This window comes from Mesorhizobium sp. CA12, from assembly GCF_020165255.1.
GTDB lineage: Bacteria > Pseudomonadota > Alphaproteobacteria > Rhizobiales > Rhizobiaceae > Mesorhizobium.
The window spans coordinates 276,614-333,371 of sequence record NZ_JAIUHT010000004.1; the positions used below are offsets into that span (position 1 = coordinate 276,614).

The window sequence follows — 56,758 nt, forward strand, 5'->3', positions numbered from 1 at the left end:
ATCAGAAGACCCTGTCGAAGACGCTGAAGCTCACCGAAGCCGTCAACGGCGACACCGCCGAGGTGACGGCAAGCTTCAATCTTTTCCCGGAAGGCGATGACTCCAAACGCGAAATGGTGTGGTCGCTGAAGAAAGTGGACGGCAAGTGGAAGATCGCCGATATCACCTCCAAGACCAGCGACTGGAAGCTCAGCGCGCTGGAATGCGGCGCCTCGACGGAGTGACGCCGTGCTTCGCTGGTCCGTCCTCGCGCTGTCGAGCTTGTCGATGCTGGCCGCGGGGCTGAGCGGCGGAGCCTCGGCGCAGGGGCTCTTCGGCTCGCCGCCCCCGAACGCGTCCTCAGGCGACAATGCGCCCGAGATCGACAAGTCGCCGCCTGCCGCGGCGCCGCAAACCAAACCAGCCGAACCGGCGCCCGTCGCACCTGTCCTGCCCGGATCGCCGACCGCGGTGGTGAAGCCGTTCTACGAACATGTCGGGTTGGAACTCGACCCTTCTCAGCGAAAGAACTTCATCGATCCAGCGAAAACCGTGCTCGACAAGAGCGATGCGCTACGCGTCTCGGGGCAGGGCGAGTGCCTCGACCCCAACATGGCGCTCGACAATGCAGATTATGACAAGCTCGCCATCGACCGGAGCCTGCGCACCATCGAAGCCGTCAATGGCGACGAGGCCAAGGTGGTCGTCGCCTTCGTCGTCGAAGGCCACCAGCACCGGCTGGAATGGAAGCTGAAGAAGGTCGGCGGCGCCTGGAAGGTCTCCGACCTTCTGTCGGTCACCGGCGAGTGGGCGCTCAGCCAGTACCAGTGCGAATGAAAGTGACTAAAGATCAGCGTCGGCGATCCTTCGCGCGCTTTCGCGCCAGCCCTTCGCAACAAATCTCAACCGCGCCCGCGATAGGGCGCAACGCCGGTATCCGGCAGCCAGGCGTCCTTGGGCGGCGCGCCGGTCTGCCAGAAGACGTCGATCGGAATGCCGCCGCGCGGGAACCAGTAGCCGCCGACGCGCAGCCAGAGCGGTTTCGTGGCCTCCACGATGCGGCGGCCGATCATCACGGTGCACTCCTCATGGAAGGCGCCGTGGTTGCGGAACGAGGTCATGAACAATTTCAGCGACTTCGATTCCACCAGCGTCCGGTCAGGCGCGTAGTCGATGACGATGTGGGCGAAATCCGGCTGGCCGGTGACTGGGCACAGCGAGGTGAATTCCGGGCAGGTGAAGCGCACGATCGCCGGCGGGCCGTCGCCGCGATTGAAAGGCACGGTCTCCAGAACCGCCTGTTCGGGATTCTGTGGCGTCTCGACGTGCTTGCCGAGCTGGGTGAGGTTTTTGGCGTCGGTCATGGGCGGGCTCCTTGCTCCCGGCCGTTAGAAGCGCAGTTCAATGCGGCGGGCGCGAAACGAAGGTTGAAAGAAGCGTTGCAGTCCTCTCGGGCGCAGCGCGTTTGACCGCTCATTAGCATCGGACCGAAAAGTGCGCAGCGGTTTTCGGATGAATCCGATGCGTGAAATGGAAGCGGGAGCGCTCCGCTCCCGCACAATTTGAAACGGCAGGAAGACAATGACCAGCAACGACCCGCTTCTCCAACCCTATCAGCTCAAGCACCTGACGCTGAAGAACCGGGTGATGTCGACGAGCCATGAGCCGGCCTATTCCGAGGACGGCATGCCGAAGGAGCGCTACCGGCTCTATCATGCCGAGAAAGCCAAGGGTGGCATGGCGCTGACCATGATGGCGGGCTCGGCGATCGTCTCGCGCGACAGTCCGGCTGCCTTCGGCAATCTGCATGTCTATGACGACAGGATCGTGCCGTGGTTAGCCGAACTCGCCGATGCCTGCCATGAGCATGACTGCAAGGTGATGATCCAGATCACCCATCTCGGCCGCCGCACGGGCTGGAACAAGGCCGACTGGCTGCCGGTGCTTTCGGCCTCGCCGGTGCGCGAGCCGGCGCACCGCGCGTTCCCGAAGACCATCGAGGAGTGGGATATCGAGCGCATCGTCGCCGACTATGCTTCCGCCGCGCAGCGCTGCCAGGCAGCCGGGCTCGACGGCATCGAGTTCGAATCCTATGGCCATCTGATGGACGGCTTCTGGTCGCCGCTCACCAACCATCGCGACGACGAGTTCGGCGGCTCGCTCGACAATCGGCTGCGCTTCACCGACATGGTTCTGGATGCGGTTCGCGCCGCGGTCGGTAAAGAATTCATCGTCGGCATTCGCATGGTCGCCGACGAGGATGTCGAAAAGGGCATCTCGAAGGAAGTTGGCGTCGAGATCGCCAGGCGCTTGGCCTTATCCGGCAAGGTCGATTTTCTCAACATCATCCGCGGCACGATCGAGACCGATGCGTCGCTGACCAAGGTCATCCCGGTGGCCGGCATGCGGTCCTCGCCGCATCTCGATTTCGCCGGCGAGGTGAGGGCGGCGACGAAATTCCCGACCTTCCATGCGGCGCGCATTTCCGATGTCGCAACGGCCCGCCACGCCATCGCCACCGGCAAGCTCGACATGGTCGGCATGACCCGCGCGCATATCGCCGATCCGCATATCGTCCGCAAAGTGATGGAGGGCCGCGAGCACGAGATCCGGCCTTGCGTCGGCGCCACCTATTGTCTCGACCGCATCTATGAAGGCGGCGAGGCGCTGTGCGTCCACAACGCCGCGACCGGCCGCGAGGCGACCATTCCGCACGTCATCGCCAAGAGCGAGGGACCGAAGAAGAAAGTCGTGGTGGTGGGCGCTGGCGCCGGCGGCCTGGAGGCCGCCCGCGTGGCGGCCGAGCGTGGCCATCAGGTGACTGTGCTCGAAGCCTCCAGCCAGGCAGGCGGCCAGGTGAGGCTCGCCACCCAGAACCCGCGCCGCAAGGAACTGATCGGCATCATCGACTGGCGATTGGCCGAGCTCGACCGTCTCGGCGTCGAGATCCGCTACGACACCTGGGCCGAGAAGGATGACGTGCTGGCGTTGGCACCGGATGTGGTGATCGTCGCCACCGGTGGCATGCCGCAAAACCCGCCGCTGACGGCCGGTGACAATCTTGTCACCTCGAGCTGGGACATCATGGCCGGGAGCGTCAAGCCGGCCGAGAACGTGCTGCTTTACGACGACAATGGCGGCCATCAGGGCATGGGCGCCGCCGAGCTGATTGCCAACAGTGGCTCGAAGCTGGAACTGGTTTCGCCCGAGCGCTTCTTCGCGCCGGAAATGGGCGGCCTGAACCACGTGCCCTATATGCGCGCCTTCCATGAGAAGGGCGTCACCGTCACCATCAACACCCGCCTGCGTTCGGTTCGCCGCGAGGGCAATCAGCTTGTCGCCGAGCTGGCGTCGGACTTCGCCGACGGCTGGCGCGGCGAGCGGCGCATCGACCAGGTGGTGGTCGAGCACGGCACCGTGCCGCTCGACGATCTTTATCTGTCGCTCAAACCCCTGTCGAAGAACGGCGGCGCGGTCGACTATGAGCGGCTGGTGAGCGGCGGCGACATCTTCCCCGCTCGCAATGCCGAAGGCGGCTTCGTGATGTTTCGCATCGGCGACGCTGTCGCCTCGCGCAACATCCACGCCGCCATCTATGACGGGATCCGGTTTGGGATCAGGATCTGAGGGTTGTGACGCGCAACGGACCTTTGCAAGGAGAGCCACCTGCCGCTTTGGTCCGTTGCGCGCCGCGCCCGGTCGGTTTTGCCGGCCGTGCGATTTCAAAACAGCTTGGCAGACGCCATGCAAAACACGGTGATAACCAGCAGCCCGCCGGCAATGCGTTCGCCTCTGGTCATTTTCGCCCGCAGCTGGGTTTGCCTCGCTTGATCTGCGCCGGCCAGCTGTCTGCTGGCGGAGGCGACAAGCGCACCCTGCACGCCGGCGGCGACCAGCGCCGTCAAAATGCCCAGCGCCAGCACCCTCTCCATTGAGCCGAAAGCCCCTTCGTGGAAGAAATACCAGAGCAGTATGCCAGTCAAGAACGCCAGGCCGGAGGCGCCGAGCTGCGGCCGGATGAAGCGCTCCGCCTTGATCTCCGGATCGCGGGCAACCGCAATGGTTGTGCCGGCCCAGAACACGCCGGCCATGACGTGCAGACCGATGGTGACGATATAGACATATTGCATGACCGCATTCCTCTTTGCCGCCGCCGCGCGTCGCAGCATGCCGACGCCATCAATAAGACAAAGTTAGATATCTAACGGTTAGATGTCAATCATGAAGCCAGGTTTCATGTTCCAATCGCTTTGCTCTACTGTCAGGTCATGACACCGTTTGACCGTCCGCCCGTCGGCATGACTCTCGCTCGTACCTCGAAAGTGGTGGCGCAGGCTTTCGATGCCGCGATGGTCGAGGCCGGTGGCACGCTGCCGGTCTGGGTGACTTTGCTGTCGGTTAAGTCGAAGGAACTGGCGAACCAGCGCGAGCTTGCCGGGATGATCGGCATCCAGGGTGCGACGCTTACCCATCATCTCAACGGCATGGAGGCGCAAGGATTGCTGACACGCCGCCGCGATCCGGAAAACCGCAGGGTCCATCAGGTGGCGTTGACGGAAGCCGGCGAAGCGCTGTTCGAAAAGTTGCGCCTCGCGGCGGTAGCCTTCGACAAGCGTCTGCGGGCTGGTATCCCCGATGACAAGCTCGCCGAGTTCACGCAGGTGCTTGCGGCCCTTAGGCGCAACGCCGAGCCGCCTCAGTCGTAACCGGCCATTGCGCCGAAGGCGTAGTGGCGCAGCTTGAGCGCCGCGATCAACGCCGTCAGTTTCGCCTTGCCGTCAAAAGAGCACGTCGAGGATGTTGCTGGTGCCGTTCAGCGGACCGTCGTCGAAGGTGACGTAAATGGTGCGATCGGCGGCCAAGGCCGGCAATGCGATCGACAACAGCAGTGGCAGGATAAGGCGAAGCGGCATCCGCGAGATCCGGTTGCGATCTCTCAGGCCGCCATGGCTGAACCGACGTGTCAAGTTGGCTGAACACTGGGTAGTGGGTCAGTTTGAAATTGCTCACCTCGAGGAGGCCTTCCAGCGCCTATAATCCGATTATAGATTGTCCCCAAATTTTATTAGAGTATGCTTATATTAGGCACAGAGGGCCCTGCCTCCAATGATGCGGCGTACAAAGCGTCCTAGGGAGGAAAACCATGAGAACCCTTCTTATCGTCACGACGGCACTTGCATTCGCAGCCTCCGCTCCCGCGCTTGCGGACCCTAAAGGCAGCACTACGACAACCACGTCTGAACAGGGACATAGCGGGAACCCGCCAAACAATGACAATGGGACGACCACGACCACCACAACGACCGGACCAAGCGGTCAGATAAACAATGGGAAGCTCGACTGTAACAATTGCGATACGACCACCACGACGACTGGGCCTGGCAACAGCACCAAATAAGAGCGCGGAACTCCGCTTACCGGGGCGCCTTCCCCAACGCGCCCCGCTTTTTTCCCCATCCCGATCGCCGCAGGGCTTACAACATAGCGGCTTGCTTTTTGTAGGGGCCGCGCGCCAGCCGCCTCAGTCGTAGTCCGATATCGCGCCGAAGGTGTAGCCTCGCCGTAGCCTTCATAGGGCGGAGATACCTATGAGGGCTTCGGCCGGCGAGAACCGGAGCGGAGCGTACTTAACGTACGTGAGCACCGGAAGCGCAGGAAGCCGGCATTTGCAGGCCGGCCTCACCTGAATATCGGCGCATCTCAAGCCAAGCTGCCGTGCAGCACCTTCAGCTTCGCCTTCTTCGGGCTGCGTGCCAAAAGCCATTCGCGCGCCTTGTCCTGAGGCATCGGGAAGGCGATGGAATAGCCCTGCACCTGGTCGCACCCGATCGCCATCAGCGAGTCGAGCTCGGCCTCGGTTTCGGCGCCCTCGGCGACGATCGAGATGCCGAGCCCGCGGGCAAGCTCGGTGATGGCGCGCACGATCTTGGAGTTGTCGCCGTTCTCGTTGATGTTCTGGACGAAGCGGCGGTCGATCTTGAGCCGGTCGATCTCGTTGGGGTTGACGTGGCTGAGCGAGGCATAGCCGGTGCCGAAGTCGTCAAGCTCGAGATGCACGCCGGCGGCGCGGATGTGGCGCAGCTTGGCGGCGATCCCGGTCTTCTCGTCATCGAGGATGACGGATTCCACGATCTCCAGCGCCAGCTTCTGTGGGGGCAGCCCGGCCCGCTCCAGCGTGCCGAACAGGAAGGCGTCGAAATCGAGCTCGCGCAGCTCCGTGCCCGAGACATTGACGGCGATGCGCCCGAAATCAATGCCGGCGCGGTTCCATTCGGCGGCTTCCTCGATCGCTTTGGCGATGACGATGCGGCCGACATCCGGCATGAAGCCGCATTTCTCGGCGACGGGGATGAACTCGCCGGGCGAGATCATACCGCGCGTCGCGTGCTTCCAGCGCACCAGCGCCTCGATGCCGCTGATCTTGCCGCTGGTCAGCGATACCTGCGGCTGGAAATAGACCTCAAAACTCTTGTTGGCGATCGCCGTGCGGATGTCCTGTTCGAGCTGCTTGCGGTAGTCGAGCTCGCGGCGCAGTTCCTCGGAGAAGAAGGAGAAGTTGCCGCCGCCGAGCTTCTTGGCGGAATAAAGCGCGAGATCGGCATGGACGAGCAGGTCTTGCGCGTTGTCGGCGTCGACCGGATAGACGGCGATGCCGGCGCTGGCGCCGGGCATGATGGTCGTGCCCTGGAACGTGATCGGCTCGTTGATCTCGCCGAGGATGCGCTTGGCCAGCGCATGGATGTCCTCGGTGCTGCCGGCGCCGTTGAGGATCATGACGAACTCGTCGCCACCAAGCCGCGCGCACAGATCCGACGCGCGGCAGGAATCGCGCGTGCGCTGCGCGGTCACCACCAGCACGTAGTCGCCGGCGGCATGGCCAAGCGTGTCGTTGATCTGCTTGAAGCGGTCGAGATCGAGCTGGATCACCGCCAGGCGCTCGCGGCGGCGATGCGCTCCCTTGATCAGCGTATCGAAATGGTCGGTGAGGAAGGTGCGGTTGTGCAGCCCCGTCAGGCCGTCATGCACCGCGATGAAGGCCATCGAGTTGCGCGCGTCGACCAGCTCGCGCGTCTTGCGCAGGATGGCGTTGGACATCGGCCGGAAGATGAACAGCGCCACCAGAACGATCACCCCGAGCGTGGCAAAGAAAAGGGTGCGGTGCAGGTTGAGCAATTGACCGGAGCGTTCGTCTGCAAAGGCGCTGATGCGCTGGCCGAGCGCGGCATAGCCGGACAAGGTCGCATTGGCGAGGGAGGCGTCGAGGCCGGCGCGCTCGGTGCCGCCCTTGTAGCCATCGCTTTGCATGCCGAGTTGGGATCCGAAGGACGAGGCCAGTCGCTCTCCGTTGGCCACCAGACCGACGGAGAAATAGTCGAGATGGAACGGCTTGCTGAACAGCACGTATTCGATCGATTTAGGATCGTTGCGCGCCGGCGACAGCGGGTCGGCGCCGGTCTCGGTGAGCAGCCGGTCGTAATTGGTCTCGAACTCGCCCGTCGCCTGCTTGAGCGCGGTCACCAGCGCCGGCTGCTTGTCGCGCGAGGCAGCACCCGTGGCGCTGGCCAGGAAGACGATACGCTGCGACAGCGCCTTCTGCGTCTGGACGATGTCGAGTAGCGCATCATTGTGCTGTTGCTGCGCCATCAACTGCTGCAGAAGGATGAAGGAGGCGATCACCATGGCGGCGATGATCGTCAGCGCCAGCCAGTAGCCGGTCTTGATGAGCAGGATCAGCTTGCGCGAAACGCTCTGCACTGGCTGCTGCGACATAACTGGGTGACCCCTCCGGTCGACGGATACCTGCCAAGGATTCGTGGCGGGAAAACGATTAACTTGAAAGGGTTAATGGGTCGGCAAGGTGATCGCGGCAGCGCGGAAAAGCTCGCAAGATGGTTATCACGTCCTTTCTTGCACATCTCTTTTTTGATCCTATTGCCGCCACGCCATCGCAGGGATTGCGACCGGGCTTTCGCAGCGCCACCGAAGCGGTCGCTTTTGCGATGGATTTTTCGTGCCCGTAGCGCGACAGTCCGGCCTCGAACCGAACAGGGCCGACCATGAGCAAAGCATTCCTTTCCCATATCGACAGCGAGCTTCAAGGGCTGAAATCGGCCGGACTCTACAAGTCCGAGCGGGTGATCTCCTCGATGCAGTCCGCCGAGATCGAGGTCGGCGGCGAAAAGGTGCTGAATTTCTGCGCCAACAACTATCTCGGGCTCGCCGACAGCCCGGATCTGCGCGACGCGGCAAAGCACGCGCTCGACCGCTACGGCTACGGCATGGCCTCCGTGCGCTTCATTTGCGGCACGCAGGAGGAACACAAGCAGCTTGAGGCGACCATCTCTTCCTTTCTGGGCATGGACGATACCATCCTCTATTCTTCCTGCTTCGACGCCAATGGCGGCCTGTTCGAAACGCTGCTCGGCGAGGAGGACGCCATCATCTCCGATGCGCTGAACCACGCCTCGATCATCGATGGCGTGCGGCTCTCGAAGGCCAAACGTTTCCGCTACGCCAACAACGACATGGCCGATCTCGAGGCCCGGCTGAAGGAGGCCAAGGACTGCCGCTTTCGGCTGATCGCCACTGACGGCGTGTTCTCGATGGACGGCATCATTGCCAATCTCAAGGGCGTCTGCGACCTCGCCGAGAAATACGACGCCATGGTCATGGTTGACGACAGCCATGCGGTCGGCTTCGTCGGCAAGAACGGCCGTGGCTCGGCCGAGCATTGCGGCGTCGAGGGCAGGGTGGACATCATCACGGGCACGCTTGGCAAGGCGCTGGGCGGCGCCTCGGGCGGTTACACGTCGGGCAAAAGCCAAGTGGTCGACTGGCTGCGCCAGCGCTCGCGCCCCTATCTCTTCTCCAACACGCTGATGCCGGCGATTGCCGGCGCCTCGATCAAGGTCTTCGACCTGATCCGCCATGGCGACGCGCTGCGCGAGTGCCTATATGCCAATGCGGACCGGTTCCGCTCCAAGATGGGCAAGCTCGGCTTCACGCTGGCTGGCGCCGATCATCCGATCATCCCGGTGATGCTGGGCGACGCGGCGCTGGCACAGGAGATGGCTGCGCGCATGCTGAAGCGCGGCATCTATGTCATCGGTTTCTCCTTTCCGGTGGTGCCGAAGGGCCAGGCGCGCATCCGCACGCAGATGTCTGCCGCCCATTCCAGCGCCGACATCGACAGGGCCGTCGCGGCCTTCGGCGACGTGGGAAAAGAACTGGGTGTAATCGCGTGACCCACGCCGAGGAAAACAGAAGTCGGCCATGACGATCGATGTCACGAGCAGGATCGAGATCGCCAGGCCCCGCGCGGTCGTCGCCGCCTTTTCCGCCGATCCGGACAACGTGCCCCGCTGGTACGTCAATATCAAATCGGTCGAATGGAAGACGCCCCGACCGGTCCAGGTAGGATCGAGAATTGCATTCGTAGCGCAGTTCCTCGAACGGCGGCTTGTTTACACCTACGAAATTGTAGATCTCGTGCAGGGCGAGCGGCTGGTGATGCGAACCGCCGAAGGACCGTTTCCCATGGAAACGAGTTATGCATGGCGCGATACCCGAGAAGGCGCTACCCATATGGCGCTCCGGAACCGCGGTACCCCGACAGGCTTTTCCCGTCTTGTGGCGCCGTTTATCGCCCTGGCCGTTCGGCGTTCGACCGCTCGAGACTTGCTCCGGCTGAAGAACATTCTAGAGGCGGCGCACTGATGAAACCGATCCCATCGAGACAGGCAAGATTTTGAGGAGCGTCTGATGTCGAACATGATGAAGGCGCTGGTGAAGGCCAAGGCCGAGCCGGGCATCTGGATGGAAGAGGTGCCGGTGCCGGAGATCGGCCCCAACGACGTGCTGATCAAGGTCAAGAAGACCGCGATCTGCGGCACCGACGTCCATATCTACAATTGGGACCAGTGGGCGCAGAAGACGGTGCCCGTGCCGATGGTGACGGGCCACGAATTCGCCGGCACGGTCGCTGATTTCGGCTCCGCGGTCACCGAATACAAGGTCGGCCAGCGCGTGTCGGGCGAAGGCCACATCGTCTGCGGCCATTGCCGCAATTGCCGCGCCGGCAGGGGGCATCTGTGCCGCAACACGCTGGGCGTCGGCGTCAACCGTCCCGGCGCCTTCGGCGAGTACATGGCGATCCCGCAGCACAATGTCGTGCCGATCCCCGACGATGTGCCGGACGAGATCGCCGCCATCTTCGATCCGCTGGGCAATGCCGTGCACACAGCCTTGTCCTTTGATCTGGTCGGCGAGGACGTGCTGGTCACCGGCGCCGGGCCGATCGGCATCATGGGTGCGCTGGTGGCGCAATGCGTCGGCGCGCGAAAGGTCGTCATCACCGATATTAACCCGGTGCGACTGGATTTGGCGCGAAAACTCGGTGTCCAGCATGTCGTCGACGCCTCGAAGGAAAAGCTGCGCGATGTGATGCCGTCGATCGGCATGAGCGAAGGTTTCGACGTCGGGCTGGAGATGTCGGGCGCGGCCCCCGCTTTCCGCGACATGATCGACACCATGAACAATGGCGGCAAGATCGCCATCCTCGGCATCGCGCCGACCGGCTTCGAGATCGACTGGAACAAGGTCATCTTCAAGATGCTGCATCTCAAAGGCATCTACGGCCGCGAGATGTTCGAGACCTGGTACAAGATGATCGCCTTGGTGCAAGGCCCGCTGGATGTCTCGGGGCTGATCACCCATCGCATCGGGATCGACGATTTCCAGGTGGGGTTCGATGCGATGAGGAGTGGGAGTTCTGGGAAGGTTGTGATGGATTGGTGAGAGCCTCTGGAGAGATGTCGAGTTCCTTCGCCCCCCTCTCTGTCCTGCTGGACATCTCCCCCTCAAGGAGGGAGATCAGCCGTCACATCGGCCTTCGCCAATCGCGGACCTTGCAAGACGAGCGCCGTCGCCAAAGCTGCCAATCTCCCCCCAAGAGGGGGAGATGTCCGGCAGGACAGAGGGGGGCGCTGTCCCGCCGGCCTCTCATCTACTTTCTCTCCAACGCCCCTTCCAGCGCAGCCACCCCCCTGGCAATCGCCGCGCGCTCCTCCTCGCTCAGCTTCCCCAGCAACTCCCTTTCAAACGCCTTCGCCAGCGGCACCATCTCGCGATAGGCCGCGAGCCCAGCGCTGGTCAGCGCCAGGCGCTCTACGCGGCGATCATTCTCATCCGGCGTCCGCGTCAACCACCTACGCCGTTCCAACTCCGCCACCGCCCGCGACACCTTCGTCTTGTGCATGGCCGATTGCTCGCCGAGCTCCGTCGCCGTCATCGTGCCCCGCTCGCCAAGCCCCGACAGCGTGCGCCATTCCGGTCGCGTCAGACCGTGACGCTCCTTGTAGATCCTCGAAAATTCGCGGCTGACGGTGTCGGCAAGCCGGTAGAGCCGGTAGGGCAGGAAGCTTTCCAGCTCCAGAATTTCCATGGTCGCACCGCGAAAGCGTCAGCCGTTGATAGTTACATTTTCAATGGTTACAAATGAAACCAGTTTGGTCAACATCGCCTGCAGGCCAAATTCTTGAAGCTTGCAAGTCGGATCAGGGGAGGATCGGATGGGCTTTTCCTACATGCCGGGTTTCGGCAATGATTTCGAAACCGAGACGCTGCCCGGATCGCTGCCGCAGGGCCGCAACTCGCCGCAGCGGCCGGCCTACGGCCTCTATGCCGAGCAGCTTTCGGGCTCGCCCTTCACCGCGCCGCGCGGCACCAACGAGCGCTCCTGGCTTTACCGCATCCGTCCGAGCGTAAAGCACACCGGCCGCTTCAAGGGCGCCAGCTACCCTTTGTGGAAGACGGGGCCCAATATCGGCGATCACGAGCTCGCGCTCGGCCAATACCGCTGGAACCCGACGCCGATGCCGACCGAGCCGACCGACTTCATTTCCGGCATGCGTACCTTCACCACGGCCGGCGATGCGGTTGGCCAGTCGGGCATGGCAGCGCATGTCTATGTCGCCAACCGGTCGATGGTGGACGACCATTTCTTCAACGCCGACGGCGAATTGCTGGTCGTGCCGCAGGTGGGCGCGCTGCGCTTCGTCACCGAGATGGGGGTGATTGAGCTTCGCCCCGGCGAGATCGCGGTGCTGCCGCGCGGCCTCGTCTTCAAGGTCGAGCTCGGCGACAAGGAGGCGCGCGGCTATGTCTGCGAGAATTACGGCGCCAAGTTCACCATGCCCGACCGCGGCCCGATCGGCGCCAATTGCCTGGCCAATCCGCGCGATTTCAAAACGCCCTGCGCCTGGTTCGAGGAGAAGGAGACGCCCTGCCGGCTGATCGTCAAATGGTGCGGCGCCTTCCACGTTACCCAACTCGGCCATTCGCCGCTCGACGTCGTCGCCTGGCATGGCAACTACGCGCCCTACAAATATGATCTGGCGACGTTTTCGCCCGTCGGCGCCATCCTGTTCGACCACCCCGATCCATCGATCTTCACCGTGCTGACGGCGCCGAGCGGCGAGGAGGGCACGGCCAACGTCGACTTCGTCATCTTCCCGCCGCGCTGGCTGGTGGCCGAAAATACGTTCCGGCCGCCCTGGTACCATCGTAACATCATGAGCGAGTTCATGGGCCTGATCCATGGCCAGTACGACGCCAAGGAGGAAGGTTTCGTGCCCGGCGGCATCAGCCTGCACAACCAGATGCTGGCGCATGGCCCGGATGCTTCCGGCTTCGAGAAGGCGACGCGCGCCGACCTGAAGCCGGTCAAGCTCGACAACACCATGGCCTTCATGTTCGAGACGCGCTTTCCGCAGATGCTGACGCGCTACGCCGCCGAGCTCGGCACCTTGCAGGAGAACTACATCGACTGCTGGGCCGACCTGAAGAAGCGTTTCAACGGCACCCTGGAAGGCGACTGGTCTTGAGGCACGCCCGATGAATGACCGGCTGGTGCTTCTGGGCTCCAAAGGCGGCCCGGCGTTGCGGCCGGGCGGTCCATGGCCGACCGCCTCGCTGCTGGAATTCGGTGGACGAACCATTGTTGTCGATTGCGGGCTGGGCGTCACGCGCGGCCTGGTCGATGCCGGCATAAGCCTGAAGGCGCTCGGCCTGATCTTCATCACGCACCTTCATTCGGACCACGTTCTGGAACTCGGGCCGCTGATCCACACCGCCTGGACGGCGGGGCTGGCGACGCCGGTGACCGTTTTTGGCCCACCCGGCACGGGATACCACTGGCAATGCTTCTGCCAGGCGATGGAGTTCGACATCGAGATCCGCATCATCGACGAAGGCAGGCCGGACATCCGCGACCTGATCACGGTCGAGGAGTTCGGCGAAGGATCGGTTCTGGACGAGCGAGGTCTGACGGTGACTGCGTTGCGCGTCGACCATCCCCCGGTCACCGACTGTTTTGCGCTGCGTTTCGAGCAGGGCGGCAAGAGCGTGGTGTTTTCCGCCGACACTGCCTTCTTTCCGCCACTGGCTGAGTTTGCCAAAGCTGCCGACATCTTTGTCCATGAGGCGATGCTGGAGGAAGGCGTGGAGCGACTGGTCGCCCGGACTGGCAACGGCGCGCGGCTGCGCGAGCATCTCCTAGCCAGCCACAGTTTTGCCGACGAAGCAGGCCGCATCGCCAGCGATGCCGGGGTGAAGCGGCTGGTGCTCAACCATCTCATTCCAGCCGACGATCCGGCGATCGGCGAGGACGACTGGATCGACGCCGTCAGGAAAACTTGGTCCGGCGACTTGACGATTGCCCGCGACGGCCTTGTTGTGGGGCTAGGCGGTCAGAAGGCCGCTTCAGGAGAGGAAACCGCATGAAGCTTGCCACATTGAAGAACGGGACGCGCGACGGAAAACTGGTCGTGGTCTCGCGCGATCTGACGCGGTTCACCGACGCTTCCTTCCTGGTGCCGACGCTGCAGGCTGCGCTCGACGATTGGCGCCGCATCTCGCCGCATCTGGCGGCCATGGCCGAATCGCTCGAGACCAACGCGGTTCCCTCGGCGCGTTTCCACGAGCACGACGCGCATTCGCCGCTTCCGCGCGCCTATCAATGGGCGGACGGCTCCGCCTATGTGAACCATGTCGAACTGGTGCGGAAGGCACGCGGCGCCGAGATGCCGGCAAGCTTCTGGACCGACCCGCTGATCTACCAGGGCGGCTCGGACTCCTTCATTGCGCCGCGCGATCCGATCCGCATGCCGGACGAAGCCTTCGGCATCGACATGGAGGGCGAGGTCGCGGTCGTCGTCGACGACGTCCGGATGGGCGCCAGTCTGGAACAAGCGAAGGAGGCAATCCGCCTCATTATGCTGGTCAACGACGTCACGCTGCGCGCCATCACCGGGCCGGAACTGGCCAAAGGCTTCGGCTTCTTCCAGTCGAAACCTTCGTCGGCCTTCTCGCCAGTCGCGGTCACGCCCGACGAACTGGGCGATGCCTGGGACGGCGGCAAGGTCAATCTCTCGCTGCTGGTCGACGTCAACGGCAAGCCGTTCGGCCGCGCCAATGCCGGCGTCGACATGACCTTCGATTTCCCGACGCTGATCGCGCATGCCGCGAAAACCCGGCCGCTCGCCGCCGGCAGTATCATCGGCTCGGGGACCGTCTCCAACAAGCTCGACGGCGGCCCTGGCAAGCCGGTCTCGGCCGGCGGCGCCGGCTATTCCTGCGTTGCGGAACTGCGCATGATCGAGACCATCGAAGGCGGCGAGCCGAAGACGCCCTTCCTGCGTTTCGGCGACACGGTGCGCATCGAGATGAAGGACAAGGCTGGCCATTCGATCTTTGGCGCCATCGAGCAGAAGGTCGAGAAATACGAGGGGTGAGGGGAGCATTGAGCCGGTGACCATGCTGGAGCACCTGCGCCGCATGGCGCGCAACAATCTCTGGTCGAACGACCGGCTCTATCGTGCAGTGCTGGCGCTTCAGCCCGGCGAGCTCGAGGCCGGGCGCACCGGCTTCTTTCCGTCGATCAGGGAGACGCTAAACCACATCCTGGCAGTCGACCTTCTCTATCTCGACTTCCTGACCGGCGGTGGCCTCGGAGCCTCGGCCTACGACGACTACGTGCCCTTCAACGATGCAGTAGGTCTGGCCGAGGCACAGGCCGATTTCGACCGCAGGCTCGTTGCTTTCTGCGATGCACTTTCAGAGACCGATCTCGACCGCCGCGTCATAACCGACCGGCGCGAGGATGGCATGATCCCCGAAAAGATCGGCGACATCCTCGCGCATGTCTTCCTGCACGACATCCACCACCGCGGGCAGGTGCATGCCATGCTTTCCGGCACTTCCGTTCCGCCACCGCAACTGGATGAATTCCTGCTCGAGTACGACCTGAAGCTGAGGAAAGAAGAGGTCGAACGGTTGGGACTGGATGATCAGACCAAGGCAACGTCGTAGGCTGCGAAGTGCCGATCCGCAGTGACCATCGTCAAATCTTCAATTTGAGCCTGCGCGATGAGTAGACGGTCGAATGGATCACGATGATGAAGCGGCAGATGCTCAAGTCTCGCTGCGTGCAATTCATTGACGCCGAGGATCGGAATGCCGTTCGACTTCAAGATCTCCACGATATTGCCTGTGAGCGTGACTTTGCCGAGCGATTTCTTGATGGCGATCTCCGCCACCGAGATGGCGCTGACGACCACATCCTCACTCGCAAGAAAGATGTCCCGATGATGGTCCGAAAGGCGTGAATCCGCGTTGAGTACCCAGAGTAGAATATGGGTATCGACCAGATATTTGCGGCTCATTTGATGTACTCGTCCCATTCGGGGCCGAGTTCATCAAAATCATCCGATATCCAAATTTGGCCTTTCAGGGCTCCAAACAGACCCTTGCTCCCCGCAGGCCGGGCAGGGGCGCTCAAGGTTGCCACAATCTCCCCGTGCCGGGTCAGATTGATCTTTTCGCCGGCCTGGGCCCGCTTCACCAACTCGGCGAGTTGGGCCTTTGCTTTTGCCATCGGAACGTTCATTGCCAACCTCTTATGACCAGAATTTAGGTCATAATTGGTCCGGCCGCAAGTAAGCTCAGGCGTTACGCCGCCTTGCCGCCCAGCTTGATCACGCCGCGCTTGATCTGGTCCTGCTCGATCGACTCGAAGAGCGCGCGGAAATTACCTTCGCCGAAACCTTCGTCGCCCTTGCGTTGGATGAACTCGAAGAAGATCGGACCGATCACGGTTTTGGAGAAGATCTGCAGCAGGATCTTGGTCGTGCCGCCGTCGACCACGCCTTCGCCGTCGATCAGGATGCCGTGCTTTTTCATGCGCTCGATCGGCTCGTCATGGCCGTGCACGCGCTCATGCGACATCTCATAATAAGTGTCGGGCGGGCCGGGCATGAATTTCAGCCCGTTGGCGGCGAGCTTGTCGGTGGCCTCGTAGATCGCATCGGTGCCGACCGCGATGTGCTGGATGCCCTCGCCATTGTACTTCTTCAGATACTCGGCGATCTGGCTGGTCTCGTCCTTGGACTCATTCAGCGGAATGCGGATCTTGCCGCAGGGCGAGGTGATGGCGCGGCTGACAAGGCCGGTGATCTTGCCGTCGATGTCGAAGAAATGGATCTGCTTGAAGCCGAACAGATCGCGGTAGAAATCCCACCATTTGTCCATGTTGCCGCGATAGACGTTGTGGGTGAGGTGGTCGAGATAATAGAAGCCGACGCCTTCGGGCTTCGGGTCGCGCTCGCCCAACCACTCGAACTCGGCGTCATAAGCCGAGCCTTTTTCGCCATAGGCTTCGATGAAATAAAGCAGCGAGCCGCAGATACCGACGATCGCCGGCACGTCGAGCGCTTTGTCGCTTCCCTCATAGGGCGTGGCACCCTTTGAGACGGCATGGTCGAAGGCATGTTTGGCATCGACCACGCGCCAGGCCATCGAGGCGGCGCAGGGGCCGTGCTTTTCAACGAACTTCATCGCATGCGAGCCGGGCTCGGCATTGACGACATAGTTGATATCGCCCTGGCGCCAGACGGTGATGTCCTTGCTGCGGTGTCTTGCGACCGCGACATAACCCATGCGGGTGAACAAATCGGCGAGCTTTTCGGGCTCCGAATGCGCGAACTCGACGAACTCGAAACCGTCGGTGCCGGCTGGGTTTTGCTTGTTGATCTTGGCAGGCGGGGCGTCGTGCGGGAAGGGGCCCATGGCAGTCCTCCGAAAGCTGTCGCGGCCGTGCTTGGCCAGTTTCAACGATGATAGCGCGCAGTGTCCGCACGGTGCTTGCATTCAACCGCTTGAAATGCTCATCATGTGCGCAATTTGTGCATGAACAGGGAGAAATTCATGGACGATGCGCGACTTGATCAATTTGACCGCAAGATAATGGCACTTTTGCAGGAGGATGCGCGCTTCACCAACAACGATCTGGCGGAGCGCGTGAACCTGTCGCCCTCGCAATGCTCGCGCCGCCGCCTGCGGCTCGAGGAAGACGGCTATATCAAGGGCTACCGTGCCGTGCTCGACCGCGACCGTCTGGGCTTTTCGCTGGTCAATGTCATCTCGGTGACGTTAGCCACCCACAACCGAGACAACGCCCGCCGCTTCGGCGAGCTGGTCGCCCGCCTGCCCGAAGTGCAGGAGGCGCACGCGCTGACCGGCGAGATGGATTACATCCTAAAGGTGGTGACGCCCGACCTCAAATCATTGTCCGAGTTCGTCAACGGCGTGCTCCTGCCGCACGAATCCGTGCAGCACGTGAAGACGGCGATCGTGCTCGAGACGCTCAAGGAAACCGGCGCGCTGCCGATTTAAAATGTGCTGATATTCAGGTGAGGCCGGCCTGCAAATGGCGGCTTCCTGCGCTTCCGGTGCTCACGTACTTTAAGTACGCTCCGCTCCGGTTCTCGGAAGCCACCATTTTCGGCTCGGCCTGACCTGAATCTCAGCATACTTTCGCGGCAATCCGTCACCCCCGCTGCTGCTGGATCAGCCCATAAAGGTTGGTGCAGCGCGCGCCGGAGCGGCAATAGGCGAACACCGGGCCTTCGAGCTCGTCGAGCGCGGCGGCCTGGTCCTCGACATTGTCCATGGTGATCTGGCCGCTGATCACCGGGATGTAGCGGAAGGCAAGCCCCGCTGCCTCGGCCGCCGCCTGGACGCTCCCGGCCGAAGGCTGGCCCGGCTGCTCGTCGTCCGGCCGGTTGCAGATCACGCTTTTGAAGCCGGCGTCCTTGATGGCGGCGATATCCTGCGGCTGGATCTGGCCGGAGACCGAATAGTCGTCGCTGATCTGGCGGTATTCCATGATGTGGTCCTCGCAATCTCTTTGGCGCAGTCATGCCACCCCGGGGCATGAGCGGCAATCCGTACGAGCGGATTTCTCTGCCAAATAGAGAGTGAGGGCCGGAAAATCCAACCGGGCCGATCCTGGTCCGGTTGGATGTTGGCCGCTCAGCTTCCCAGGATCGCGCCTTTGATCTGCGTGATGTTGTTGTGCATCATGTCGATATAGGTCGCGGCGGGACCATCGGGCTGAGACAGCGCGTCCGAATAGAGCGTGCCGCCGACCTTGATGCCGGTCTCGCCGGCAATCTGCTCGATCAGCCGCGGATTGGTGATGTTTTCCACGAAGATCGCCGCCGCCTTGTCCTGCTTGACTTGGCTAACCAGCTTGGCGACATCGGCGGCCGACGGTTCGGAATCGGTCGAGATGCCCTGCGGCGCCAGGAAGGTCAGGCCGTATTCGTGCTCGAAATAGCCGAAAGCATCATGCGAGGTGATGACGACGCGCTTGGCTTGGGGGATCGACTGGATCGCCGCCTTCACTTCGCCCTCCAGCCCATCAAGCTTGGCAGTATAGGCGGCGGCATTGGCCTTATAGCTGTCGCAGCCTGCGCTATCGGCCGTGCAGAACGCGTCGGCGATGTTCTTCACATAGATCTTGGCGTTGGCGATCGACTGGAAGGCATGCGGATCGGTGACGGTCTTGCCGCCGCCGGTGCCAGCACCTTCGGCGGCATCCGCATCGGCGAATTCCGGCTTGAAGTCGATCGGCGTCACGCCCTTGGTCAGCGTCACGATCGCGGCCTTGGTGGCGCTGGCGTCGACCAGGCGCTGCAGGAAACCCTCGAAATGCAGGCCGTTGACCAGCACGACATCGGCTTTGGCCATCGCCACCGCGTCCGCCGGGCTCGGCTCATAGACATGCGCGTCGCCGTCCGGCCCGACAATGGTGGTGATGTTGACCCGATCGCCGCCGACATTTTTCGCGAAGTCGGCAATCACAGTGAAGCTCGCCACGACCTTGAGCGGCACCGCGAAGGCTGACGAGGTTGCGAAGGCGCTTAATGTTATAACGCTCAACGCCAGGGCGGCTCGGAAGGATTTCAGCATTGGCAACGTCTCCTTTTAAGGGGTGGGAATGAGGGTCAGGCGGTGCGGTGCCGGTGATGCACGATGCGGGCGCGCAGCACGCCGCGCGTGCCGAACAGGATCGAGCAGAAATAGACGACGCCGGACGAAAGGATGATCGCCGGACCGGAAGGCAGCGAGGCGTGATAGGACAAGAGCAGCCCGGCGATGCAAGAGGCGAAGCCGATCAGCACGGCGAGCGCGCACATCGGCTCCACGCGCGCCGTCCAGAAGCGGGCCGCGGCGGCAGGCAGCATCATCAGTCCGACCGACAGCAGCGTGCCCAACGCCTGGAAGCCGCCGACGAGGTTGAGCACGACAAGGCCCAAGAAAATGAAATGCACCGGGCTGCCCATGCGGCTCACCGAGCGCAGGAACAGCGGGTCGAGGCACTCGGCGACAAGCGCGCGCCAGAAGATGGCGAGACAGGCGAGCGTCACCGCCACGATTCCGCCGATCAGGATGAGCGCCTCATCGTTGAGCGCCAGCACCGTGCCGAACAGCACATGCATCAGGTCGACGCTGGAGCCGCGGATCGACACCATCAGCACGCCGACGGCCAGCGAGATGAGATAGAAGGCCGCCATCGAGGCGTCCTCGCGCTGGATGGTGAAGCGAGAGACGGCACCCGCGCCGAGCGCCACGATGATGCCGGCGATCAGCCCGCCGACGGTCATCGGCAGGATTTCGAGGCCATAAAGCAGGAAGCCGGCGGCGGCGCCCGGCAGGATGGCATGCGCCATCGCGTCGCCCGACAGGCTCATGCGCCTGAGCATCAGGAAGACGCCGACCGGGCAGGCGCCGAGCGACAGCATCAGCGAGCCGAACAGCGCCCGCTGCATGAAGGCGAAGTCGGCGAAGGGCGCGATGAACAGGCCGTAGAGGAAATCCATCATGCCGCCCTCGGTCCGGAGCCGTGATGATGGTCGTGTCGGTGGTCATGCCCATGATCATGATCGTGCGCGCGATCATGGCTGTGTTCATGCTCACTCGGCTCGCACCACGGCGCGTTTTCTTCCCACGCCTCGTGGAAGCGCCTTGCCTTGAGCAGATTTTCCGGCCGCAGCGTGTCCTTGGTGTCGCCCCAGGCGACAGGCTGGCGGGCAAGCAGCAGCGTCTCCGGGAAATTCTGCCGCACCAGGTCGAGGTCGTGAATCACGACCATGATCGTGCGCTCCTCGCCATGCCAGCGCTTTATCAACTGGATGAGATCGCCCACGGTCTTGGAGTCGACCGCGTTGAACGGCTCGTCGAGCAGGATGAGGTCGGCGTCCTGCAACAGCACGCGGGCAAACAGCGTGCGCTGCAGCTGTCCGCCGGACAGCGTGTCGATCGGCCGCTTCTCGAAGCCGCCGAGCCCGACCGCCATCAGCGCCTTGCTGACGGATTCTCGGTCCTCTTTGGTGTAGCGCCCGAGCATGCCGCGCTTTGGCCATAGGCCGAGCGAGACCAGATCGACGACGCGCGCCGGAAAGGAGCGGTCGAGCTCCGACTGCTGCGGAAGATAGGCGGTGCGGACACCCGGCATGCGGACCACCGCGCCTTCCATCGGCTTCAGCACGCCGACGATGCCCTTCATCAGCGTCGATTTGCCCGAGCCGTTGGCGCCGACCACCGCGGTCAGCGAACCTTTGCGGACGGTGCCGTTCAAATGATGGATGGCCGCGTGGCTGTTGTAGCCCAGCGTCAGGTCGTGGAAAGTCAGGCAGGCATTGGTCATCGGGCGGCGGTCCGCGAAATCGAGTGAGCTGTCGATATGTGATGTTATTACATTAGTCAACACGCCAGGCTGGCGCAATTGTGTCACGACCGGTCAACTCGCCGTGTAGGTGGGCGGCAGAGACCGGATACTTGGCTCAATTGGTTTCGCGTCCGCCGGCCTTGCCCCGCGTCCGCCCGGACTCTAAAGAGCAGCGACTCCCATAACGAAGGAACCTCCAATGAGCATTCGTCGCATCGATGTCGGCCCGCGCATGAGCCAGATCGTCATCCATGGCAACACCGTCTATCTGGCCGGCCAGGTCGGCGAGCCCGGCGGCAACGTTGCCTCGCAGACCCGCGACATCCTCAAGACCATCGACGAATTGCTCGCCAAGGCCGGCACCGACAAGACCAAGATCGTCCAGGCGATCATCTGGCTGGCCGACATGGGCACCTTCGCCGAAATGAACTCGGAATGGGACAAGTGGGTGCCGCAAGGCCATACCCCAGCACGCGCCACCGGCGAAGCCAAGCTCGCCGCCCCGGAATATCTGGTCGAGATTATTGTGACTGCGGCGATCTGAGGCGCCGACTTTCCCTTCTCCCCTTGTGGGAGAAGGTGGCCGCGAAGCGGCCGGATGAGGGGTGCTCCAGGGAATGCCAGCGTCTCACTCCGCTGGAACACCCCTCATCCGTCTCGGCGCTGCGCGCCGATCCACCTTCTCCCACAAGGGGGGAGGAGAAGAGCTCACCCCTGCGACGGGGTAAATCGCGCCACCAGCGTGTGGCTCTCCGCCGGATAGATGAACCGAACATGCGTCACCGGATGCTCGGCGCTCCAGGTGCGGCGTTCGACCACCAGGCAGGGCGCGCCCACGTCGATGTCTAGCGCATCGGCGATCGTCTCGTCGGCGGCCATGGCGCGGATGCGGTGCTCGGCCTCGCTCCACGGAACGCGGCCGATCAGCCACGGGCCTGGCGCGATGTCGAGAAATTCCTCCTCGGCTGCCTCGGCCACCGCAGAAAGATTGATCAGCCGCTGCTCCAGCGCGAACGGCCGTTCGCCGGCAAAATGCAAGCCCTCCAGCGCCAGCACCGGACCTGATCGGGAAAGCCCGAGCAGCGCGCGGTCCTCGGTGCCACTGCGCCGCTTCAGGCGTTCCAGCCGCTTATAGCGATAGGGCAGGCCGAGCGCCTCGACCTCGATTCTGATGTCATGCAGCTCAAGCACCGCCGCTTGCGACTGCGGCTGGCGCACGAAACTACCGGAGCGGCGGCGGCGCTCGATCAGCCCGGCCTTGGCCAACTGCGACAGCGCCTTGTTCACCGTCATGCGCGAGCAATTGTAGTGATCCGTCAGCTCGTGCTCGAAGGGGATGCGATGGCCCGGCGCCCAGGCGCCCGACAGGATCTTTTCGCGGATATCCGACAGGATGCGTTGATGCAGCGAGAGGATCTCGCCGCCTTCGATGTCATCTATCTCGACAAGGCTCATCGGATGTTCCTGTTCAGCCCTGCGACAATGCGGTCATGACTTCGCGGAACCGCTTGGCAACCGCCTCGCGCTTGGCATGTCTGCCGCCGCTGACCTGCTTCTTGCCATGCACCCAAACGCAATCGACCTTGCTGCCGTTGGCGAAAATCCAGGTGTCGAGGATCGCGTCGCCAGCCTTGCCGGCAACCGAAGGATGGCCAGCGTCGAGCGAGACCAAATCGGCGGGGCAGCCGGCGGCAATTTGCGCCGGACCGGCGCCGAGCGCCTGGCTGCCGCCGTCGAGCGAGGCGTCGAACAGGGCGCGCCCCGTCGAGCCGCCGGTGCGGGCCAGCACATTGCGGGCGCGATGGGCGAGGCGCTGCGAATATTCGAGCTGCCGAAGCTCGTCCGACAGGCCGATCAGCACATTGGAGTCGGAGCCGACGCCAAAGCGGCCGCCATGCTCGATGAACAGTGGCGCCGCGAACGTACCGTCACCGAGATTGGCTTCGGTGATCGGACAGAGTCCGGCGACGGCGCCGGTCCGGGCCATGGCAATCGTCTCGGCTTCGGTCATATGGGTGGCGTGGATCAGGCACCAGCGCTTGTCGACTTTGGCGTTGGCCAGCAGGAATTCGACCGGACGCTTGCCCGACCAGGCGACGCAGTCCTCGACTTCCTTCATCTGCTCGGCGACATGGATGTGGATCGGGCCGTCCGGCGCCATCGCGGCGACCGCATCGAGTTCGTCCGGCGTTGCGGCGCGCAGGCTGTGCGGCGCAACGCCGACGACGGCCTGCTCCAGCGAATGAACCGCCTCGCGGCTTTTCTCAAGCAGACGTCCGAAGCGCTCGACATCATTGATGAATCGCCGCTGGCCCTCATTGGGAGCCGCGCCGCCGAAGGACGAATGGGCGTAAAAAACCGGCAGCAGCGTCAGGCCGATGCCGGTGTCTGAGGCGGCAGCCGAGATCCGCTCTGCCATCTCAGCGATATTGGCATAAGGCTGCCCGTCGCGGTCGTGATGCAGATAATGAAACTCGCCGACGCGCGAAAAACCGGCCTCCAGCATTTCGACATAAAGCTGCGCCGCCACAGCCTCGACCTGGTCCGGCTTCATCGACAGCGCGCAGCGGTACATCACCTCGCGCCAGCTCCAGAAACTGTCGGCCGAAGGGCCGCGCAATTCGGCCAGACCCGCCATGCCGCGCTGGAAGGCGTGGCTGTGCAAATTGGGCATGCCGGGCACGACGATGGCATGGCGCTCGTCGCCGGCTTGCACGGAAGCGCTGGCCTCGACCTTCGAGATGCGGCTGCCGTCGAAAGTGATCCTCACATTGCTTTGCCAGCCCTCGGGCAGAAGCGCCTGTTCCGCAAAGATCGCCGTCACCTGCGTCTCCAAATCTCGATGCGTGAGCGACGATATTGCTTGCGTCGCGTTTCAATATGTATATACATAATCAGCATCCTTTCAAATGGAAAAGATGATGGGTGGAGCAAACAACAGGAGCGGCCATCGGGTTTGGCGCAATGCGCGCCTGGCGACCATGGCCGAGGGTGCGGCCGGTCTCGGCATCGTCGAGAAAGGCGCGGTCGCCGCGCGTGACGGGCTTATCGTCTATGCCGGCCCCGAAGCCGACATGCCGGCTGCGGCCGGGCAGGGCGCCGAGACCGTCGATTGCGCTGGACGCTGGATCACCCCCGGCCTGATCGACTGTCACACGCATCTTGTCTATGCGGGAAACCGCGCCAATGAGTTCGAGATGCGGCTGGACGGCGCCACATATGAGGAAGTGGCACGCGCCGGCGGCGGCATCGTCTCCTCGGTCACGTCGCTGCGCGCCGCAAGCGAAGACGACCTTGTCGCCCAGACGCTGCCGCGGCTCGACGCGCTGATCGCCGAAGGCGTCACCACCGTCGAGGTCAAGTCCGGCTACGGCCTCGATGCCGAGAATGAGAAAAAGTCGCTGCGCGCCGCCCGCCGTCTGGCCAATGGGCGTCCGGTGACAATCCGCACCACTTGTCTCGCCGCCCACGCCCTGCCGCCGGAAGCCAAGGGCGACAAGGATGCCTTCATCGATCTCGTCTCCGGCACGATCCTGCCGCAAGTCGCCGCCGAAAAGCTCGCCGACGCGGTCGATGGTTTTTGCGAGGGCATCGCCTTCTCGCCGGAGCAAATGGCGCGCGTGTTCGATAAGGCAAAGGCGCTCGGCCTGCCGGTAAAACTCCACGCCGACCAGCTGTCCAACCTGCATGGCGCAGCGCTTGCCGCCCGCTATGGAGCCTTGTCCGCCGACCACCTCGAATATACGGACGAGGAAGGAGCCGAAGCGATGGCCAAGGCCGGCACCGTGGCGACCATCCTGCCCGGCGCTTACTACTTCATCCGCGAGACCAAGAAGCCGCCGGTCGATCTCTTTCGCCGCCACGGCGTGAAGATGGCTGTCGCCACCGACTCCAATCCCGGCACGTCGCCGCTCACCTCGCTGCTGCTCACCATGAACATGGCCGCGACGCTGTTCGGCATGACCGTCGACGAATGCCTCGCCGGCGTCACGCGCGAAGCCGCGCGGGCGTTGGGCTTGCTTGAACAGACCGGCACGCTGGAAGCCGGCAAATCGGCCGATCTCGCCATCTGGGACATCGAGCGCCCGGCCGAACTCGTCTACCGCATGGGCTTCAACCCGCTCCATGCCCGTATCTGGAGAGGACAATGACCGAACTTACCCTGACGCCCGGCAACGCCACGCTTGCCGACTGGCGCGCCATCTATCGCGGCGCCATGCCGAAACTCGACGATGCCTGCCGGCCGAAGATCCGGGACAGCGCCGAGGCGGTCGCCCGCATCCTCGCCAAGGGCGAACCGGTCTATGGCATCAACACCGGCTTCGGCAAGCTGGCCAGCGTCCGCATCCCGGCAAACGACCTCGAAACGCTCCAGCGCAACATCGTGCTCTCACATGCCGCCGGCGTCGGCGAGCCGATGCCCGTCGCCGTGGTGCGGCTGATGATGGCGCTGAAACTCGCCAGCCTGGCCCAGGGCGCATCCGGCGTGCGGCCCCAGACCATCGAATTGCTGGAAGCAATGCTCGCCAACGACGTCATTCCGGTGGTGCCGGCGCAAGGCTCGGTCGGCGCTTCCGGCGACCTCGCGCCGCTTTCGCATATGACCGCCGTCATGATCGGCGTCGGCGAATGCTTTACCCCGCATGGCCGGTTCCCGGCCAAGGTGGCCTTCGTCTCGCATGGACTGGAGGCGGTGACATTAGGCGCCAAGGAGGGTCTCGCGCTGCTCAACGGCACGCAGTTCTCCACCGCCTTCGCGCTCGCCGGCCTGTTCGAGGCCGAGGTTCTTTACCAGTCGGCGCTGGTCGCCGGCGCGCTGTCGACCGATGCCGCCAAGGGTTCCGACGCCCCCTTCGACCCGCGCATCCATCTGTTGCGCAAGCATCGTGGCCAGATCGAGACGGCGGACGCGCTGCGTAATCTCATGGCCGGCAGCGCCATTCGTGAATCACACCGTGTCGGCGATGAGCGCGTGCAGGATCCGTACTGCCTGCGCTGCCAGCCGCAGGTGATGGGCGCTGCGCTCGACGTGCTGCGCAAGGCCGCCGACACGCTCGAGGCGGAAGCCAACGGCGTCACCGACAACCCGCTGATCTTCGCCGAGGACGACACCGCGCTGTCAGGCGGCAATTTCCACGCCGAGCCGGTGGCCTTCGCCGCCGACATGATCGCGCTTGCGGTTTGCGAGATCGGCTCGCTGTCGGAGCGTCGCATCGCCATGCTGGTCGATCCGGCATTGTCCGGCATGCCGGCCTTCCTGACGCCGAAACCAGGTCTGAACTCCGGTTTCATGATCCCGCAGGTGACGGCAGCTGCGCTCGTTTCCGAAAACAAGCAGAAGGCCTACCCGGCGAGCGTCGATTCCATTCCGACGTCGGCCAACCAGGAAGATCATGTCTCGATGGCCGCCCACGGCGCGCGCCGGCTGCTCGGCATGATCGAGAATGCGACCGCCGTCATCGGCATCGAATTGCTGGCCGCCGCGCAAGGCTGCGATTTTCACGCGCCGCTTGCATCCAGCGAGGCGCTGGAGGCGGTGCGCAAATTGGTCCGGGCCGAAGTCCCGCATCTCGACAATGACCGCCATTTCCATCCCGACATGGAGAAGGCGATCGCCATGGTCCGCAGCGGCGCCGCGGTGAATGCGGCGGGTGCCGTGAAGCTGCCGGGGATCGCGTCGTGAGAGCGCTCTCCAGGCTAGATCGAGTTCCTTCGTGCCCCCCTCTGGCCTGCCGGCCATCTCCCCCTCTAGGGGGGAGATCAGCAGCGGCTTTGGCGCCGCTCTTCCTTCAACGCAGGCGATTGGCGAAAGCCGTCGTGACATCTGATCTCCCCCCAAGAGGGGGAGATGTCCGGCAGGACAGAGGGGGGCGCCGTAGGGCGCCAACGTATGGAGGTCTCTCATGACCTCACCCAATTGGCTCACCGTCACCCAGGGCACCGCGCCGCTGCTGGTTTCGATCCCGCACACCGGCATCGACCTCGCCGGCCTCGACTCGCACCTCGTCTCGACTTGGCTCGGGCGGCGCGACTGCGACTGGTGGATCGACAAGCTCTATGATTTCGCCGCCGACCTCGGCGCAACCGTCGTGCACACCGCCATCTCGCGTACCGTTATCGACGTCAACCGCGATCCGTCGGGCGTTTCGCTCTATCCCGGGCAGGCGACGACCACCCTTTGCCCGACAGACACGTTTGACGGCGATCCGCTCTACCGCATGGGTGAGGAGCCGAGCCCATCCGAGATCGACCAGCGCCGCGAGACCTATTTCGAGCCTTACCATGCCGCCCTGCAGGCCGAGATCGACCGGCTGCGCGGCATACATGACAAGATCGTGCTCTATGACTGCCATTCGATCCGCTCGGTGCTGCCCCGCCTGTTCGACGGCACGCTGCCGGTCTTCAACCTTGGCACCAATGACGGCAAAAGCACCGATCCCGTGCTGCAGGAAAAAGTGGCCGCCATCCTGGCCGCGACCGGCGAGACCTGGGTGGTCAACGGCCGCTTCAAGGGCGGCTGGATCACCAGAAGCTTCGGCCGGCCCGGGAACGGCGTGCATGCGCTGCAGATGGAGCTCTCCAACCGCGGCTACATGCGCGAGCCTGCGGAAAAAGGTTCGCCGGAAAATTGGCCGGTGCCTTACGACCCAAGCTATGCCGCGCCGATCCGCGCCACGCTCAAAACAATCCTCGAAACCGCCATTGACTGGGCCGGGCGCTGACGCGCTGCCCGCCTTGCTTGAAAGGGACAATGATGACCGATCCTCGTCACAACATCCGTGAAGTGCGCGCCCCCCGCGGCGACAAGCTCAACGCCCGCTACTGGACGACGGAAGCGCCGCTGCGCATGCTGATGAACAATCTCGATCCCGAGGTCGCCGAGAATCCGAACGAGCTCGTCGTCTATGGCGGCATCGGTCGGGCGGCGCGCACCTGGAACGATTTCGACCGTATCGCCGCGTCGCTGAAGACGTTGGGCGAGGACGAGACACTTCTGGTGCAGTCGGGCAAGCCGGTCGGCGTCTTCAAAACCCACGCCAATGCGCCGCGCGTGCTCATCGCCAACTCCAACATCGTGCCGCACTGGGCGACTTGGGAGAAGTTCAATGAGCTCGATAGGAAGGGCCTGATGATGTACGGCCAGATGACGGCCGGCTCCTGGATCTATATCGGCACGCAAGGCATCGTTCAGGGCACCTACGAGACTTTCGTGGAAGCCGGCCGCCAGCACTACAATGGCGACCTCAAGGGCAAATGGATTCTCACCGGCGGCCTCGGCGGCATGGGCGGCGCCCAGCCTCTGGCCGCCGTCATGGCCGGCGCTTCCTGCCTCGCGATTGAGTGCAACCCGGACTCGATCGATTTCCGCCTGCGCACCCGCTATGTCGACGAGAAGGCCGAGACGCTCGACGAAGCGATGGACATGATCAATCGCTGGACCAAGGCCGGCGAAGCAAAATCGGTCGGGCTTCTCGGCAACGCCGCCGAGATCGTGCCGGAGATGTTCAAACGCGGCATCCGCCCCGACATTCTCACCGACCAGACCTCGGCGCATGACCCGATCAACGGCTATCTGCCGAAGGGCTGGACGATGGCCGAGTGGCGCGAGAAGCGCATCTCGGATCCGAGGGCCGTCGAAAAGGCCGCCCGAGCATCGATGCGCGAGCATGTCGAGGCGATGGTGGCGTTCTGGAACGCCGGCGTGCCGACGCTCGACTACGGCAACAACATCCGCCAGGTCGCCAAGGACGAGGGTTTCGAGAACGCCTTCGCTTTCCCGGGCTTCGTGCCGGCCTATATCCGGCCGCTGTTCTGCCGCGGTATCGGTCCGTTCCGCTGGGCGGCGCTCTCGGGCGATCCGGAGGATATCTACAAAACCGACGCCAAGGTGCGCGAGCTGACCCCCGGTAATACGCATCTCCACAACTGGTTGGACATGGCGCGCGAGCGCATCTCGTTCCAGGGATTGCCGGCGCGCATCTGCTGGGTCGGTCTCGGTGATCGCCATCGCCTCGGCCTCGCTTTTAATGAGATGGTGGCCAAGGGCGAGCTCAAGGCGCCTGTCGTCATCGGCCGCGACCATCTCGATTCCGGCTCGGTCGCCTCGCCGAATCGCGAGACCGAAGCGATGAAGGACGGCTCCGACGCCGTTTCCGACTGGCCGCTGCTCAACGCGCTGCTCAACACCGCGTCGGGCGCGACCTGGGTGTCGCTGCACCATGGCGGCGGCGTCGGCATGGGCTTCTCGCAGCATGCCGGCATGGTCATCGTCGCCGACGGCACGGCTGACGCGGCAAAGCGCCTGGAGCGCGTGTTGTGGAACGATCCGGCGACCGGCGTCATGCGCCATGCCGATGCCGGCTACGACATCGCCATCCAGTGCGCCAAGGAGCACCAACTGAACCTGCCGGGCATCCTGGGCTAGAGCATGATGCCGAAAAGTGTGAAGCGGTTTTCGGACAACATCATGCTCCTCACCAAAAAGACAGAGCCGGATGATTTCAGGTCGAATCGACTTGAAGTCGTCCGGGTCTGAGCCAAATGCGCATCCTTCGTGCCGCCGATTACCGCGTCATGCCGTGGAAGAATGGCGGCGGCACGACGACCGAAATCGCCGTTTCGCCCGGCGGCGCCGGGCTCGAGGATTTCGACTGGCGCGTCTCGATGGCCCGGGTCGATACGAGCGGCCCGTTCTCAAGCTTCGCAGGCATAGATCGAACACTGTCGGTGCTGGAAGGCGAAGGGATCGTTCTCGACATTGCCGGCCAGGCGCCGGCGCGGTTGACCATGGCCTCGGCGCCGCTCGCCTTTCCGGGCGACGTGCCGACCGGCGCGGCGCTGATCGGCGGCCCGATCACCGATCTCAACATCATGACCCGCCGTGGCCGCATGACCCATGAGGTCGAGCGCCGGTCTTTCACCGCCGAGATTCGGATCGCGCCGCGCGCCGACACCACGCTCGTTCTTGCCGTCGGTGCCGGCGCCACGCCCCTCACGGACGATGGGCCGAGCCTCGGACCGCTCGACACGCTGATCCTCGACCGCGACAGCCCGGAATTGCGGCTTCAGCCTAAGGGGCGGGGCCTGCTTTTCGTGATCGGGCTCCACCGCCTCGCCGCCAACCATTAACGGCTGTTGCCAAACATGATCGCGGCTTGGGCGAATTATCGCCCGGCCCCTTGCATGTACCACGAAAAAGCCCGAATCCTTGCCCTGATCCAACCGGGGGCGGAGAGCGAGGGGCGTTCGCCCACGAGCTGTCGAAAGGGCACGCCCCGGTTGTGGTGCGCAAAACAAACTTTCGGCCGATCAGTGATGCAACCAATTGCAATTGAACCGGTTTTAGGGCCATTGCCGTGGCGGTGACGCCGCATTGCGCCCCCGCTTACGGAATTTTCAATGAACATTCAGACCAATCCCAACAAGATCGAACAGACAAGCGCCGGCTTCCCGGCGGCGACGGACGCGCCGATACGCTCCAATTTCCTGCCTGAGGACCGGCTGCGTGGCTTGGGCGTCGCGCTCGCCAAGGGCGAGGTCAAGGAATTGTTCGGCCTCGCCCCGTTCGAGTTCCAGGCACGCATCCGCGATAGCGCCAAGAAAATTCTCGAAGTCTACCGCTCGACCAATGCGGCGCAGGCCAAGGGCGAGACCATCACGCCGGCCGCACAATGGCTGCTGGACAACAATTACCTCGTCGAGGAGACCATCTTCCAGGTCAAGCGCGACCTGCCGCGCCGCTTCTACCGGCAGTTGCCGACGCTCACGCTCGGCGACGGCACGGTGCTGCCACGCGCCTTCGTCGTGGCCTGGAGCTATGTCGAGCATTCCGACAGCTCCGTCTCGGCCAACATGTTCAAGGCGATCGTCGAGGGTTTCCAGTCGGTCGAGCCGATGAAGATCGGCGAGCTCTGGGCGCTGCCGTCGCTGTTGCGCTTCGTGCTCATCGAGAACCTGCGCCGCATCGCCGTGCGCGTCGAGCGCACCAGGCAGATGCGCCAGACCGCCAACGAGGTCGCCGACCGGGTTCTGGCGACCGACGACAATGCCGACCGCACCAGGATCCTATCGAACTACAGCGCGCATGCGCAGGACACCACCTTCGCCACCCAACTGCTCTACCGCCTGCGCGACGGATCGCAGAACGCCGGCCGCGCGCTGGAATGGCTGGAAGGCGAGCTCGAAAAGACCGGTTCCGATGCCGAGGAGATCATCATCTCCGAGCATCAGACGCTGTCCTCGGGCAATGTCACCACCGGCAACATCATTCGCGGTCTGCGCCTCATCAATGACGTCGACTGGACGGTCTGGTTCGAGGGCGTCAGCCGCATCGACACGCTGCTGCGCGACAAGACCGATTTCGCCAACCTCGATTTCTTCTCGCGCGACCAGTACCGCACCGCGATCGAACAGTTGGCGCGCCGCTCGCATCTCTCCGAGTACCGCGTCGCCGAAAAGGCGATCGAGCTTGCCGGCCACACACCCGGCCTCACCGATGCGTCCGGCGTGCCGGAAACAGCGGACCCCGCCGTGCACACCGATGTCGGCTTCTTCCTGGTCGGCCCGCGCCGGCAGGAGCTGGAAAGGGCGATCGGCTACCGGCCGCCTTTCTATGTGACCTTCAAACGAGGCTTTGCCAGCGCCGGCTGGCTGGGCATCGTCGTGCCGGTTTTCCTGTTGACGGCGCTGCTGCTGGTGCTGTCGGGCAGGGCGCTCGCCAATCTCGGCCTGTCGGTGGAATCGATCACGCTGATGCTGGCGCTGTTTGCCGTTCCGGCCAGCGAAGGCGCGCTGGCCTTCTTCAACACCGTGGTGGCGCTGTTCCTGAAACCGACCAGGCTTGTCGGCTACGATTACAACAAGCACGGCATCCCGGCCGAATCGCGCACCTTGGTCGTGGTGCCTTCGCTGATCGGCTCGCGCGACGACGTCGAGGAAAACATCCGCAACATCGAGGTGCACCACCTCGCCAACACGGCGGACGAGATCCGTTTCGCGCTGTTGTCCGACTGGCCGGATTCCAAGACCGAGATCGACGTCGCCGACATCGAGATCCTGCAATATGCCCGCGACGAGATCGCCAGGCTCAACGCCCGCTATCCGTCCGAAGGTTCGCCGCGCTTCTACCTCTTGCATCGCCGCCGGCTCTATAACCAGGCGCAGGGCTGCTGGATGGGCTGGGAGCGCAAGCGCGGCAAGCTGCATGAGCTGAACCTTCTTTTGCGCGGCGACAGCGATACCACCTTCCTGCCGCTCGACGTCCCGCTGCCGGAAAACGTCGTCTATGTGATGACGCTCGACGCCGACACGCGCACCACGCGCGACGCGGTTTCGGACCTGGTCGGCAAGCTCGCCCATCCGCTGAACCGCCCGCATTTCGATCCGGTCAAGCGTATCGTCACCGCCGGCTACACCATCCTGCAGCCGCGCATCACCGCTTCGCTCACCAGCGGCGACGACGCCTCCTTCTTCCAGCGTGTCTTCTCGGCCAATCGCGGTCTCGACCCCTATGTCTTCGCGGTCTCCGACCTCTACCAGGACGTCTTCGGCGACGGCTCCTTCACCGGCAAGGGCCTCTATCATATCGACGCCTTCGAAGCGGCGCTGAAGAACCGCATCGACGAAAACACCATCCTCAGCCACGATCTGCTCGAAGGCGCGCTGGCACGCGCCGCGCTGGTCACCGACGTCGAGCTGGTCGAGGACTATCCGACCCGCTACTCGGTCGACGCCTCGCGCCACCACCGCTGGGCGCGCGGCGACTGGCAGCTGCTCGGCTACATCTTCGACCCGCGCTCCGGCGTGCCTGCGCTGTCGCGCTGGAAGATGGTCGACAATCTGCGCCGCTCGGTCACCCCGATCTTCTGGGTCATGGCCTGCGTTGCCGGCTGGACGCTGCTGCCCTTCACCCAGGCGGCGCAGTGGCAGGCTCTTATGATCCTCAGCCTGTTCATGGCGCCGACCTTCGACATCGTGAACGGCATCCTGCCGAAGAGCGGCGACCAGACGCCGCGGGGCCATTTCTCCGCCTTGGCCCGCGATACCGTGTTCGGCACCGCGCTCGTGGCATTGAAAGTGCTTTTGATGGCGCATCTCGCCTGGATGATGGGCGATGCCATCATCCGCACCATCTATCGGCTCTTCGTCAGCCGGCAAAATCTTTTGGAATGGCGTACCGCCTCGCAAGCCGCCAAGGGCGGCAACGATCTCGGCGCCTATTATGGCATGATGTATGGCGCGGTGATCATCGGCGTCGTCGGCCTGGCGATTCCGGTGCTGGCCGATTCCACCGGCGCCTTCGTCGCCTTCTTCTTCGCCATCTTCTGGATCGCTTCGCCCGCCGTCGCCTGCTGGATCAGCCGCTCGGCCGAGACCGAGGACAGGCTGCGCATCTCGACCGCCGACATCCACGCGCTGCGCACCTTCGCGCGCCGCACCTGGCACTATTTCGAGACCTTCGTGACGGCCGAGCAGCATCACCTGCCGCCGGATAATTTCCAGGAAAGCCCGGCGCCGGTTGTGGCGCCGCGCACCTCGCCGACCAATATCGGTGTCTATCTGCTCTCGGTTGTATCGGCGCGCGATTTCGGCTGGATCAGCCTGTCGGACGCCATCACCCGCATCGACGCCACGATGACGACCATCGAGAACATGCCGCGCGATCGCGGCCATCTCTATAACTGGTATGACACCACGACACTGAAGCCGCTCTATCCGCTCTACATCTCGGCGGTCGACAGCGGCAATCTCGCTGGACATCTCGTCGCGGTGGCGGCGTCCTGCGCCGAATGGGCCGAAGCGCCATCCGTGCATCTGCAAGGCGATTTCGAAGGCATCATCGACACCGTCACCATCCTTGACGAGAGCCTGGACGAGCTGCCGGACGACCGCCGGCAACTGCGGCCGCTGCGCCAGCGCCTTGCCGACCGTCTCGACGGCATGCGTCGCGCGGTGGCGACCATCAAGGCGCAGCCCGAGATGGCGTCGATCCGCACCATCAACCTTGCGGTACTGGCGGGCGAAATCCGCAAGCTCGCCACCGCCATCCACACCGAGGCGGCATCGCCGAAGAGCGATGTCATTGCCGATTGGGCGGCCAGGCTGGAAGCGACCTGCGAGGCGCATGTGCACGACTCGCACAATGACGATAGCGCGGTCGCCGCTCTGCGCGCCAAGCTGCTCGCCTTGCGCGAGCGCTGTCGCCGCTACGCCTTCGAAATGGATTTCTCCTTCCTGATGCGGCAGGAGCGCAAGCTGCTCTCGATCGGTTACCGCGTCGAGGAGCGCCAGCTCGACGAGAGCTGCTACGACCTGCTTGCTTCCGAGGCGCGGCTCACCAGCCTGTTCGCCATCGCCAAGGGCGACCTGCCGACCGAGCACTGGTTCCGTCTGGGACGGCCGATCGTCGAGATCGGCTTCCAGGGCGCGCTGATGTCCTGGTCGGGCTCGATGTTCGAGTATCTGATGCCGCCGCTGGTGATGAAGGAGCCGCAGGGCTCGATCCTCAACCAGACCAGCAAGCTCATCATCAAGCGCCAGATCCAGTATGCGCGTTCCAAGAACGTGCCCTGGGGCATTTCGGAAGCGGCCTACAACGCCCGCGACCGCGAGCTCACCTATCAGTACACCAATTTCGGCGTGCCCGGGCTCGGCCTGAAGCGCGGCCTTGGCCAGAACACCGTGATCGCGCCCTATGCGACGATCCTGGCCGCACAGTTCAATCCGCGCGAGGCGGTGCAGAACCTGCAGCGGCTACGTTCGATCGGCGCGCTCGGCCGCCACGGCTTCTACGACGCGGTCGATTTCACGCCGCAACGCGTGCCCGAAGGCACCGACCACGCTGTGGTGCAGAACTATATGGCGCACCATTCCGGCATGACGATCGCGGCGGTAGCCGACGCTATTTTCGAGGGCCGGCTGCGCGAGCGTTTCCACAGCGACCCGGTGATCGAATCGGCCGAGCTTCTGCTGCAGGAGAAGGCGCCGCGCGACATTCCGACGGCGACTGTCAGGACGGAAGCCGACGAGCGCTCCAAGGACGAGACCGAGGCCGAGAGCCCGGACAGCCGTGTCGTGCTCGATCCGATCAAGGCGCTGCGGGCGACCAACGTCATGTCCAACGGCCGCTATTCGGTCATGGTCACCGCCACCGGGTCCGGCTACAGCCGCTTCGGCGAGCTTGCCGTCACCCGCTGGCAGCCGGATCCGAGCGAGGATCGCCTCGGCTCCTATATCTTCCTGCGCGACGCGGCGACCGGCGACTGGTGGTCCGCTACCGCGGAGCCGAAGCGCGCCGAGGGCGAGCGCGTCCAGACGCTGTTTGGCGACGACAAGGCGAGCTTCACCAAGACGGTGGGTTCGCTGCGTTCGGAAGTCGAATGCATCGTCATTTCAGAAGGCAATGGCGAAGGCCGCCGCATCACACTCTACAATGACGGCGCCACCGACCGGCACATCGAAGTGACCTCCTTCGCCGAGCTGGTGCTCGGCAACGAGACGTCGGACAACGCGCATCCGGCGTTCTCCAAGATGTTCGTCGAGACCGAGATCGCGCCGAACAACAGCGCGATCTTCGCCACAAGGCGCAAGCGCGACAACAACGATCCCGACCTCACCATGGTGCATTTCGTCACCGACCCGTCCGGCCCGTCGCGCGATGCCGAGGCCGAGACCGACCGGCGCGCCTTCATCGGCCGTGGCCGCACCATCGCCGATGCCGTCGCCTTCGACCCCGGCGTCAGGCTTTCGGGTAGCCAGGGCTTCACCCTCGACCCGGTAGCGGCGCTGCGCCGCCAGGTGCGCGTTCCGGCCAACAAGAAGATATCGCTGACCTTCTGGACCGCCGTCGGCGCCAATCGCGGCGAGCTCGACGAGGCGATCGCCCGTCTCGACCACCAGGAGAGCTTCGCCCGCCAGGCCATGCTTGCCTGGACGCGCAGCCAGGTGCAGACGCGCCATCTGGGGCTCAGCCTCACCGACGCCGCCAATGTGCAGAAGCTGGCGCGCTATTTGATCTATCCCGATCCGTTCCTGCGCCTGCCGGCGGAATCCATAGCGTCGGGCCTCGGCCGCCAGTCGAGCCTGTGGCCGACCAGCATCTCCGGCGATTTCCCGATCTTCCTCGTGCGCATCGGCGACGTCGCCGATCTCGAGATCGTCGCCCAGGCGCTCCGCTTCCAGGAATATATGCGGGCGCGGGGCATGATGATCGACTTCGTCGTCGTCAACGAGCAGGCCTCGTCCTATGTGCAGGACCTGCAGCGCGCGGTGGAGACGCTGTGCGAGAACAGCCGCCTGCGCGGCCGTGAGCTCGGGCCCCGCCAGCACATCTTCGCGGTGCGCCGCGACCTGATGGACGAGCCGACCTACAAGACCTTGCTGTCGGTGGCGCGGGTCGTGCTGCACACCCGCAACGGCACGATCTTCGATCAGCTCGAACGTGCCGAGACGGCGGCGCTCCAGGCCCGCGACGCCTTGATGCAGGCCGAGGGCGGCACACCGCGCGAGCCCGTTCCACCGCTGCCCTTGCCGGTGCCGGCAAGCCGAAGCGGAGCCGATATCGCCGCCGACGGCAGCGGTCTCAGCCTCTGGAACGGCTTTGGCGGCTTCGACGGCGACGGCCGCCACTATGTGACGCGGCTGACCGGCCGGCGTTCGACGCCGCAGCCCTGGATCAACGTCATCTCCAACGCCTCGTTCGGCTTCCACGTCTCGGCCGAAGGCGCCGGCTTCACCTGGAGCCGCAACAGCCGCGACTACCAGCTGACGCCGTGGTCGAACGACCCAGTGTCGAACCGGCCAGGCGAAGGCTTCTATATTTTCGACCAATTGAGCGGCAAGGCCTTCTCGCCGATGGCTGCGACGGTTCGCGATCCATCGATGACCTATGAGACCTGGCACGGCCAGGGCTTCTCGACCTTCCGCTCCAAGCGCGGTTCGCTGTCGATGGACCTGACGCAGGTGGTCGATCCCACCGATCCTGTGAAGATCACCCGGCTGCGCATCCAGAATGCCGGCCCGGCACCGGCGCGGCTGCGCATTTACGCCTATGCCGAATGGGTGCTGGGCGGCCATCGCTCGCGCACGGCGGCGACCATCGTGCCGTCGCGCGACGCTGCCACCGGCGCCATGCTGGCGCAGAATCCCTATGGCCTCGACTTCGGCGAGCGTGTCGCCTTCCTGGCAGCCAGCCATCCTGTCCATTCGGTAACCGCCGACCGCAGCGAGTTCATCGGCAGGCACGGCACGACCGAATATCCGCAGGCCGTGCTTGGCGGGCTTGCGCTTTCCGGCCGCATCGAGGCGGGCGACGATCCCTGCGCTGTCGTCGCCAGCGACATCGACATTCCCGCCGGCGGCGACGTGACACTGTCCTGGCTGCTTGGCGACGCTGCCACGCCCGCCGAGGCGAGCGCGCTGGTGCAGACCCATCGCGGCAAGGATTTCGATCAGCGCCTGGCCGATAACGAGCGCGTCTGGCGCGGCTTCCTCGATACTATCCAGGTCGAGACGCCCGACGAAGCGATGAACGCCATGGTCAACCATTGGCTGCCTTACCAGAGCCTGGCCTGCCGCATCCGCGCGCGCTCGGCCTTCTACCAGGCGAGCGGCGCGTTCGGCTTCCGCGACCAGTTGCAGGACACGCTCTCGCTTCTGGCGCATGACTCGAAGCTGGCGCGCGACCAGATCCTCAACGCGGCGCGCCGGCAATTCCCGGAAGGCGACGTGCAGCATTGGTGGCTGCCGCGCACCGATGCCGGGGTGCGCACGATGATCTCGGACGACGTCGTCTGGCTGGCGCACGCGACGGCCCGCTACATCGAGGTGACGGGCGATGCCGGTATCCTCAAGGAGCAGTTGCCCTTCATCGACGGGCAGCAGCTCGGCGAGGGCGAGCATGACGCCTTCTTCACGCCGGAGATCAGCAAGAACACCGCGCCGCTCTATGAACATTGTGCGCGGGCGCTCGATCTCGCGATCAAGCGCAGCAGCCCCGCCGGCCTGCCGCTCATCCTTGGCGGCGACTGGAACGACGGCATGAACCGTGTCGGCGAGGGCGGCAAGGGCGAGAGCGTGTGGCTGGGCTGGTTCCTGCTGAAGACGCTCACCGACTTCGCGCCTGTCGCCAAAGGGCAGGGCGACACCAAGCGGGCGCAGGCCTGGACCAAGCACGCGGACGCGCTGAAACGGGCCCTGGAAAGCACCGCCTGGGACGGCCAGTGGTATCGGCGCGGCAGCTTCGACGACGGTACGCCGCTCGGCTCGCACAATTCGGACGAGTGCAGGATCGATTCCATCGCCCAGTCCTGGAGCGTGCTGTCGGGCGAGGGCGATCCTGCCCGTTCGACGACGGCCATGGAACAGGCGACCAAGATGCTGGTCGATGACGAGCTCAAGATCGTCAAGCTGTTCACGCCGCCCTTCTCGAAAAGCGAGAAGGATCCCGGCTATATCAAGAGCTATCCGCCGGGGGTGCGCGAGAATGGCGGCCAATACACCCATGCCGCGACCTGGTTCGTCATCGCGCTCGCCGAAATGGGCCGCACCGACGAGGCTTATCGCTGCTTCTCGATGCTGAACCCGGTCAACCACGCTTCGGACGAGGCGGCGGCCGAGCACTATCGCGTGGAACCCTATGTCGTGGCCGCCGACATCTATGCCGGCGAAGGCAAGGGCGGCCGCGGCGGCTGGACCTGGTACACGGGCTCGGCCGGCTGGCTTTACCGCGCCGCGGTGGAGGGCATTCTCGGTATCGAGCGGCGCGGCAAGGAGATCACGTTTAGGCCGAAGCTGCCCGGGCACTGGGACGGCTACGCCGCGACGCTCAAGATGTTCGACGGCGAGATCAAGCTTCGTGTTATCCGCGACAAAAAGACCAAGTCGATCTCGCTAGAAGTCGATGGTTCGAAGAAAAAATCGGCCTCTTTCGAACCGAAAGCCGGCGACAAGACCGAGGTCGTCGTCAGGATACCTGCGTAAAATCAAAGGTTTGGTTCGTCGGCCGCGCGTCTTTCGGGGTGCGCGGCCGACGCCCCTTTTACTTGGCGCGGCCTCTCACGCCCGATCGCGCGCCTTCCTTTAGGGCAGCCTAAGCAAGCAGCTTGTGATGAAAAAATGTGGCAGCGCGAGGCAGGTGCCATTATTTTGCCGCAAGCCTGACATTTCACCTTTTATCTCAAACCGTTAGGTGATCACGTCAGATTTCGTACCGTCGTCATCTTTTGTTCGCTAAATGGGAACGGAAGCGATAGACGACGCATTGTTTCGCGACACGTTAACCGATACGTGTCAGAAAATGGTGCGGTGCACAATTCGGGCATTGAGCACAGACAAGAGTTTGGCGGAGTAGCTGAAGTGTCACTTCTGCAGATCTACTTTAGAGCGCTGGGTTATCTGGCGTCCGACAAGAAGCGCGTTGCGCTGATTTGCGGCGCCAACGTCGCGCTCGCGGCGATCGCGATCCTTGAGCCCATCCTCCTGGGCCGGGTGATCGGTGCCATCTCCGAAAAAGGCGCGGTGTTTTCGACGCTCGCCGTCTGGGCCGCTCTTGGTGCCTTCAACGTCGTCGCCTTCGTGCTGGTGGCGCGCGGCGCCGACCGCTTCGCCCATGCCCGCCGCTCCGAAGTGCTGTGCCAGTCCTTCGAGCGCGTCATCACCATGCCGCTTGCCTGGCACCATCAGCGCGGCACATCCAATTCGCTGCACACGCTGCTGCGCGCGGTCGAGACCCTGTTCAGCTTGTGGCTCGAATTCATGCGCGTGCATCTCTCGACGGCCATCGCGCTGGTGCTGCTGGTCCCAACCGCGCTGTCCATGGACATCCGCATGTCCGTCGTGCTGCTTGGCCTGGGCGTGCTCTATGTCGGTATCGGCCGCCTCGTCATGCGCCGCACCAAGTCGGGGCAGACTGCCGTCGAACGCCACTACCACACCGTGTTTGCCCACGTGACCGACAGCGTCAGCAACGTTGCCGTGCTGCAGAGCTACAATCGCATCGGCCACGAGACTGCGATGCTGAAGCGCTATGTGAAGGATCTGCTCGACGCCCAGAACCCGGTGCTCGACTGGTGGGCGATCGCCAATGCGCTGAACCGTCTGTCGTCGACCATCTCGATGATGATCGTGCTCTCGATCGGCGCTTATCTCGTCACCCGTGGCCAGCTCCGCGTCGGCGATGTCGTTGCCTTCACCGGCTTTGCCGGAATGCTGATCGCCCGTCTCGACCAGATGTCGGCCTTCACCACTCAGATTTCCGAGGCTCGTGCCAAGCTCGAGGAGTTCTATCGCCTCGAGGATTCGGCTGCCGAGACCGCCGAGCCCGACGGATTGCGCGAGTTGACCAACGTCACCGGCCACGTCCGCTTCGAGGATGTCAGCTTCGAGTTCGCCAATTCGGGCCACGGCATCGAGGACGTCTCCTTCGAGGTCCAGGCCGGCCAGACGGTCGCCATCGTCGGCCCGACCGGCGCCGGCAAGACGACGCTCATCAATCTCTTGCAGCGCGTCTTCACACCCGCCAGCGGCCGCATCCTGATCGACGGCATCGACACCCGCACGGTGACCCGCAAGTCGCTACGCCATTCGATCGCCACCGTCTTCCAGGACGCCGGCCTGCTCAACCGCTCGATCGAGGACAACATCCGTGTCGGCCGCGCCGATGCCAGCAATGACGAGGTTCACGCCGCCGCCAATGCCGCCGCCGCCCAGGACTTCATCCTGGCCAAGAGCGGCGGCTACGATACCGTCGTCGGCGAGCGCGGCGGCCAGCTCTCGGGCGGCGAGCGCCAGCGTATCGCCATCGCCCGCGCGGTGCTCAAGGATGCGCCGATCCTGGTGCTCGACGAGGCGACCAGCGCGCTCGACGTCGAAACCGAGGATCGCGTCAAGGAGGCCATCGACGAGCTGCGCCGCAACCGCACGACCTTCATCATCGCCCACCGCCTGACCACGGTCCGCGACGCCGACCTCGTCGTCTTCATGGACAAGGGCAGGGTGGTCGAGATGGGCGGCTTCACCGAGCTGTCGCTGCGCAACGGCCGCTTCGCCGCCCTGCTGCGCGCCGGCGGCCTGCTCAACGACGAGGAAGTCCGCCGCCTCAGCCGTCCGGTGACGGAAGCGGCGTAATCAGCGCCTTTTCCCTTCTCCCCTTGTGGGAGAAGGTGGTCGCGAAGCGGCCGGATGAGGGGTGCTCCAGCTTGGCACCAGCATCCGATCGACAGCCGGGCGCGTTGCTCCCGCACAGTTCGGCGCCTCATTCCGCTGGAGCACCCCCTCATCCGTCTCGGCGCTGCGCGCCGATCCACCTTCTCCCACAAGGGGAGAAGGGAAAGCGCGACACTCCCCCGATTGCCCCAGGCCAATCTCCGGTCTATTTAGGTTGGCATGAGCGACACCACCTCACGCTTGAGCGCCTGGGCCGATCTCGCCAATCCGACGCGCTTCGTCGGCTTGGCGGACAAAGTCGTTCCATGGCTGGCGGCGGTCGCGGCGATCCTGCTCGCCGTCGGCCTCTACATGAGCTTCACCGCGCCGGAGGATTTCCAGCAGGGCATCACCGTGCGCATCATGTATATTCACGTGCCTTTCGCGTGGCTCGCCATGATGTGCTACACGATCATGGCGATCTCGGCGCTGGGCACGCTGGTCTGGCGCCATCCGCTGGCCGATGTGGCCCTGAAAGCGGCGGCCCCGATCGGCGCCACCTTCACTGCGCTGGCGCTGATCACCGGCTCCATCTGGGGCAAGCCGATGTGGGGCACCTGGTGGGTCTGGGACGCGCGGCTGACCTCGGTCTTCGTGCTTTTCCTGATGTATCTCGGCATCATCGCGCTGACCCGCGCGCTGGACGATACCGGCCGCGCCGCCTGGGCTGCCGCCATTATTACGCTGGTCGGCTTCATCAACATCCCGATCATCAAATTCTCGGTCGACTGGTGGAACACGCTGCACCAGCCGGCCTCCGTCTTCCGCCTCGGCGGCCCGACCATAGACCCCTCGATGCTGTGGCCGCTGGCCGTGATGGCGCTCGGCTTCACCGTGCTGTTCTTCGTGCTGCACCTGATGGCGATGCGCACGGAGATTTTCCGCAGGCGCGTGACCGCGATGCGCAGAGTTGCCGCGCGGCAGGCGGAGCGCACTTAACCTTCTCCCCTTGTGGGAGAAGGTGGATCGGCGCGCAGCGCCGAGACGGATGAGGGGTGTTCCAGCGGAGTGAGACGTCTGTGTTGCCTGGAGCACCCCTCATCCGGCCGCTTCGCGGCCACCTTCTCCCACAAGGGGAGAAGGGAAAGGCGCGTTTCACCCCATCCTGCCCCTTGCCGCCACCGGCAGCGTTTCCAGCACCTTGTCGCCGTCGATCAGATGCACCTGGTCGAACAGGTTCGTCACCACGCAGCAATGGTCGGGCACGACGCGCACACGCTCGCCGATGCGCAAGCCGGCGCCGTCGGAGAGCGTGACGGTGCCGTGCTCTTCGCTCAAGCCCGTGACGCGGGCGCCCGGCACGCCGAGCAGTTCGCCGAACTCCGGCAGGCCCAGCGTATCGGACGACAGCGCCTTGCTGCCGCTGTCGAGGATGGCGCGCGTCGCCGTCGGATGGCTGACCACGGTTGCCAGCACGGTCAGCGCGCAGTCGTCGAGCGTTCCGACGCCTTTGGCGACCTGGTAGCGGTCGAGATAGATGTAGGTGCCAGGCCGGTATTCGGTGACGACGCTGTCCTCGCCGGAGCGCCACATGTCCGGCGTGCCGCCGCTGGAGATGCGTTCGCATTCGAGCCCCGCGGCGGCAAGCGCGCCGCGCGCGGTCTTCAGCCAGGCATCGGCCTCGGCGGCGCGACCCGCCGCCGGATAGGTCATCAGCCCGCCGAAGGAGAGGCCTTTCGCCTGATCGATGACCTTTGCCAGCGTCACCGCGTCTTCGGCGCTCTGGACGCCGCAGCGGCCCATGCCGGTGTCGCACTCGACCAGCACCTGCAATGGACGGCCGGCATCGGTGAAAGTGGCGGCAAGGCCTTCCAGCGTCTCGCGGCTGTCCGCCGTCACCGACAGCGTGACGCGGCCATGCAGCGCCTTCAGCCGCTCCAGCTTGGCGCGGCCAAGGATGTTGTAGGGCAGGAAAATATCCTCAAGCCCGGCATCGGCCATCACCTCTGCCTCGCCGATCTTCTGGCAGGTGATGCCGACAGCGCCGGCCGCGACCTGCTTCTTCGCCCAGTAAGGAAGCTTGTGCGTCTTGATATGCGGGCGGAGCTTCAACCCGTGGCGGTCGGCATGCGCCTGCGCCTTTCTGATATTGGCTTCCGCGCGGGCCGCATCGATCAGGATCGCCGGCGTGTCGAGGTCGTCTATGCTTGGCATGGGATCACCGTCCAAAGCATGTCTCCCGAGAGCGGGATCCGGTTTCGGGACAAAGACATGCGCAAAATCGAAAAGTCCGGCTGGGTTTATGGTCCCGATCCGGCCGGATGTCACGGGGCCAGAGCAACGGGTTTGCGTCGACAGCGGACCGGCATTGGGCTATTCGGATGGGCAGATTCAGCAAGGCATCGGCCGGAGGAGAACCACCATGAAGCGCTCCAAGATCAACGACATCATCCGCGAAGCCGACGCCTTCATCCGCTCCTTCGGCTATATCATGCCGCCCTTCGCCTATTGGTCGCCGGAAGAGATGAAGGCGCACAAGGCCGACTCCTCGGCCATCTTCACCTCCCGCCTTGGCTGGGACATCACCGATTACGGCCAGGAGAAGTTCGACGAGCTCGGCCTGTTCCTGTTCACCGTGCGCAACGGCCGCTACGAGGACATGAAGCTCGGCATGGGCATGCTCTATGCCGAAAAGATCATGATCTCGCGCAAGGATCAGCTTTCGCCGATGCACCGCCACAACATCAAGGCCGAGGACATCATCAACCGCGGCGGCGGCAAGCTGGTGCTGGAACTGTTCATGCACGACCGCGACGGCGGCATCGACCCGAAGGCCGAAGTCTCGGTGCCGGTCGACGGCACCATCACCAGATTGCCGGCGGGCGGGCTGCTCAAGCTCGATCCCGGCCAGAGCGTGACGCTGCTGCCCGGCGTCTGGCACGCCTTCTGGGCCGAGGGCAAGGATGTGCTGATCGGCGAGGTCTCGACGGTCAATGACGACCTCACCGACAATGTCTTCCGCGATCCGATCGGCCGCTTCTCCAACATCGACGAGGACGTCGCCCCGCTGCACCTGCTGGTGTCGGATTACGAGAAATGGGTGGGGTAGGCGAGGGACGCTCCGCTACCGCGCGTACTTATCCGCTTTGCGGTTCCCCAGCAGCAGCTTGCGTTCCAGATGCGCCCGGAGCTCGCCGTAATAGGCGGTGAGGAAAGCCTTTGAATCGATCGGCTCGACCCTGGCGCCGATCTTGCGGGCGATGGTCTCCGCCACAGCTTTCAGCGCGGAATAATCGTCGCGGCGCAGCACTTCCTCCAGCTTCTGCAACTCGGCGATGCCATAGGCGTCGAGCTGTGCGGGGCTGAACTGGAAGCGAGCCGCGACCGGGTCCTTGCGCTGCGAAAGGTCTTCGACCAGGGCCACTTTCGGCGCCTCGACCACCCAGGTGCCGGCGAGCAGGTCGCCGATCCTCAGCCGGTCGCGGTTGAACAGCGGAAACAGCGAGAACAGCAACGCCCAGACAAGACCGAAGATGGTCGTCAGCGTGTCGGCGACATCGGCGCTGGCGCGCGCGGCGAGGATCGACAGCGGCAGAAAAACTTCGATCTCGCGCATCAGATTGCGCGCGATGACTTGGTCGATGGTGAGGCCGGCGCCGCTGCGCGACGCGACCCTCACGCCAACCATGCGCTTGCCCGGCGTGGCTGCCCGCCGGCCCGCCTCGAAGGCGATGAAATAGACGTTGCGGAGGAAGAAGATGAAGATGATCCAGACGATGAACAGCGGCTGCGCATCCTGGATACCAAGCCCGGCAAGGCCGAAGATCATCACCAGCGAGACGACCACGCCCGTGATGACGATGATCACTACGTCGAGCAGGAACCCGGAAGCGCGGGTGCCGGCATCCGCGAGCTTGACCCGCAGGTCCACGCCTTCCGGCGTCACCAGCGGACGTGTCAGCGCGGCAGGGTTCTTTACCTTGGCTGTCCTAGCGGTCGCCATGCCGCACCATCCGCAACAGGTAGAAATATGAGATCCAGAGCGCCAGCATGCCGCCGCCGATCGAATAGCGGGCGAGGTCGCTGGTGATCGTCTGCCGGCCGATGCCTTCCAACAGTCCGGCGAAAAGCAGCATCACCGTGACGCCGATCATGGCGGTCGCCGCCACGCGCCCGGCTTGGGCGGCGGCGGCCATGCGGGTGAGTTCGCCGGGAAAGGCGATGCTGGTGCCGATGCGCATGCCGGCCGCGCCCGCAATGGCGATGGCGAACAGCTCCGTCGTGCCGTGGATCGAAAGCCAGCCGCCGAGCTCGAAGCCCAGGCCCTTGGCGGCATAGATCTGGAAAATGGCGCCGAGCATGCAGCCATTCATCAGGATGATCAGCACGCTCGGCACGGCGAAGGCAAAACCCAGCGCGAAGGCCAGGATCGAGACCTGCGTGTTGTGCGTGAAGAGATAAGCGGCAAAGCCCGACAGGAAATGATCGCCGCCGCCGTAAAGCACGCTGCGCAGCGTCTCGGCCGACGAATCCGGGTTGCGCCCGCCGGCCAGGCTCGGTGCGATGATGGCGTCGTACCAGCGCTTGTCCGATGCGACCAGCCAATAGCCGGCAATGGCACCGATGACGGTGAGCCCGACCGATGTCCATACTTCGCGCCAAAGGTCGCGGATCGCCGCCGGCCAGTCGTGCAGGAAGAAATCGCCGATGCGCGTTCTCAAGCTCCGCCGCGCGCCATAGAGATAGAAATAACCGCGCAGGCAGAGTGCCTCGAGATAGGCGATCAACGCGCTGTCGAGCGAGGTCGCGCGCGCCACCGAAAGCGACGACAGCGCCGAACGATAGAGGAGCGGCAACGACAGTAATTCGTCTTCCGAGAGCGCGCGCGGCGCGCGTTTTTCGACGCGCGCGAGCAGCGCCTCGAAGGCTTTCCAGTCGGCCTCGCGCTCCTGGCGGAAGCTTGCCAGCGACTGGCGCACGGAATCGGTGCCGGCGGACAGCGTCATAAGAGGTTCTCCTCCTTGAGCTGGATATAGCGCTCGACCAGCGCCGGACCGAGCCGCTGGTGGTCGGCCTCGATGACATGCGCGCCAAGCAGCCTGAGCCTGCCGGCCACCACCTGCCGCTGCCGCAACAGGTCGCCGGCGGTGACGGAGCGGGCGACATCTTCGGGTGCAGCCGGCGCCATGTCGGCCAGCGTTTCGAGTTCCACATCCTTCATCAGCATGAACAGCACCAGATGCCGCTCGGTCAGCCGGCCGACGGTGCGCAGCATCAATTCGGCGCTGATCGGATCGACGAAATCGGTGAAGACGATGACCAGCGAGCGCCGGTCGAGCTTCGCCGAAAGCGTGGTGAGCGCCAGGGTGAAGTTGGTCTCCTCGGTCGAATAGTCGATCTCGGCGGCGCGCTTCTGGATCATGGTGAAGCTCGGCGAGCCGCGCACCGCGCCGCTCGATACGCGCGGCCTGGCATCGAAGGAAAACAGGCTGACGAGGTCGCCGCCCTTGAGCGCGATGAAGGCCGACAGAAGCGCCGCCGTCACCGCGCGGTCGACCTTCGGTACCCCGTCGACCGGCTCGCACATCAGCCGGCCGCTATCGATGGCCAGAACGATGTTGTTGTTCTCCTCGATCCGGAACTCGCGCGCCAGCAGCTTGCCGTGCCGGGCGCTGCGCTTCCAGTCGATCATGCGCCGGCCCATGCCGGGCTGGTAGTCCTTCAGCGACTCGAACTCGCGGCCCTGGCCGGCGCGCTTCTGCGTATGGCCGTCGGCAAGGGCCGAGCGCTGCAAGAGCGTGATCGCCTCGTCGCGCGCGCTGTTGACATTTGGCAGCACCGCGACCTTGCGGTCGACCGGCAACACGACCTGGTTCCAGATCAGTCCGAACGGACCCTGCCAGCGCAGCCAGAGACGGTCGAAGCCGGCGATGCCGCGGCGGATGGCCTCGAATTCGAGATCGAGCGTGCCGCCATTGGCCGGCAGCGCGCCGCCGGTGCCGGCCAATGGCTGGACCCGCTGGTCGTGCCCGACACGCGCCTGCAGGCGGCGCAGCCTTGCGCCGGCACCGGCCGCCACGTGCAGCGTGAAGCGCCCGCCGACGCCGACCTGCGGCGGCGCCGTCAGCGTGGCGTTGAGCGAGGCGCGACCCCTGCCTGCGGCTGCGTCCACCGCCAGGAATGCAAGCAGCAGGCAGATCCACAACAGGCCGAGATACCAGACATGCGGCAATGCGAGCGCGATCAGGAAGGCGGGGATCGCCCCCGCCGCAGCTGCCCAGACCGCTCGGCCGCTCGGATAGATCAACGCGGCGCTTCCGTATTGTCGACGAGGTCTGAGACGATCTGCTCGACCAGCCGCCCGTCGATCTGCGCGGCCGGCGAGAGAACGACACGGTGACGCAGCGCCGGTACTGCCAGCGCCTTGACGTCGTCGGGGATGACATAGTTGCGGCCGTCGAGCGTCGCCCGGGCGCGCGCGGCTCTCGCCAGCATGGCGCCCGCGCGTGGACTCGCTCCCACTTCCAGGTCAGGGCTTTCGCGCGTGCCGCGCACAAGTGCCGCGATATAGCCGACGACGTCGTCGACCAGCGTGACGTCGCCGACCGTGGCCAGCGCCGCTTCCAGCGTCTCGCGGTCAGTCCGCGCCTTGATGCCGTATTGCTCGATATCATGCGAGGCCGAGCCGCCGCCGTGACGGACGATGATGGCGCGCTCTTCGGTGAGATCCGGATAGCTCACCCGATGCTTGAACAGGAAGCGGTCGAGCTGCGCTTCGGGCAGCGGATAGACGCCCTGATGCTCGATGGGGTTCTGCGTCGCCACCACCATGAAATTCCGGCCGAGCGAATGCGTGGTGCCGTCGAAGGTGACGGCATGCTCCTGCATGGCCTCGAGCAGCGCGGCTTGCGTCTTCGGAGGCGTGCGGTTGATTTCGTCGGCGAGCAAAAGGTCGCAGAAGATCGGGCCGCGCGTCAGCGTGAACTGCCCGGTCTGGAAGTTATAGATGTTGGCGCCGACGATATCGCCGGGCATCAAGTCGGGCGTGAACTGGATGCGGCCATAGGCGACGCCAAGCGCCTGCGCGAAGCAGCGCGCCGTCATCGTCTTGGCGGTGCCGGGCGGGCCTTCGAGCAGGATATGCCCGCCGGCAAACAGCGCCGTCAGCATCAGGTCGACCGTGTCGCGCTGGCCGGTGATCGCTTTTGCCACTTCTTCCCTGATCGCGTTCGCCAGGGTCTTCACTTCATCGACGTTCAATGAGCCTCCTTGCCGTCCAGTCATGCAGCTTTTCGGCTGCTTCGTGCATTGCGGCCAGATTGTTGGAATCGTGTACTGCCCTGAAGCGGGCGGTGAAGCCGTGCTGTTCTTCCTTGTCGCGGGAATCGAGCCAGCGGTCGAGCGCCTCGCCCTGCAGCCCGTGCGGCGCGCCGAGCAGGACGGCCGCGCGCTGGCGCATCAGCGTTGCGTAACGGTCGCCAAGCTCCTGCAGCCGCCCGGCGCGCTTCAAAAGCATCGCCGTGGTGTCGACCAGCGCCCGCTTGCCGAAGGCGATGGCGCGCCCCTCCGCGCGCGGTGGGCCGAAGCGGCCGAGCCCGTGCAGGAAGGCGAGCGCGGCCGCCACAAGCACCGACAGCGTCAGCGCCAGGAAAGGCGGTTCGATCAGCAGCTTGGCAAGATCGTAGTTGCCGCCGATGCCGTGCAGCGTCAGATCGAACATGACGGCTCCCTTGGCGGGCTCCAGCATGGCGATGATGTCGAGCGCGGCGGCCGCCTTCTGCTCGTCCTTCAGCGCGGCATTGTTGAGGAAATCGGGATCGGTGAGGATGTAGAAGGGTTCGTTGTCGAGCTCGGTCAGGATAGCCCTGCCATCGCCCGCCGCGATCAGCGGATGGTCGTCCGCCACCCATTGCAGCTCCTCCGGCGCGGCCACCATGCGGCCGGCGATGTTGATCTGCGAGAGCGTGTTCTTGGCCTCGCCGAGCTTGGCTTTGGCGATGCGGCCGAGCCAGTCGTTGACGACGTTGTTGGGCAGCCGCTCGACCTTTTCCTCCCAGCCTTCGTGGCTGAACAAGGGAAAGGTCTGCCATTTGGGCAGGATAAAGAGCGTGTCCTTGCCCGCGCGAAGCTTGATGAGGCGATCGAGCGCGGCCGGGTCGCTGCCCGGCGCGATGGTGACGACGAGCAGGAAGGTCGACGCCAGGGGGGACGCGAGGTCCTTCTCGCCGCGCTCCATCGGCGGCGCCTGTCCGTTGGTGAGCTTCAGCCATTCGACAAGCCCGGCATAGCCGGTGCCGCCCTTCGAGAACGGCGTGGCACCGCCCTGGGGCTGGCGGAAATCCGGCGCATAGGTGGACAGCAGGAAAAATCCGGCCGCCGCCAGCAGGCTGGCGAAAATGCCCCAGAACAGCGTCTTGCGGCTGAACGGTTCTTGCACTGCGCCTGTCATCTGCGCGGTCATGCCCAGGCATCTCGGAAGGCGAACCGCTCATAGGCTCCGCGCGCCTGCTGCCAGCCTTCGACCCCGACGGGTCGGCGGGCAAACAAGGCGGCCTCGACGATGCGGGCGATCTCGCTGAAGGCGGCGCGGGGCCGGGTGGGGATCAAACCGGCGGCGGCGATGTCACGTGCGGTGAGCGATGGGCGCAGGAAATCGGGCAGCCGGGTGGCGATGTCTGAGACGCTGCGGCGCAACAGTAGATGCACTGCCTCGTCATACTCGCCGCGCGCGGCGAGCGCATCGGCCTCGGAGAGCAGGACCTGGGCAGCTCCCGCGTCAGGGCGCCACTCTTCCTTCGCTTCGGTCTCTCCGCGTTTCCGCCGCCATGGCAGGCGCCAGGCAATGCCTTTCGCCTCGAGGAAAAGCAGAAAAGCAATGATCGCGACGCCGATGATGACCGCGCCCCAGAAGAGATAGATCATATAGGGACCGAGCTTCGCCAAGCCGTCCAGAAGCGGCTTCAGCCACTCCGGCGGCTCGGGCCGCGCATAGGTCGGCAAGGCGAACTGGATCGAATCGTCCCTGAGCAGTTGCTTGTGCAGCTGCGCCAGCCGTCCGGCCTCTTCCGTCCCTGCGGCTGTCACCCGCTCGTTCCCCCTGCAACCTGCGGTTTGGGGCCGACACTGGCAATACGCCATGACAATTGCAAGCGCACTGGACGTAGCCTTTCAATCTTGGCAAATTTACTTTGAAGTCGCCGATGAACGCAGCGGTGACTCGGGGGAAAATTATCATGACGACTGCAACATTGGGACGACCCGGCCGATTCGAGATCGGCAGGGTATTCAGCAACACCTTCGGAGTGATTGGCCGAAACCTCGGACTTTGCGTTGGGTTGGCGGCTTTGTTTTCCGGTCTGCCGGCATTGCTCATCAGGCTGTGGACCCAGCCGCAGATCGACGCCATGATGCAGCGCGACCCCGGCACCATGGCCGACCCAGGCGCCATGTTTCGCAATTCCTACATCACCATCATCGCCGGGTTGATTTCGTTCGTGTGCGCGCTGCTGCTGCAGTCGGCGCTGGTGCGGGCGACCATCGAGGACCTCAATGGCAAGCGTCCGTCCTTTGGTGACTGCATCCAGATTGCGATCCGCTTTCTGCTGCCGACGCTTGGCATCGGCCTGCTCGTCGGTCTCGGTGCGGGTATCGGCCTGATGCTGTTGATCGTGCCGGGCATTATCCTCTGGCTCGGCTGGTCGATGTCGGTGCCGGTCCTGATCCAGGAGCGGCGGGGCGTGTTCGGCTCGATGTCGCGCAGCCGGGTCCTCACCAAGGGCAGCCGCTGGGGACTTTTCGGTCTGTTCCTCATTCTCGTCATCATCGCGATGATCATCCAGTGGGGGATGCTGCTCGTTCTGGTGCTGTTCGGAGGCATCATCGCCGAGATCGGCGCCGCGCTGGTGCAGACGGTGGTCTCGATGGTGCTCTCGATCGCAACCGCGGTGAGCTATGTCGAGCTGCGCCAGGCGAAAGAAGGCGCAAGCATCGACGAACTGGCGGAGATATTCTCCTAGGCAGCAGAGATCACCCGATGGCTTTGGAAAGCCCAGGTGCAGCCGGTAAATTCCGGCTGGGCGGGGTAGTCGGCAATGCGCTCTCGTTCATCGGACGGAATCCAGTTCTCTCGCTGGCGGTCGCCGTGTGCTTTTTCGCCCTGCCGTCGCGACGACCACATACATAGCCTTGCGGCTGACGAAGGAGGGCGGTGGCGTCGACAAACTGTTGGCCGTCTTTTCCTAGCAATCGGCGCCGCCGACGCAATCTGAGCTGAAGGCAATCGCTGGCAAATGGCAGACGGCCGACGCGACGGGAAGGTCGCGCCGGCCGCTCGCTCCTGGGAGGATCAGGACTCCAGCCACACCGTCTCGAAATGCTGCTCAAGCGCCTGGTGCTGTTCGCAGCCCTGCACGCCCTTGCGATAGGTGCGGTAGACCGAGCGCCAATAGGGCTGGACGATGATGCCGGAGTCGCGCAGGTTGGTCTCGATCTTGGCCATGATCTCCTTGCGCTGGGTGGCATCCGGCGTTGCAAGCGCCTTGTCGAGAAGCTCGTCGAACTCCTTGTTCGCATAGGCGCTTTCGTTCCAGGCGTCGCCCGATTTGTAGGCCAAAGCCAGCACCTGCACGCCGAGCGGGCGGCCGAGCCATTCGGTGCAGGAATAGGGGAACTTGGCCCAGTCGTTCCAGAAGGTCGCGGCCGGCAGCACGGTGCGCTTGATCTTCAGGCCGGCCTCGCGGATTTGCGCGGCAATCGCGTCGGCGGTGCTCTTTTGCCATTCGACGTCGACCGAGATCAGCTCATATTCGTGGTCGGCCTTGCCGGATTCCGAAATAAGCTTCTTGGCCTGTTCGACATCGCGTTTGGCCGGGCCGATATCGGCGAATTCCGGATGCATCGGGCCGACATGGTGGTTGTCGGCGGGCTTGCCGCGGCCGTCGAGCCCGAGCTTCAGGACGGCCGCATTGTCGACGGCAAGCTGGGCGGCGCGGCGCACCTTGAGGTCGTCATAGGGCGCGTTGGAGACATTGAAGCGCGCGACGATGGTCGAGCCGGTGGCGATCTCGGAATTCTGCAGGCCCATCTGGTCGGTCTGCGACACGGCATCCGCCGTGGTCTCGTGGTCGGTGTCGATCTCTCCGGACTCGAAGGCGGACAGCGTGGCGTTGGGATCGGAGCCGTAGTCGACCCATTTTATGCCGTCGAGATAGAATTCGCCCTTCCACCAGGGCTTGTCCTTGCGCTTCACCTCCGCGCCCGTCTCGGCGTCCCAACTCACCAGCTCGCAAGGGCCGGTAGTGATGGCCAAAGCCTTCTTCGGATCGGCATCGCCTTCATAGGAGCGGTGCATGATCAGCGCCGGGTAATCGGCCATGCCGGCGATCAGCGAGATGTCGGGCTTGGGCAGGTTGAGCTTGACGGTGTAGTCATCGACCTTCTGGATGCCGCCGTCGACAGGTTTCTTGGTGTCGGCATTGACCAGCGCGCCCATGCGCGCGGCGACCGAATTGCCGGCGACCGAGGCATCGCACCAGCGGTTGAGGTTGTGGATCACGTCCTCGGCGTTGAAAATGTCGCCGTTCGACCAGGTGATGCCCTTGCGCACATTGAGGGTGATCGTCTTGGCGTCGTCGCTGGTCTCCCAGCTTTCCAGCAGCCAGGGCTCGAAGGAGAAGTCGGTTTTCCAGCGCACCAGATATTCGTTGCACTGACGCGCGACATTTGACATCTCGACGCCGTCGAAGGTGCGCGGATCCTTAAAGCCCTTGACGTTCATCGCGACGCGCAGCACGCCGCCCTTTTTCGGCTCGGCGGCGCGGGCAGGCGAGGCAGCGATCCCGCCCAGGGCGAAGGCCCCTGCGGTGCTGACGCCGAAGCCGGCCATCAAGGCCAGATATTCGCGCCGGCTGATCGCGCCCTTCTTGAAATCGTCGGCGATCGGCTTGGCACGCGGGTGCAGTTTTCTGTCGGTCAGCATGAATTTCATCGTCGTTCCCTCTGTTGTTGGGCGCTCCGGGCCGCCATGCGGGGGCGGATGCGTCCGCCGGAGCGCCGTTGCCTGCGAGGGAATGATAGGTCCGCTTTCCGCCACGAAATGGTTTGGTTTCCGCAGTTCTTGTGCGCTGTTCCGCAGGTAACCAAGCTTAGGTTCCTCTCCCCCGCCGAAGGCGGGGGAGAGGTGGCCGCGAAGCGGACGGAGAGGGGGCCTTCGTAGGGCGCTCCCCTCTCCGTCTCGGCTTCGCCGAGCCACCTCTCCCCACTTCGTGGGGCGAGGAACCTTGATCTTCCGGGGCCGCGGTCCTTCACCGGCCCTCTGCCCTGCAGGATCTCTCTCAAGACTCCAGGGGAAGATCAGCGCTCCGTCGCTGCGCCGAGCGCGTGAACATCAGCAACAATCCTCGCGAACGCCTCCGCCGCGCGCGGCACCGTCATCCTTGCCCGCAAGAAACTGTGCACCAGCCTCGGCTCCTCGCGCCACCAGGCGTGGCCGCCGGCGACAAGGATGCGCTCGCGATAGACTTCGCCGTCCGACGACAGCGGATCGCATTCGGCGGTGACGATGATCGTCGGCGGCAGGCCGGAGAAATCGTGGTCTCGAAGCGGCGAGAACGTTGGATCGTCCTGTGACTGCCCGGGCGCGGACCGGATGCGACGGTAGAACTCGATGTCGCTGACGCTGAGCAGCGGCGCTTCGGCATGCTCGACATAAGAGCGACCGATTTCGTCGCCGCCCAGCTCCGGATAGATCAACATCTGGCCAACAGCGTGCCTTTCACGGCGCCGCGTCGCTTGCGCCACCGCGGCGGCGAGATTGCCGCCGGCGCTTTCGCCGCAAAGCACAATCGGCAGTGTGCTCGCCGCCGCGACCCGCTCGAACACGGCCAGCGCATCTTCGAAGGAGGCGGGGTGCAGATGCTCCGGCGCCAGCCGGTAGTCGGCCGAGACCACCTCGAAACCGGTGCCGGCGCAGATCTCGGCGCAGATGTCGTCATGGCTATCGAGGTCGCCAAGGACAAAACCGCCGCCATGATAATAGACGACGGTCGCCGCCGCCCCCTTGCCCGCCATGCGATAGTGCCGCACCGGGATCGGATGCGTCGCCGTCGCGACGAGGCCGTCTTTAGTCGTGACGCCTTCGGGACGAGCCTGATGAAAAGCCGCGCACATCCGATTGTAGACCGCGCGCTGCTTCTCGATCGGCGCGGCGACGATCTCCGGCGGGTACCAGCTGTTGACCTCGTCGACATAATCCCACAACTCCGGATCGAGCCGGTCGGCATATTGGCCGCGGCTCGACCGATCGGTTTGGGCTTTAGTCACTGCCGTCAAAGCTCGGCGTATAGCTGCGCAGCGTTCTCGAAGGTGAAGCGCAGCGGCACCGAGCCCTCGACCTGCCACACCTTCACGGTGTCTCCCGCCAACAGCCGGCAGGCGTCGAGCGTGTTGGTGACGGCGCCGCCATAGAGGCGGTTGGCGAGGTTGAGGATGCCGGTCTGGTGCATGGCGGCACTGGCGCTGCCGCAGGCATCCTTGACCAAAAGCACGCGAAAGCCGCGCGCTACCGCGTCCTTCACCGTCGCGTCGATGCAGGCCTCGGTCCAAATGCCCGCAATCACCAGCCATTCGATGCCCGAGGTCTTGAGCTTGTCGCCAAAATCGTTCCTGGCGAAGGCGCTGGCTTCCTGCTTGACCAGCGTGGCTTCGCCATTTTGCGGCGCCACTTCATGGCAGATTACGGTCAGCGGGTCGTCCTTGTCGGAAAAGGCCGATTTGCCGCTTTCATCGACTGGGTGGAACGGCCGTGCCGCGGCGAGATCGACGATATACGCCCAATGATAGAGCGGCACGAAGTTGCGCCGCGCCGCCTCCTGCAGGCGCTGCACATTGGCGAGGATGTCGGCAAAACCCTCGACCAGATAGCGCTTGTCCTTGCGATGCTCCTCCTGGAGATCGATGAACACCGCGGCCACTGTACCGCGTCGGATGGAAACGGGTGTTTTCATGCGGAATGTGCTGTCGATGCGTAGGCGCTAATTGTCAAGAAACTCGTCTTCATACGGAAACCGCGAAAGCAATTCCGTGCCGGTCTCGGTAATGAGAATCTCATCCTCGAGCTTGACGCCCTCGCGACCGCCTTTCTCGCCGATATAGCTTTCCACGCTCACCACCATGCCGGGCACGATGATGCCATCGCGGCCATAGGTCTCGTAGTCCATCGCGTGCGCGATGAAAGGCGTCTCACCATGCATGCCGACGCCATGCATGACCGAGGTGTAGCGCTGGTCGACGAAGCGGTCCGGGATCTTCCAGGCTTTTTCGGCGATCTCGCGGAACGCCATGCCGGGCTTCACGATCGAGATGTTGTGCTGCACCTGGTCGTGCGCCATGCGGTAAAGCGATTTCTGATAGGGCGTCGGCTTGCCCGGGCCGCAGCGGAAGGTGCGCGAGAAGTCGGAATAATAGCCGTAGCAGCCGATCGTGTCGGTATCGAGCGCCAGCAACTCGCCCGGCCTGATCTTGCGCCCGCTCGCCTCATTGAACCACGGGTTGGTACGCTGTCCCGAGGTGAGCAGCCGGGTCTCGATGAACTCGCCGCCTTGCCGGATCACCTCGCCATACATGATGGCGAACAGCTCGTTCTCGGAAACGCCAGGCTTGATCGCCTCGCGCACCGCCGCCACCGCGGCCTCGGCGCCCGCCATCGAGGCCAGCAGGCATTTGACTTCCTCCGGCGTCTTGACCGCGCGCACCGCCAGTATCTCGCCCTGGCAGTCCTTCACCTCGCAGCCGCGCTTTTCCAGCGCCAGCGCCTGCAGATGGCTGCAGCGGTCGAGCCCGAGCTTCATCGAGCCGCCGCCATGCTTCTTCAGAAGCTCGGCGATCTCGTCGGCGAACGGCCCGGCGGTCTCGTCGTCGCGGCCCGACACCGACGACCAGACGAGCTTGGACGGCCGCGCCTCGTCGATCGTGTCGAGCACCATCGAGACATGATAGCTCTGCGGATATTCGAACAGCACCACCGGCCCTTCGGTGGGCACGAAGAAATAGCGCGTCGAGTTGCGCAGGAAATAGCCGAACATGTTGCGCGAGCCGGTGGCGTAGCGCTGGTTGTATGGATCGAACAAAACGACGCCGCCATAACCCGCCTCGCGCATCCAGGCGCGCAGCTTGGCCAGCCGCCCCTTGCGCAGCGCGTCGGCGTCGATGAAGGACGGCTCCGTGTCCGAAAGCCACATGCCGCCGGCCGGATCGGCCGCGACGGGATGGCGCATGCGGTCCTTGAAGTCCACATCCTCGGTGCTGTCGGGGTCGAATACGACGATGCTCATGGCAGGCCTCCTGTTGCGGAGAACATAGCCGGGTACGGTTTTAGGCTTGTGCGGAATTCCGCGATTGTCGTGCCGGATGCCGCATCAAAACTTCGTCATTCTAGGGCGAGCAAGGAGCGAAGCGACGCAGCGCAGACCATAGAATCCTGTGTGTTGGTTCTGGTGTATGGTTGAAGTGGGAAGGAGACCGAATGAATCCTGGTCGTCCTTTCGGACAGGCCGTGGCATGGCTCGGTCC

At 64.2% G+C, this 56,758-nt stretch carries 49 protein-coding genes (1 of these 49 only partly in view); 23 read left to right on the top strand and 26 right to left on the bottom strand.

What is annotated here, in order from left to right:
- Both LB520_RS10185 and LB520_RS10190 read left to right on the top strand, forming a co-directional pair.
- Window positions 1-224 carry the final stretch of a DUF3828 domain-containing protein gene (locus LB520_RS10185; RefSeq protein WP_224637396.1) on the top strand. It extends 250 nt beyond the left edge of the window, so only the last 224 of its 474 coding nucleotides appear in the window; the start codon falls outside the window, past its left edge; the stop codon is at window positions 222-224.
- A 4-nt stretch (window positions 225-228) separates the two neighbouring features.
- On the top strand, window positions 229-816 hold the full coding sequence (locus tag LB520_RS10190; RefSeq protein WP_224637397.1) for a hypothetical protein: 588 nt from the start codon (window positions 229-231) through the stop codon (window positions 814-816).
- A 65-nt stretch (window positions 817-881) separates the two neighbouring features.
- Here LB520_RS10190 and queF read toward each other — a convergent pair whose 3' ends face one another.
- The gene (gene queF, locus LB520_RS10195) at window positions 882-1,343 is read right to left on the bottom strand and encodes a preQ(1) synthase (protein WP_224637398.1); all 462 of its coding nucleotides are present in this window, start codon (window positions 1,341-1,343) and stop codon (window positions 882-884) included.
- Window positions 1,344-1,367: 24 nt separating this feature from the next.
- Window positions 1,368-1,571 carry a hypothetical protein gene (locus LB520_RS10200; protein WP_140840977.1) on the bottom strand — a complete coding sequence of 68 codons (204 nt, stop codon included), beginning with the start codon at window positions 1,569-1,571 and terminating at the stop codon, window positions 1,368-1,370.
- On the opposite strand from LB520_RS10200, the gene LB520_RS10205 reads away from it, so the two are divergent.
- Entirely contained in the window at window positions 1,561-3,606 is a 2,046-nt protein-coding gene (locus tag LB520_RS10205; protein ID WP_224637399.1) for an FAD-dependent oxidoreductase, read from the top strand. The two genes, LB520_RS10200 and LB520_RS10205, sit on opposite strands and share 11 nt — an antisense overlap.
- A gap of 95 nt (window positions 3,607-3,701) precedes the next feature.
- Here LB520_RS10205 and LB520_RS10210 read toward each other — a convergent pair whose 3' ends face one another.
- On the bottom strand, window positions 3,702-4,109 hold the full coding sequence (locus tag LB520_RS10210) for a hypothetical protein (protein ID WP_224637400.1): 408 nt from the start codon (window positions 4,107-4,109) through the stop codon (window positions 3,702-3,704).
- 168 nt (window positions 4,110-4,277) lie between these two features.
- On the opposite strand from LB520_RS10210, the gene LB520_RS10215 reads away from it, so the two are divergent.
- Window positions 4,278-4,685, top strand: coding sequence for a MarR family winged helix-turn-helix transcriptional regulator (locus LB520_RS10215; protein WP_224529100.1), 408 nt, complete (start codon window positions 4,278-4,280; stop codon window positions 4,683-4,685).
- A gap of 72 nt (window positions 4,686-4,757) precedes the next feature.
- Here the strand turns inward: LB520_RS10215 and LB520_RS29125 are convergent, their stop codons facing one another.
- The gene (locus LB520_RS29125) at window positions 4,758-4,892 is read right to left on the bottom strand and encodes a hypothetical protein (protein WP_263483667.1); all 135 of its coding nucleotides are present in this window, start codon (window positions 4,890-4,892) and stop codon (window positions 4,758-4,760) included.
- Between the two features lie 787 nt (window positions 4,893-5,679).
- A complete protein-coding gene (locus tag LB520_RS10220) occupies window positions 5,680-7,749 on the bottom strand; it encodes a putative bifunctional diguanylate cyclase/phosphodiesterase (protein WP_224637401.1) in 2,070 nt (689 codons plus the stop codon).
- Between the two features lie 287 nt (window positions 7,750-8,036).
- Between LB520_RS10220 and LB520_RS10225 the strand changes: the two genes are divergently transcribed.
- The 3 genes from LB520_RS10225 to tdh are packed head-to-tail and all read left to right on the top strand — an operon-like array spanning window position 8,037 to window position 10,776.
- A complete protein-coding gene (locus LB520_RS10225) occupies window positions 8,037-9,224 on the top strand; it encodes a glycine C-acetyltransferase (RefSeq protein ID WP_224637402.1) in 1,188 nt (395 codons plus the stop codon).
- 28 nt (window positions 9,225-9,252) lie between these two features.
- Window positions 9,253-9,696 (top strand): SRPBCC family protein, encoded by a 444-nt coding sequence (locus LB520_RS10230; protein WP_224637403.1) that lies wholly within the window; start codon window positions 9,253-9,255, stop codon window positions 9,694-9,696.
- Window positions 9,697-9,741: 45 nt separating this feature from the next.
- The gene (gene tdh / locus LB520_RS10235) at window positions 9,742-10,776 is read left to right on the top strand and encodes an L-threonine 3-dehydrogenase (RefSeq protein WP_224637404.1); all 1,035 of its coding nucleotides are present in this window, start codon (window positions 9,742-9,744) and stop codon (window positions 10,774-10,776) included.
- Window positions 10,777-10,984: 208 nt separating this feature from the next.
- Here tdh and LB520_RS10240 read toward each other — a convergent pair whose 3' ends face one another.
- Entirely contained in the window at window positions 10,985-11,422 is a 438-nt protein-coding gene (locus LB520_RS10240; RefSeq protein WP_224637405.1) for a MarR family winged helix-turn-helix transcriptional regulator, read from the bottom strand.
- 127 nt (window positions 11,423-11,549) lie between these two features.
- Here LB520_RS10240 and hmgA point away from each other — a divergent pair, with 127 nt between their 5' ends.
- Genes hmgA through LB520_RS10260 form a run of 4 tightly spaced genes read left to right on the top strand, consistent with a single transcriptional unit; the run spans window position 11,550 to window position 15,348 of the window.
- Complete coding sequence (gene hmgA, locus LB520_RS10245; protein WP_224637406.1) at window positions 11,550-12,863, top strand: homogentisate 1,2-dioxygenase; 1,314 nt, start codon at window positions 11,550-11,552, stop codon at window positions 12,861-12,863.
- Between the two features lie 10 nt (window positions 12,864-12,873).
- Window positions 12,874-13,761, top strand: coding sequence for an MBL fold metallo-hydrolase (locus tag LB520_RS10250; RefSeq protein WP_224637407.1), 888 nt, complete (start codon window positions 12,874-12,876; stop codon window positions 13,759-13,761).
- A complete protein-coding gene (locus LB520_RS10255; RefSeq protein ID WP_224637408.1) occupies window positions 13,758-14,771 on the top strand; it encodes a fumarylacetoacetate hydrolase family protein in 1,014 nt (337 codons plus the stop codon). Before LB520_RS10250 ends, LB520_RS10255 begins: the two co-directional genes overlap by 4 nt.
- Before the next feature lie 16 nt (window positions 14,772-14,787).
- Window positions 14,788-15,348, top strand: coding sequence for a DinB family protein (locus LB520_RS10260; RefSeq protein ID WP_224637409.1), 561 nt, complete (start codon window positions 14,788-14,790; stop codon window positions 15,346-15,348).
- On the opposite strand, the gene LB520_RS10265 is transcribed toward LB520_RS10260, so the two are convergent.
- From LB520_RS10265 to hppD, 3 genes are all read right to left on the bottom strand, one after another.
- Complete coding sequence (locus LB520_RS10265; RefSeq protein ID WP_095767795.1) at window positions 15,327-15,701, bottom strand: type II toxin-antitoxin system VapC family toxin; 375 nt, start codon at window positions 15,699-15,701, stop codon at window positions 15,327-15,329. The genes LB520_RS10260 and LB520_RS10265 overlap by 22 nt on opposite strands.
- Complete coding sequence (locus LB520_RS10270) at window positions 15,698-15,925, bottom strand: type II toxin-antitoxin system Phd/YefM family antitoxin (RefSeq protein ID WP_095767794.1); 228 nt, start codon at window positions 15,923-15,925, stop codon at window positions 15,698-15,700. The genes LB520_RS10265 and LB520_RS10270 overlap by 4 nt, the downstream gene beginning before the upstream one ends.
- A gap of 62 nt (window positions 15,926-15,987) precedes the next feature.
- Window positions 15,988-17,103 (bottom strand): 4-hydroxyphenylpyruvate dioxygenase, encoded by a 1,116-nt coding sequence (gene hppD, locus LB520_RS10275; RefSeq protein ID WP_224637410.1) that lies wholly within the window; start codon window positions 17,101-17,103, stop codon window positions 15,988-15,990.
- 138 nt (window positions 17,104-17,241) lie between these two features.
- On the opposite strand from hppD, the gene LB520_RS10280 reads away from it, so the two are divergent.
- On the top strand, window positions 17,242-17,709 hold the full coding sequence (locus LB520_RS10280) for an Lrp/AsnC family transcriptional regulator (protein WP_224637411.1): 468 nt from the start codon (window positions 17,242-17,244) through the stop codon (window positions 17,707-17,709).
- A 154-nt stretch (window positions 17,710-17,863) separates the two neighbouring features.
- On the opposite strand, the gene LB520_RS10285 is transcribed toward LB520_RS10280, so the two are convergent.
- The 4 genes from LB520_RS10285 to aztA form a co-directional block, all read right to left on the bottom strand.
- Window positions 17,864-18,202: a TIGR01244 family sulfur transferase gene (locus tag LB520_RS10285; protein ID WP_095767791.1), complete on the bottom strand. Its 339-nt coding sequence runs from the start codon at window positions 18,200-18,202 to the stop codon at window positions 17,864-17,866.
- Window positions 18,203-18,348: 146 nt separating this feature from the next.
- On the bottom strand, window positions 18,349-19,290 hold the full coding sequence (gene aztC / locus LB520_RS10290; protein WP_224637412.1) for a zinc ABC transporter substrate-binding protein AztC: 942 nt from the start codon (window positions 19,288-19,290) through the stop codon (window positions 18,349-18,351).
- Window positions 19,291-19,325: 35 nt separating this feature from the next.
- Entirely contained in the window at window positions 19,326-20,201 is an 876-nt protein-coding gene (gene aztB / locus LB520_RS10295) for a zinc ABC transporter permease AztB (RefSeq protein WP_224637438.1), read from the bottom strand.
- Complete coding sequence (gene aztA / locus LB520_RS10300) at window positions 20,201-21,028, bottom strand: zinc ABC transporter ATP-binding protein AztA (RefSeq protein WP_224637413.1); 828 nt, start codon at window positions 21,026-21,028, stop codon at window positions 20,201-20,203. Before aztA ends, aztB begins: the two co-directional genes overlap by 1 nt.
- Before the next feature lie 220 nt (window positions 21,029-21,248).
- On the opposite strand from aztA, the gene LB520_RS10305 reads away from it, so the two are divergent.
- Window positions 21,249-21,593: a RidA family protein gene (locus LB520_RS10305; protein WP_140697768.1), complete on the top strand. Its 345-nt coding sequence runs from the start codon at window positions 21,249-21,251 to the stop codon at window positions 21,591-21,593.
- Between the two features lie 164 nt (window positions 21,594-21,757).
- Here LB520_RS10305 and hutC read toward each other — a convergent pair whose 3' ends face one another.
- Window positions 21,758-22,504 (bottom strand): histidine utilization repressor, encoded by a 747-nt coding sequence (hutC, locus tag LB520_RS10310; RefSeq protein WP_224637414.1) that lies wholly within the window; start codon window positions 22,502-22,504, stop codon window positions 21,758-21,760.
- A gap of 13 nt (window positions 22,505-22,517) precedes the next feature.
- Window positions 22,518-23,873, bottom strand: coding sequence for a formimidoylglutamate deiminase (locus tag LB520_RS10315; protein WP_224637415.1), 1,356 nt, complete (start codon window positions 23,871-23,873; stop codon window positions 22,518-22,520).
- Window positions 23,874-23,970: 97 nt separating this feature from the next.
- Here LB520_RS10315 and hutI point away from each other — a divergent pair, with 97 nt between their 5' ends.
- The 8 genes from hutI to LB520_RS10355 all read left to right on the top strand — a co-directional run bounded on the left by hutI (window position 23,971) and on the right by LB520_RS10355 (window position 42,190).
- On the top strand, window positions 23,971-25,200 hold the full coding sequence (gene hutI, locus LB520_RS10320) for an imidazolonepropionase (RefSeq protein ID WP_224637416.1): 1,230 nt from the start codon (window positions 23,971-23,973) through the stop codon (window positions 25,198-25,200).
- Window positions 25,197-26,732 carry a histidine ammonia-lyase gene (gene hutH / locus LB520_RS10325; RefSeq protein ID WP_224637417.1) on the top strand — a complete coding sequence of 512 codons (1,536 nt, stop codon included), beginning with the start codon at window positions 25,197-25,199 and terminating at the stop codon, window positions 26,730-26,732. The genes hutI and hutH overlap by 4 nt, the downstream gene beginning before the upstream one ends.
- Before the next feature lie 220 nt (window positions 26,733-26,952).
- Window positions 26,953-27,771 carry an N-formylglutamate deformylase gene (gene hutG / locus LB520_RS10330; protein WP_224637418.1) on the top strand — a complete coding sequence of 273 codons (819 nt, stop codon included), beginning with the start codon at window positions 26,953-26,955 and terminating at the stop codon, window positions 27,769-27,771.
- A 29-nt stretch (window positions 27,772-27,800) separates the two neighbouring features.
- The gene (hutU, locus tag LB520_RS10335; protein ID WP_224637419.1) at window positions 27,801-29,474 is read left to right on the top strand and encodes a urocanate hydratase; all 1,674 of its coding nucleotides are present in this window, start codon (window positions 27,801-27,803) and stop codon (window positions 29,472-29,474) included.
- 116 nt (window positions 29,475-29,590) lie between these two features.
- The gene (locus LB520_RS10340) at window positions 29,591-30,178 is read left to right on the top strand and encodes a HutD family protein (protein ID WP_224601725.1); all 588 of its coding nucleotides are present in this window, start codon (window positions 29,591-29,593) and stop codon (window positions 30,176-30,178) included.
- Between the two features lie 270 nt (window positions 30,179-30,448).
- Window positions 30,449-39,028, top strand: coding sequence for a GH36-type glycosyl hydrolase domain-containing protein (locus tag LB520_RS10345; protein WP_224637420.1), 8,580 nt, complete (start codon window positions 30,449-30,451; stop codon window positions 39,026-39,028).
- Window positions 39,029-39,403: 375 nt separating this feature from the next.
- Window positions 39,404-41,173 carry a glucan ABC transporter ATP-binding protein/ permease gene (locus tag LB520_RS10350; protein WP_224637421.1) on the top strand — a complete coding sequence of 590 codons (1,770 nt, stop codon included), beginning with the start codon at window positions 39,404-39,406 and terminating at the stop codon, window positions 41,171-41,173.
- A gap of 258 nt (window positions 41,174-41,431) precedes the next feature.
- Entirely contained in the window at window positions 41,432-42,190 is a 759-nt protein-coding gene (locus LB520_RS10355; protein ID WP_224637422.1) for a heme ABC transporter permease, read from the top strand.
- Between the two features lie 156 nt (window positions 42,191-42,346).
- Here the strand turns inward: LB520_RS10355 and LB520_RS10360 are convergent, their stop codons facing one another.
- On the bottom strand, window positions 42,347-43,405 hold the full coding sequence (locus LB520_RS10360; protein ID WP_224637423.1) for a D-TA family PLP-dependent enzyme: 1,059 nt from the start codon (window positions 43,403-43,405) through the stop codon (window positions 42,347-42,349).
- Window positions 43,406-43,613: 208 nt separating this feature from the next.
- Here LB520_RS10360 and LB520_RS10365 point away from each other — a divergent pair, with 208 nt between their 5' ends.
- Window positions 43,614-44,300, top strand: a complete 687-nt coding sequence (locus LB520_RS10365) for a D-lyxose/D-mannose family sugar isomerase (protein WP_140751661.1) — start codon at window positions 43,614-43,616, stop codon at window positions 44,298-44,300.
- 15 nt (window positions 44,301-44,315) lie between these two features.
- Here the strand turns inward: LB520_RS10365 and LB520_RS10370 are convergent, their stop codons facing one another.
- Genes LB520_RS10370 through LB520_RS10395 form a run of 6 tightly spaced genes read right to left on the bottom strand, consistent with a single transcriptional unit; the run spans window position 44,316 to window position 50,275 of the window.
- Window positions 44,316-45,194, bottom strand: a complete 879-nt coding sequence (locus LB520_RS10370; RefSeq protein ID WP_224637424.1) for an RDD family protein — start codon at window positions 45,192-45,194, stop codon at window positions 44,316-44,318.
- On the bottom strand, window positions 45,181-46,197 hold the full coding sequence (locus LB520_RS10375; protein WP_140704101.1) for a stage II sporulation protein M: 1,017 nt from the start codon (window positions 46,195-46,197) through the stop codon (window positions 45,181-45,183). The genes LB520_RS10370 and LB520_RS10375 overlap by 14 nt, the downstream gene beginning before the upstream one ends.
- The gene (locus LB520_RS10380) at window positions 46,194-47,498 is read right to left on the bottom strand and encodes a DUF58 domain-containing protein (RefSeq protein ID WP_224637425.1); all 1,305 of its coding nucleotides are present in this window, start codon (window positions 47,496-47,498) and stop codon (window positions 46,194-46,196) included. The genes LB520_RS10375 and LB520_RS10380 overlap by 4 nt, the downstream gene beginning before the upstream one ends.
- The gene (locus tag LB520_RS10385) at window positions 47,495-48,451 is read right to left on the bottom strand and encodes an AAA family ATPase (RefSeq protein ID WP_224601744.1); all 957 of its coding nucleotides are present in this window, start codon (window positions 48,449-48,451) and stop codon (window positions 47,495-47,497) included. Before LB520_RS10385 ends, LB520_RS10380 begins: the two co-directional genes overlap by 4 nt.
- Window positions 48,438-49,652 (bottom strand): DUF4350 domain-containing protein, encoded by a 1,215-nt coding sequence (locus LB520_RS10390; protein WP_224637426.1) that lies wholly within the window; start codon window positions 49,650-49,652, stop codon window positions 48,438-48,440. Before LB520_RS10390 ends, LB520_RS10385 begins: the two co-directional genes overlap by 14 nt.
- Window positions 49,649-50,275, bottom strand: a complete 627-nt coding sequence (locus LB520_RS10395) for a DUF4129 domain-containing protein (RefSeq protein ID WP_224637427.1) — start codon at window positions 50,273-50,275, stop codon at window positions 49,649-49,651. The genes LB520_RS10390 and LB520_RS10395 overlap by 4 nt, the downstream gene beginning before the upstream one ends.
- A gap of 149 nt (window positions 50,276-50,424) precedes the next feature.
- Here LB520_RS10395 and LB520_RS10400 point away from each other — a divergent pair, with 149 nt between their 5' ends.
- Window positions 50,425-51,207, top strand: a complete 783-nt coding sequence (locus LB520_RS10400; RefSeq protein WP_224637428.1) for a hypothetical protein — start codon at window positions 50,425-50,427, stop codon at window positions 51,205-51,207.
- 329 nt (window positions 51,208-51,536) lie between these two features.
- On the opposite strand, the gene LB520_RS10405 is transcribed toward LB520_RS10400, so the two are convergent.
- The 4 genes from LB520_RS10405 to LB520_RS10420 form a co-directional block, all read right to left on the bottom strand.
- Entirely contained in the window at window positions 51,537-53,177 is a 1,641-nt protein-coding gene (locus tag LB520_RS10405; protein ID WP_224637429.1) for an ABC transporter substrate-binding protein, read from the bottom strand.
- 365 nt (window positions 53,178-53,542) lie between these two features.
- Window positions 53,543-54,520 (bottom strand): alpha/beta hydrolase, encoded by a 978-nt coding sequence (locus LB520_RS10410; RefSeq protein ID WP_263483668.1) that lies wholly within the window; start codon window positions 54,518-54,520, stop codon window positions 53,543-53,545.
- Window positions 54,517-55,194, bottom strand: a complete 678-nt coding sequence (locus LB520_RS10415) for an isochorismatase family protein (protein WP_224637431.1) — start codon at window positions 55,192-55,194, stop codon at window positions 54,517-54,519. Before LB520_RS10415 ends, LB520_RS10410 begins: the two co-directional genes overlap by 4 nt.
- Window positions 55,195-55,221: 27 nt before the next feature.
- Complete coding sequence (locus tag LB520_RS10420; RefSeq protein WP_224637432.1) at window positions 55,222-56,520, bottom strand: M24 family metallopeptidase; 1,299 nt, start codon at window positions 56,518-56,520, stop codon at window positions 55,222-55,224.
- Window positions 56,521-56,758: the final 238 nt, after the last annotated feature.

Coding starts and splice junctions, on each gene's coding strand:
- hppD (WP_224637410.1), bottom strand. CDS start 17,103: ATGGGCCCCTTCCCGCACGACGCCCCGCCTGCCAAGATCAACAAGCAA.
- tdh (WP_224637404.1), top strand. CDS start 9,742: ATGTCGAACATGATGAAGGCGCTGGTGAAGGCCAAGGCCGAGCCGGGC.
- LB520_RS10355 (WP_224637422.1), top strand. CDS start 41,432: ATGAGCGACACCACCTCACGCTTGAGCGCCTGGGCCGATCTCGCCAAT.
- hutU (WP_224637419.1), top strand. CDS start 27,801: ATGATGACCGATCCTCGTCACAACATCCGTGAAGTGCGCGCCCCCCGC.
- LB520_RS10370 (WP_224637424.1), bottom strand. CDS start 45,194: ATGGCGACCGCTAGGACAGCCAAGGTAAAGAACCCTGCCGCGCTGACA.
- LB520_RS29125 (WP_263483667.1), bottom strand. CDS start 4,892: ATGCCGCTTCGCCTTATCCTGCCACTGCTGTTGTCGATCGCATTGCCG.
- queF (WP_224637398.1), bottom strand. CDS start 1,343: ATGACCGACGCCAAAAACCTCACCCAGCTCGGCAAGCACGTCGAGACG.
- LB520_RS10390 (WP_224637426.1), bottom strand. CDS start 49,652: ATGACCGCGCAGATGACAGGCGCAGTGCAAGAACCGTTCAGCCGCAAG.
- LB520_RS10250 (WP_224637407.1), top strand. CDS start 12,874: ATGAATGACCGGCTGGTGCTTCTGGGCTCCAAAGGCGGCCCGGCGTTG.
- hmgA (WP_224637406.1), top strand. CDS start 11,550: ATGGGCTTTTCCTACATGCCGGGTTTCGGCAATGATTTCGAAACCGAG.
- hutI (WP_224637416.1), top strand. CDS start 23,971: ATGGGTGGAGCAAACAACAGGAGCGGCCATCGGGTTTGGCGCAATGCG.
- hutH (WP_224637417.1), top strand. CDS start 25,197: ATGACCGAACTTACCCTGACGCCCGGCAACGCCACGCTTGCCGACTGG.
- aztA (WP_224637413.1), bottom strand. CDS start 21,028: ATGACCAATGCCTGCCTGACTTTCCACGACCTGACGCTGGGCTACAAC.
- LB520_RS10400 (WP_224637428.1), top strand. CDS start 50,425: ATGACGACTGCAACATTGGGACGACCCGGCCGATTCGAGATCGGCAGG.
- LB520_RS10365 (WP_140751661.1), top strand. CDS start 43,614: ATGAAGCGCTCCAAGATCAACGACATCATCCGCGAAGCCGACGCCTTC.
- hutG (WP_224637418.1), top strand. CDS start 26,953: ATGACCTCACCCAATTGGCTCACCGTCACCCAGGGCACCGCGCCGCTG.
- LB520_RS10265 (WP_095767795.1), bottom strand. CDS start 15,701: ATGAGCCGCAAATATCTGGTCGATACCCATATTCTACTCTGGGTACTC.
- LB520_RS10255 (WP_224637408.1), top strand. CDS start 13,758: ATGAAGCTTGCCACATTGAAGAACGGGACGCGCGACGGAAAACTGGTC.
- hutC (WP_224637414.1), bottom strand. CDS start 22,504: ATGAGCCTTGTCGAGATAGATGACATCGAAGGCGGCGAGATCCTCTCG.
- LB520_RS10215 (WP_224529100.1), top strand. CDS start 4,278: ATGACTCTCGCTCGTACCTCGAAAGTGGTGGCGCAGGCTTTCGATGCC.
- LB520_RS10345 (WP_224637420.1), top strand. CDS start 30,449: ATGAACATTCAGACCAATCCCAACAAGATCGAACAGACAAGCGCCGGC.
- LB520_RS10305 (WP_140697768.1), top strand. CDS start 21,249: ATGAGCATTCGTCGCATCGATGTCGGCCCGCGCATGAGCCAGATCGTC.
- LB520_RS10240 (WP_224637405.1), bottom strand. CDS start 11,422: ATGGAAATTCTGGAGCTGGAAAGCTTCCTGCCCTACCGGCTCTACCGG.
- LB520_RS10270 (WP_095767794.1), bottom strand. CDS start 15,925: ATGAACGTTCCGATGGCAAAAGCAAAGGCCCAACTCGCCGAGTTGGTG.
- aztC (WP_224637412.1), bottom strand. CDS start 19,290: ATGCTGAAATCCTTCCGAGCCGCCCTGGCGTTGAGCGTTATAACATTA.
- LB520_RS10415 (WP_224637431.1), bottom strand. CDS start 55,194: ATGAAAACACCCGTTTCCATCCGACGCGGTACAGTGGCCGCGGTGTTC.
- LB520_RS10360 (WP_224637423.1), bottom strand. CDS start 43,405: ATGCCAAGCATAGACGACCTCGACACGCCGGCGATCCTGATCGATGCG.
- LB520_RS10220 (WP_224637401.1), bottom strand. CDS start 7,749: ATGTCGCAGCAGCCAGTGCAGAGCGTTTCGCGCAAGCTGATCCTGCTC.
- LB520_RS10340 (WP_224601725.1), top strand. CDS start 29,591: ATGCGCATCCTTCGTGCCGCCGATTACCGCGTCATGCCGTGGAAGAAT.
- LB520_RS10205 (WP_224637399.1), top strand. CDS start 1,561: ATGACCAGCAACGACCCGCTTCTCCAACCCTATCAGCTCAAGCACCTG.
- LB520_RS10375 (WP_140704101.1), bottom strand. CDS start 46,197: ATGACGCTGTCCGCCGGCACCGATTCCGTGCGCCAGTCGCTGGCAAGC.
- LB520_RS10225 (WP_224637402.1), top strand. CDS start 8,037: ATGAGCAAAGCATTCCTTTCCCATATCGACAGCGAGCTTCAAGGGCTG.
- LB520_RS10285 (WP_095767791.1), bottom strand. CDS start 18,202: ATGGAATACCGCCAGATCAGCGACGACTATTCGGTCTCCGGCCAGATC.
- LB520_RS10420 (WP_224637432.1), bottom strand. CDS start 56,520: ATGAGCATCGTCGTATTCGACCCCGACAGCACCGAGGATGTGGACTTC.
- aztB (WP_224637438.1), bottom strand. CDS start 20,201: ATGGATTTCCTCTACGGCCTGTTCATCGCGCCCTTCGCCGACTTCGCC.
- LB520_RS10230 (WP_224637403.1), top strand. CDS start 9,253: ATGACGATCGATGTCACGAGCAGGATCGAGATCGCCAGGCCCCGCGCG.
- LB520_RS10280 (WP_224637411.1), top strand. CDS start 17,242: ATGGACGATGCGCGACTTGATCAATTTGACCGCAAGATAATGGCACTT.
- LB520_RS10210 (WP_224637400.1), bottom strand. CDS start 4,109: ATGCAATATGTCTATATCGTCACCATCGGTCTGCACGTCATGGCCGGC.
- LB520_RS10405 (WP_224637429.1), bottom strand. CDS start 53,177: ATGAAATTCATGCTGACCGACAGAAAACTGCACCCGCGTGCCAAGCCG.